Annotated in this window: 45 protein-coding genes, 2 tRNA genes and 3 pseudogenes (1 of these 50 running past the window's edge); 9 read left to right on the top strand and 41 right to left on the bottom strand. The window is 72.9% G+C overall.

Features of this window, described 5'->3' with window-relative positions; all coding sequences use genetic code 11:
* Both ACILQ5_RS04300 and ACILQ5_RS04295 read left to right on the top strand, forming a co-directional pair.
* On the top strand, window positions 1-463 hold the 3' portion of the coding sequence (locus ACILQ5_RS04300) for a hypothetical protein (RefSeq protein WP_395656733.1). 68 nt of this gene lie to the left of the window's left edge; only the last 463 of its 531 coding nucleotides appear in the window; its start codon lies beyond the left edge, outside the window; its stop codon occupies window positions 461-463.
* Between the two features lie 8 nt (window positions 464-471).
* The gene (locus ACILQ5_RS04295; protein ID WP_395656732.1) at window positions 472-1,119 is read left to right on the top strand and encodes a hypothetical protein; all 648 of its coding nucleotides are present in this window, start codon (window positions 472-474) and stop codon (window positions 1,117-1,119) included.
* 10 nt (window positions 1,120-1,129) lie between these two features.
* On the opposite strand, the gene ACILQ5_RS04290 is transcribed toward ACILQ5_RS04295, so the two are convergent.
* The 14 genes and pseudogenes from ACILQ5_RS04290 to mfd form a co-directional block, all read right to left on the bottom strand.
* Window positions 1,130-1,206 (bottom strand) — tRNA-Leu (locus ACILQ5_RS04290).
* 69 nt (window positions 1,207-1,275) lie between these two features.
* Window positions 1,276-2,112 (bottom strand): annotated as a pseudogene (locus tag ACILQ5_RS04285) (uracil-DNA glycosylase).
* 1,356 nt (window positions 2,113-3,468) lie between these two features.
* Window positions 3,469-3,907 (bottom strand): annotated as a pseudogene (locus tag ACILQ5_RS04280) (DUF501 domain-containing protein); the annotation flags it as partial.
* Between the two features lie 730 nt (window positions 3,908-4,637).
* Window positions 4,638-4,976, bottom strand: a complete 339-nt coding sequence (locus ACILQ5_RS04275; protein WP_395656948.1) for a hypothetical protein — start codon at window positions 4,974-4,976, stop codon at window positions 4,638-4,640.
* Window positions 4,910-5,475 (bottom strand): annotated as a pseudogene (locus ACILQ5_RS04270) (hypothetical protein). The gene ACILQ5_RS04275 and the pseudogene ACILQ5_RS04270 overlap by 67 nt, the downstream one beginning before the upstream one ends.
* Complete coding sequence (locus tag ACILQ5_RS04265; RefSeq protein WP_395656947.1) at window positions 5,414-5,584, bottom strand: hypothetical protein; 171 nt, start codon at window positions 5,582-5,584, stop codon at window positions 5,414-5,416. Before ACILQ5_RS04265 ends, ACILQ5_RS04270 begins: the two are co-directional and overlap by 62 nt.
* Before the next feature lie 1,476 nt (window positions 5,585-7,060).
* Window positions 7,061-7,363, bottom strand: a complete 303-nt coding sequence (locus ACILQ5_RS04260) for a hypothetical protein (RefSeq protein ID WP_395656731.1) — start codon at window positions 7,361-7,363, stop codon at window positions 7,061-7,063.
* Between the two features lie 132 nt (window positions 7,364-7,495).
* A complete protein-coding gene (locus ACILQ5_RS04255) occupies window positions 7,496-8,401 on the bottom strand; it encodes an exopolyphosphatase (RefSeq protein WP_395656730.1) in 906 nt (301 codons plus the stop codon).
* On the bottom strand, window positions 8,392-8,895 hold the full coding sequence (locus ACILQ5_RS04250) for a DUF501 domain-containing protein (protein WP_395656729.1): 504 nt from the start codon (window positions 8,893-8,895) through the stop codon (window positions 8,392-8,394). The genes ACILQ5_RS04255 and ACILQ5_RS04250 overlap by 10 nt, the downstream gene beginning before the upstream one ends.
* A 117-nt stretch (window positions 8,896-9,012) precedes the next feature.
* The gene (locus tag ACILQ5_RS04245; protein ID WP_395656728.1) at window positions 9,013-9,567 is read right to left on the bottom strand and encodes a septum formation initiator family protein; all 555 of its coding nucleotides are present in this window, start codon (window positions 9,565-9,567) and stop codon (window positions 9,013-9,015) included.
* A gap of 15 nt (window positions 9,568-9,582) precedes the next feature.
* On the bottom strand, window positions 9,583-10,860 hold the full coding sequence (gene eno / locus ACILQ5_RS04240) for a phosphopyruvate hydratase (RefSeq protein WP_395656727.1): 1,278 nt from the start codon (window positions 10,858-10,860) through the stop codon (window positions 9,583-9,585).
* Between the two features lie 499 nt (window positions 10,861-11,359).
* Window positions 11,360-11,962: a MazG family protein gene (locus tag ACILQ5_RS04235; protein ID WP_395656726.1), complete on the bottom strand. Its 603-nt coding sequence runs from the start codon at window positions 11,960-11,962 to the stop codon at window positions 11,360-11,362.
* Window positions 11,963-11,969: 7 nt separating this feature from the next.
* Window positions 11,970-12,644 (bottom strand): hypothetical protein, encoded by a 675-nt coding sequence (locus tag ACILQ5_RS04230; protein ID WP_395656725.1) that lies wholly within the window; start codon window positions 12,642-12,644, stop codon window positions 11,970-11,972.
* A complete protein-coding gene (mfd, locus tag ACILQ5_RS04225) occupies window positions 12,641-16,210 on the bottom strand; it encodes a transcription-repair coupling factor (protein WP_395656724.1) in 3,570 nt (1,189 codons plus the stop codon). The genes ACILQ5_RS04230 and mfd overlap by 4 nt, the downstream gene beginning before the upstream one ends.
* Window positions 16,211-16,305: 95 nt before the next feature.
* Here mfd and ACILQ5_RS04220 point away from each other — a divergent pair, with 95 nt between their 5' ends.
* Window positions 16,306-16,719, top strand: coding sequence for a hypothetical protein (locus ACILQ5_RS04220; RefSeq protein ID WP_395656723.1), 414 nt, complete (start codon window positions 16,306-16,308; stop codon window positions 16,717-16,719).
* Here ACILQ5_RS04220 and ACILQ5_RS04215 read toward each other — a convergent pair whose 3' ends face one another.
* From ACILQ5_RS04215 to ACILQ5_RS04130, 18 genes are all read right to left on the bottom strand, one after another.
* On the bottom strand, window positions 16,720-19,335 hold the full coding sequence (locus ACILQ5_RS04215; RefSeq protein ID WP_395656722.1) for a hypothetical protein: 2,616 nt from the start codon (window positions 19,333-19,335) through the stop codon (window positions 16,720-16,722).
* A gap of 144 nt (window positions 19,336-19,479) precedes the next feature.
* Window positions 19,480-20,226 (bottom strand): lytic transglycosylase domain-containing protein, encoded by a 747-nt coding sequence (locus tag ACILQ5_RS04210; RefSeq protein WP_395656721.1) that lies wholly within the window; start codon window positions 20,224-20,226, stop codon window positions 19,480-19,482.
* Window positions 20,223-21,062, bottom strand: a complete 840-nt coding sequence (locus ACILQ5_RS04205; protein WP_395656720.1) for a phosphate ABC transporter ATP-binding protein — start codon at window positions 21,060-21,062, stop codon at window positions 20,223-20,225. Before ACILQ5_RS04205 ends, ACILQ5_RS04210 begins: the two co-directional genes overlap by 4 nt.
* Before the next feature lie 93 nt (window positions 21,063-21,155).
* A complete protein-coding gene (locus tag ACILQ5_RS04200) occupies window positions 21,156-22,697 on the bottom strand; it encodes an Ig-like domain repeat protein (RefSeq protein WP_395656719.1) in 1,542 nt (513 codons plus the stop codon).
* Between the two features lie 89 nt (window positions 22,698-22,786).
* Window positions 22,787-23,770 (bottom strand): class E sortase, encoded by a 984-nt coding sequence (locus tag ACILQ5_RS04195; RefSeq protein ID WP_395656718.1) that lies wholly within the window; start codon window positions 23,768-23,770, stop codon window positions 22,787-22,789.
* Window positions 23,767-26,349, bottom strand: a complete 2,583-nt coding sequence (locus ACILQ5_RS04190) for a hypothetical protein (RefSeq protein ID WP_395656717.1) — start codon at window positions 26,347-26,349, stop codon at window positions 23,767-23,769. The genes ACILQ5_RS04195 and ACILQ5_RS04190 overlap by 4 nt, the downstream gene beginning before the upstream one ends.
* The gene (locus ACILQ5_RS04185) at window positions 26,346-27,998 is read right to left on the bottom strand and encodes a phosphate ABC transporter substrate-binding protein PstS (RefSeq protein ID WP_395656716.1); all 1,653 of its coding nucleotides are present in this window, start codon (window positions 27,996-27,998) and stop codon (window positions 26,346-26,348) included. Before ACILQ5_RS04185 ends, ACILQ5_RS04190 begins: the two co-directional genes overlap by 4 nt.
* Window positions 27,995-29,227 (bottom strand): phosphate ABC transporter permease PstA, encoded by a 1,233-nt coding sequence (pstA, locus tag ACILQ5_RS04180; protein ID WP_395656715.1) that lies wholly within the window; start codon window positions 29,225-29,227, stop codon window positions 27,995-27,997. The genes ACILQ5_RS04185 and pstA (ACILQ5_RS04180) overlap by 4 nt, the downstream gene beginning before the upstream one ends.
* A 1-nt stretch (window position 29,228) precedes the next feature.
* Window positions 29,229-30,239, bottom strand: a complete 1,011-nt coding sequence (gene pstC / locus ACILQ5_RS04175) for a phosphate ABC transporter permease subunit PstC (protein ID WP_395656714.1) — start codon at window positions 30,237-30,239, stop codon at window positions 29,229-29,231.
* A gap of 281 nt (window positions 30,240-30,520) precedes the next feature.
* Complete coding sequence (locus ACILQ5_RS04170) at window positions 30,521-30,913, bottom strand: VOC family protein (protein ID WP_395656713.1); 393 nt, start codon at window positions 30,911-30,913, stop codon at window positions 30,521-30,523.
* A gap of 39 nt (window positions 30,914-30,952) precedes the next feature.
* The gene (locus ACILQ5_RS04165) at window positions 30,953-32,515 is read right to left on the bottom strand and encodes a phosphate ABC transporter substrate-binding protein PstS (RefSeq protein ID WP_395656712.1); all 1,563 of its coding nucleotides are present in this window, start codon (window positions 32,513-32,515) and stop codon (window positions 30,953-30,955) included.
* Window positions 32,512-33,672 carry a phosphate ABC transporter permease PstA gene (pstA, locus tag ACILQ5_RS04160; protein WP_395656711.1) on the bottom strand — a complete coding sequence of 387 codons (1,161 nt, stop codon included), beginning with the start codon at window positions 33,670-33,672 and terminating at the stop codon, window positions 32,512-32,514. Before pstA (ACILQ5_RS04160) ends, ACILQ5_RS04165 begins: the two co-directional genes overlap by 4 nt.
* On the bottom strand, window positions 33,672-34,400 hold the full coding sequence (locus tag ACILQ5_RS04155; RefSeq protein ID WP_395656710.1) for a PstC family ABC transporter permease: 729 nt from the start codon (window positions 34,398-34,400) through the stop codon (window positions 33,672-33,674). The genes pstA (ACILQ5_RS04160) and ACILQ5_RS04155 overlap by 1 nt, the downstream gene beginning before the upstream one ends.
* Complete coding sequence (locus ACILQ5_RS04150) at window positions 34,357-35,475, bottom strand: substrate-binding domain-containing protein (protein ID WP_395656709.1); 1,119 nt, start codon at window positions 35,473-35,475, stop codon at window positions 34,357-34,359. The genes ACILQ5_RS04155 and ACILQ5_RS04150 overlap by 44 nt, the downstream gene beginning before the upstream one ends.
* Before the next feature lie 44 nt (window positions 35,476-35,519).
* Entirely contained in the window at window positions 35,520-36,983 is a 1,464-nt protein-coding gene (locus ACILQ5_RS04145; RefSeq protein ID WP_395656708.1) for a hypothetical protein, read from the bottom strand.
* Window positions 36,984-37,360: 377 nt separating this feature from the next.
* Entirely contained in the window at window positions 37,361-38,140 is a 780-nt protein-coding gene (locus ACILQ5_RS04140; protein ID WP_395656707.1) for a 3'(2'),5'-bisphosphate nucleotidase CysQ, read from the bottom strand.
* A gap of 19 nt (window positions 38,141-38,159) precedes the next feature.
* Entirely contained in the window at window positions 38,160-38,783 is a 624-nt protein-coding gene (pth, locus tag ACILQ5_RS04135; RefSeq protein ID WP_395656946.1) for an aminoacyl-tRNA hydrolase, read from the bottom strand.
* A gap of 35 nt (window positions 38,784-38,818) precedes the next feature.
* Complete coding sequence (locus ACILQ5_RS04130) at window positions 38,819-39,487, bottom strand: 50S ribosomal protein L25/general stress protein Ctc (RefSeq protein ID WP_395656706.1); 669 nt, start codon at window positions 39,485-39,487, stop codon at window positions 38,819-38,821.
* A gap of 195 nt (window positions 39,488-39,682) precedes the next feature.
* On the opposite strand from ACILQ5_RS04130, the gene pepN reads away from it, so the two are divergent.
* Window positions 39,683-42,082 (top strand): aminopeptidase N, encoded by a 2,400-nt coding sequence (gene pepN, locus ACILQ5_RS04125; RefSeq protein WP_395656705.1) that lies wholly within the window; start codon window positions 39,683-39,685, stop codon window positions 42,080-42,082.
* Window positions 42,083-42,239: 157 nt separating this feature from the next.
* Here pepN and ACILQ5_RS04120 read toward each other — a convergent pair whose 3' ends face one another.
* The 3 genes from ACILQ5_RS04120 to ACILQ5_RS04110 all read right to left on the bottom strand — a co-directional run bounded on the left by ACILQ5_RS04120 (window position 42,240) and on the right by ACILQ5_RS04110 (window position 44,814).
* The gene (locus ACILQ5_RS04120) at window positions 42,240-43,220 is read right to left on the bottom strand and encodes a ribose-phosphate diphosphokinase (protein ID WP_395656704.1); all 981 of its coding nucleotides are present in this window, start codon (window positions 43,218-43,220) and stop codon (window positions 42,240-42,242) included.
* 35 nt (window positions 43,221-43,255) lie between these two features.
* Window positions 43,256-44,734, bottom strand: coding sequence for a bifunctional UDP-N-acetylglucosamine diphosphorylase/glucosamine-1-phosphate N-acetyltransferase GlmU (glmU, locus tag ACILQ5_RS04115; RefSeq protein ID WP_395656703.1), 1,479 nt, complete (start codon window positions 44,732-44,734; stop codon window positions 43,256-43,258).
* A 1-nt stretch (window position 44,735) separates the two neighbouring features.
* A tRNA-Gln gene (locus ACILQ5_RS04110) sits at window positions 44,736-44,814 on the bottom strand.
* 415 nt (window positions 44,815-45,229) lie between these two features.
* Here ACILQ5_RS04110 and ACILQ5_RS04105 point away from each other — a divergent pair.
* Genes ACILQ5_RS04105 through ACILQ5_RS04085 form a run of 5 tightly spaced genes read left to right on the top strand, consistent with a single transcriptional unit; the run spans window position 45,230 to window position 52,057 of the window.
* A complete protein-coding gene (locus ACILQ5_RS04105) occupies window positions 45,230-46,831 on the top strand; it encodes a hypothetical protein (RefSeq protein ID WP_395656702.1) in 1,602 nt (533 codons plus the stop codon).
* Window positions 46,832-46,864: 33 nt separating this feature from the next.
* A complete protein-coding gene (locus ACILQ5_RS04100) occupies window positions 46,865-47,965 on the top strand; it encodes an ATP-dependent DNA ligase (RefSeq protein WP_395656701.1) in 1,101 nt (366 codons plus the stop codon).
* Between the two features lie 13 nt (window positions 47,966-47,978).
* Window positions 47,979-48,539: a hypothetical protein gene (locus ACILQ5_RS04095; protein ID WP_395656700.1), complete on the top strand. Its 561-nt coding sequence runs from the start codon at window positions 47,979-47,981 to the stop codon at window positions 48,537-48,539.
* Window positions 48,540-48,542: 3 nt separating this feature from the next.
* Window positions 48,543-49,385 carry a hypothetical protein gene (locus ACILQ5_RS04090; protein WP_395656699.1) on the top strand — a complete coding sequence of 281 codons (843 nt, stop codon included), beginning with the start codon at window positions 48,543-48,545 and terminating at the stop codon, window positions 49,383-49,385.
* Window positions 49,385-52,057, top strand: a complete 2,673-nt coding sequence (locus ACILQ5_RS04085; protein WP_395656698.1) for a stealth conserved region 3 domain-containing protein — start codon at window positions 49,385-49,387, stop codon at window positions 52,055-52,057. Before ACILQ5_RS04090 ends, ACILQ5_RS04085 begins: the two co-directional genes overlap by 1 nt.
* A 138-nt stretch (window positions 52,058-52,195) precedes the next feature.
* On the opposite strand, the gene ACILQ5_RS04080 is transcribed toward ACILQ5_RS04085, so the two are convergent.
* The 6 genes from ACILQ5_RS04080 to ACILQ5_RS04055 all read right to left on the bottom strand — a co-directional run.
* Complete coding sequence (locus tag ACILQ5_RS04080) at window positions 52,196-53,167, bottom strand: sulfotransferase family protein (RefSeq protein ID WP_395656697.1); 972 nt, start codon at window positions 53,165-53,167, stop codon at window positions 52,196-52,198.
* A complete protein-coding gene (tsaE, locus tag ACILQ5_RS04075; protein WP_395656696.1) occupies window positions 53,164-54,078 on the bottom strand; it encodes a tRNA (adenosine(37)-N6)-threonylcarbamoyltransferase complex ATPase subunit type 1 TsaE in 915 nt (304 codons plus the stop codon). The genes ACILQ5_RS04080 and tsaE overlap by 4 nt, the downstream gene beginning before the upstream one ends.
* Entirely contained in the window at window positions 54,075-54,815 is a 741-nt protein-coding gene (locus tag ACILQ5_RS04070; protein ID WP_395656695.1) for an alpha/beta fold hydrolase, read from the bottom strand. Before ACILQ5_RS04070 ends, tsaE begins: the two co-directional genes overlap by 4 nt.
* A 195-nt stretch (window positions 54,816-55,010) precedes the next feature.
* Window positions 55,011-56,099 (bottom strand): alanine racemase, encoded by a 1,089-nt coding sequence (alr, locus tag ACILQ5_RS04065; protein WP_395656945.1) that lies wholly within the window; start codon window positions 56,097-56,099, stop codon window positions 55,011-55,013.
* A 25-nt stretch (window positions 56,100-56,124) separates the two neighbouring features.
* Window positions 56,125-57,522, bottom strand: a complete 1,398-nt coding sequence (locus ACILQ5_RS04060) for an NAD(P)H-hydrate dehydratase (RefSeq protein ID WP_395656694.1) — start codon at window positions 57,520-57,522, stop codon at window positions 56,125-56,127.
* A 10-nt stretch (window positions 57,523-57,532) separates the two neighbouring features.
* Window positions 57,533-57,671 (bottom strand): integrase core domain-containing protein (locus tag ACILQ5_RS04055; RefSeq protein ID WP_395656944.1); only part of this gene is annotated, 139 nt, incomplete at its 5' end.

Here is a 57,671-nt window from a genome sequence, read left to right as displayed (position 1 = left end):
GGTTGCCGGCGCCGTGACCGGCAACGACGCGCTGGTCGAGGAGGGCCAGCTCCAGCAGGGCGAGGCCCGCAAGCGCCGGGAGGCCGTGGCCGACGAGGCCGTCGCCGACGCCCGCCGGCAGGAGGCCGCCGAGGAGCTCCGCGAGACCCAGCGTGAGGCCGCCCAGCAGCAGGGGGCCGCCCAGGCCCGGGCCGCCGTCGAGGAGTCCGCGGTCGCCCGGGAGCGCGAGCAGGAGCGCGCCGCCGCCGACCGCGAGGCCCAGCGCCAGAAGGCTGGCGGCCGCGAGGCGGCCACCGAGCAGGCCGACGAGCTGGCCGCACGGCGCCTGCGCCAGGCCGACGCGGCCGCCGCCGAGGCCGACCGCACCGAGGCGCAGGCCGAGGCCGAGAGGCGCCGCCTCCAGCGCGAGGCCGCCGCCGCCGAGCACGACGCCGCGCAGCTGCGCGCCGAGACCGAGAAGTGAGGACCACCATGATCACCACGCTCATCACCCTGCCGTACCGGCTCGCCCGGCTGCCGCTCACGCTGGCCGACGGCGCGCTGTCCGAGCGGCTCCCGGAGACCTCCGGTCCTCGCATCGCCCTCGACCGGACCCTCGGGTCGGCCGATCGCCTGGCCGGGACGCTCCTCTTCGACCGCGAGCTCAACCGGCGCGGCACCGACCGCCTGGAGCGCTCGCGCAAGCTGGTGACCGCGGCCGAGCTCGAGGAGCGGGCCGCGGCGACCCGGGACCAGGCGCGCCAGACGGCCGCCGCGGGTCGTCAGCAGGCCGCGCGCAAGCGCAAGGCCGCCGAGCGGCGCGCTGCGTCGGCACTCGAGGAGGCCGACGTCGCCGAGGCCCGCGGCAAGCAGGAGGCCGAGGAGTCGGCCGCCCGCGCGGCCGCGTCCAAGAAGGCCGCCGCCGACCAGCGTGCGGCGACCCGGAAGGCCGCGGCGCAGCAGCGCAAGCAGCAGGTCGAGAAGGTCGCTACCGCGAAGAAGACGACCGCGCAGCGCGAGGCGAAGAACGAGCTGGACCGGGCCCGCGAGGCCAAGAAGTCCGCGGCCGAGTCGCGCGCGGACGCCGAGCGCCTCCACGAGCTCGCCGAGACCAAGCGGGCTGCGCGCAAGCGCAGCTGACCGGTCGTCCTGGTGCCCCCGCTGGGACTCGAACCCAGACTGCGCCGCTCTTAAGGCGGCTTCCTCTGCCGGTTGGGATACAGGGGCCTGTCCCGGTCGGGACGTCGTACGAGTCGGTCGCCGAGGCGGCCGGCTCGTTCCACGTCCCGGGGACGCTCACCCTGTCATTGTGCCGAGGTCGGCCGCGCGGGCGAGCACGTCGTCGAGCATCTGCTCAGTGAGCCGGCCGGTGAAGGTGTTCTGCTGGCTCGGGTGGTAGCAGCCGAGCAGGGTCAGGCTGCGTTCCCCGGACGTGAGCGCCGCCTCCGCACCGTGCCCGAAGCGCGGTCGCGGCCGGGCGACCGACCAGCCCAGGGCGGCGTACAGGGTCGCGTCCCAGCCGTAGCCGCCGAGCGCGACGACGACCTGGACGTGCTCGGCGAGCAGCCCGACCTCGGCCTCGATCCACGGCGAGCAGGTGTCCCGCTCGGTGACCGTGGGCTTGTTGTCCGGGGGCGCGCACCGCACGGTCGCGACCATCCGGGTGCCGACGAGCGCGAGCCCGTCGGCGGCGTCGACGCTGGTGCCGCGGGTGGCGAGACCGACGCGGTGCAGCGAGGCGAACAGCCAGTCGCCGCTGCGGTCGCCGGTGAAGACCCGGCCGGTGCGGTTGGCGCCGTTCGCGGCCGGGGCGAGGCCGACGACCAGGATCGACGGCTCCTCGGCACCGAACCCCGGCACCGGACGACCCCAGTAGGGCTGGTCGGCGCATGACGCCGTTTGGTCCGGGCGACGTCCTCCCGCCAGCGCACCAGCCTCGGGCAGGCGCGGCAGACCGTGACCCGGGCGTCGAGGTCGGCGAGCGACGCACCGCGTGCCAGCCGGCGGACCCGGGCGGCGGTGCCGGCCACCGGGGTGTCCGCGGTGGCGGGGTCCCCGGCCAGCCGGTGCCCGGCGGCACCGGCGACGCGGAGCAATCTCACCGGTCGCGAGGTGCGGGAGGAGGTCGCTCACGCGGCCATCCTCACCGCCTCCGCGGTCGTGCGGTGCGGAGGACCAGGGTCGAGTCAGGACCGACCGGCCGCCGACCCCATCGTCGACGGGTCGCCGAGGTGGTCACCGCTGTCGCGGTGAACCTTGTCGGCGACGGTCGACGCGGCCGCAGGTGGCCTTGTCCTTGACCACGTCGGCGACGACCGGCGCGGGGTGGCGACCGTCTCCTGTGCCTTGCTCGCCGCGGACCGGACCGTCGGGTTGCGGGCGAACTTCCAGGCGCGCTGATCTGCTCGTAGCGCTCGCGTCCGGCGCGGGACTTGAGCACGTAGCCGGCGGCGAAGCCGATGAGCAGGTTGGACTTGTTCAGCATGGTGGTTCCTCTCGTTGCAGTCAGGGCTCGCGGCGGCGCACCGAGATCTGTGCTGCTCCCGGACCGCTCCTCCTGGCCGGTGCCCAGCCCGCCGGCCGGCGTAACGGTCAAGGAGCGGCGGCGCGCGGCAGCCCTCGACGAGGGACCAGGCGATGCCGTCGAGGATGTCCGCCTCGGTTTCCACCAGCTCCACCGCCGGCGTGGCGCAGCACGCGGTCGAGGATGAGGGCACCGGCGCCGATCACGTCGGCCCGCCCCGGGTGCATCGAGGGCAGCGCGCGGCGCTCGGCCACCGTCATCGCCACGGAGCCGGTCCACGAACCGTGCACCTGGCCCACCGGCGACCAGCTGGTCGACGGCCGTCCGGTCGTACGCCGGCAGGTCGAGCAGCACCGCGCCGAGCTGGGTCACGGCCCGGCGACGCCGACGACCGTCGCCGCGGCGGCAGGGTCGACCAGCAGGCGTCGAGGCGCGTCGACGTCGGCGACGAACGCCGCGACCTGCGCGGCGGTCGGCGGGTCAGGTGCAGGTGCCGCTCGTGGAGGCGCACCGAGCCGATGTCCATCGAGTGGGCCGCCTCGGGCGCCGAGGGTCCCCAGGATCAGCCTGGTCGAGCCGCCGCCGATGTCGACGACCAGCACCGGCTCGGCGGAGGCGTCGCAGGTTGCGGACCGCGCCGTCGAAGGAGAGCGCCGCCTCCTCCGCGCCGGTCACGGCGCCGGCCTTGACGCCGCCGCTCCCGGACGCCGGCGACGAAGACGTCGGCGTTGGAGTCCCCGCGACGCCGAGGTGGCGACGAACCAGACGCGGTCAGCGGCACGTCGTGGGTGCGGACAGACCGGCGTACTCCTCGATGGCCGCGAACGCCCGGGCGAGCGCCTCGTCGGACGACCGGTGCGGTCGAGGTCCTGGCCCAGCCGCACCATCAGCCTCGCGGACCTCCACGTCGGGCAGTCACCGATCAGCAGCTTGATGGTGTTGGTGCCGCAGTCGATCCCCGCTACGCACGGGCCGGCCTCCACCACGGCCAGGCGGTCGAGCACCTCGTCGCCCAGCGGGTTGGCGCCGCGACCCTGCGCCAGGGCCTGCCCGGCCAGCACGTGCAGGCACTTGACCGCATCCGCCGGCGGAGATGCCGTCGATCTCGGGGACGCTCCAGGCCGGCCTGCGCGCCGATCTCCGAGCGGCGGCGAGGTAGCGCTCGTGCGCGCCCCGGTAGGCCGCCGCCGGCCCCTCGTCCTCGGCCAGCCGGTCCTGCATCTCCTTCATCGCCCGAGGCCTCGAGGGTCCCGATCCGCGACGCGGCCGCGAGCACGTCCGGGTAGTAGGTCGTCGGGAACGGCGTGCCGTTGGAGCAGCCGCGGCTCCGTCGTGACCACGTCCGGGTTGCCTGCACGGACAGCGGTGCCCGACCTCGTGGATCCCCCGGGGCTCGCGTCCCAGCTGGCCTCGATCGCGCGCACGTCCTCCGGGTCGATCACGCCGGACATGATGCCAGTCCGCGCCGGCGCAGCGCCGGCGCCGGGTCACCCGCTGTCTCCCACCCTGCTGCAACACCGTGGACAGGCAGCAACACGGCGTTACGGCGACGGGGCACCGACCGAGAGGTCAGTCGGAGCTCCTGATCTTCTCGTCGATCTTCGAGGCCGGCGGCGGCTCCTGCTTCGGCGGGTTGCCGGCCGGACCGACTGCCAGGCGGTCGACCACCACAGGCGGTGAATCCTCTTCGCGACCGTGGCGGGGGTCGGTGGAGGCTGCTCTCCTTCTGCAGCGCTCGCCGTTCTCGTCGAGCACGACGTGGAGGTCTCGCCGGGCATCACGTAGTTGGTTTCGCGGGCCTGCTGCTCGATGTACGCCGGGTCCTGCCACCGGTCCTTCTCGCGCCCTGAGGTCGTGGATGCTGGCCTCGCGCAGGGCGATCTGTCTTGAGGTCCTCGATCTGCGGCGCTGCTGGAGAGTGGCCGCGGCGACGACGCGTAGCTCACGGTCAGCACCGCGAGCACCAGCACCAGGATCGCCGCCCGCCCGGTGAACCGCGGTCGCCGCACCGCCTCCGCGGCGGTGGCGGCAGCCGGCGCACGGTAGGCCCGGCGTACGACGTAGTGCACCGTCCCGCGAGGACGCCCTGCGCGCGGCGTGTACGGCGGGTTGTCGGGCATGCCCCCAGCGTCGCTCAGGCACCGCGGGGGAACGCCGACGCGCCAGAGAAGCGCGCAGCATCTGCCGGCTCGTCCTCGATCCGCAGCGGTTGGTTGTACTTCGCGACCCGGTCGGACCGCGCGGGGCCGCCGGTCTTGATCTGGCCGCAGTTCACGGCGACCGCGATATCGGCGCGATCACGGTGTCCTCGGTCCTCGAGCGGTGGCTCATCATGCAGCGGTAGCCATTGCGGGTGCCAGCTCGACGGAGTCGAGTGTCCGGTGAGGGTGCCGATCTGGTTGACCTTCACCAGCAGGGTTGGCCTGGCCGCCGCTGATCCCGCGCTGAGCCGCTCGACGTTGGTGACGAACAGGTCGTCGCCGACGATCTGGCCTTGGTGCCGAGCTGGTCGGTGATCGCCTTCAGCCGTCCCAGTCGTCCTCGTCCAGCGGGTCCTCGATCGACACGATCGTACGACGCCACGAGGTCGGCGTAGTAGGCCGCCATCTCGTCGGCGGACTTGGTGCCGCCCTCGAACGCGCCAGAGCCGTCCCGATAGAACTCGGACGCGGCCACGTCCATCGCCAGCGCGATGTCCTTGCCGAGTTCGAGGCCGGCGGCCGCGGCGGCGCCTCGGCGCGGATCAAGGTCGAGCGCGGCCCGGTTGCTGTCCAGGTTGGGCGCGAAGCCGCCCTCGTCGCCGAGCCCGGTGGAGAGGTCTTCTTCTTCTTCAGCACCGACTTGAGCGCGTGGTAGACCTCGGCGCCCGAGCGCAGCGCCTCGCGGAAGGCTGGGCGCCGATCGGCGCGATCATGAACTCCTGCACGTCGACGTTGGAGTCCGCGTGCCGAGCCACCGTTGAGGATGTTCATCATCGGCACCGGCAGCGGGTGGGCGTTCGGACCGCCGACGTAGCGGCCAGAGCGGCAGCCCCGCGGGTCGGCCTGCGGCGCGGGCGACGGTGAGCGAGACCCCGAGGATCGCGTTGGCGCCGAGCTTGGCCTGCCTGGGCGTGCCGTCGAACTCGGCATGGTCTGGTCGACGACGCGCTGGTCGTCGACGGCCCGAGACCTCGACCGCCGGGGCGATCGTCTGGATCCGCGTCGTCGCCTGGCCGACCCCTTGCCGCCGTACCGGTCACGCCGTCGCGGAGCTCGACCCGCCTCGAAGGGCGCCGGTGGACGCACCGCTCGGGACCATCGCCCAGGCGAACGCGCCGTCGTCGAGCGGGACCTCGGCCGGGTCGCGCACCGCGGATCTCGCGGGCGCCGACTTCCACGTCGCTACGTCGAGTCGGGCCGTTCCTCACCCTATCCGGTCCGGGGCCGTCGTCGCGGGCATGACCGGAGTGCCCGCTGCCGCCGGGTGGGCGCGACGCTGGTGCCCGCCCTACCTCGCGGCCCTCACGTGCGCCGCTGGTGCCGGTGGTGGAGGGTGGTGGCGGCAGAGGAGTCGTCCGTTGGCGAGGCCGGGTTCGCCGTCGACCATTCGAGGTCGTGGTGGGCAGGGCGCCACGGTCGCCGGGCCCGGTGCGCCGGTCGCGCGGTCGGGGTCGAGCGGTGCCGAGGACGGCGGGGATGATCCGGCCTGGCAGGCGAGCCGGCGGGCTTCGCCGGCGGAGATCCGGTGGCCGGTGTCGACGGCGCGGGTTGGCCTTCATTGGCCGTCGCGCGTCGAGACGCGCGGAACGCCCCGACCCATCCCTGGCGTGACCCGCGACGGGCTCGGTGCGCTTCGCGGCGAACGCCATCACGGACGGAGGTCATCGCGTCGATCCTGAACGAATCCCAGGAGCGTCGCCGACAGGTTCACCACGCTGGTCTGTTGCGTTCGAGCAGGGCGCCCTCAGGGCGTCGACGAGGTCGGGGCCGGCAGGCAGGATCGCAGCGCGCCGGCGTGTGGGAAGGCGCAGAAGCACCTGGGTCAGCTGGGTCCGACAGTGTCGGGAGCCCGGGTCGGACGGTGCGGCACGATGACCAGCGTGACGAGGGGTGGCGTGGCGAGGCGTCCGCGGGTCACCGCGCGCCTCCAGCGCAGGCCAGCTTCACCAGTTCCTTCGCGTCGGGGTTCCCCGGCGAGCGGTGTCCACCGGTCCCGACGCGGAGCTTCGCCGCCAGGGGTCGGCACCAGTCCGATGTGCGGCGTCCACGCCACCGACGCGTCGGCCACCGGTCTCACCGCATGTCGACCAGGCGCCGGGTACCATCGCTGTGGGCCGCCCGACCACCGACATCCAGGTTCGAGAATCGCTGCCACAGGGGATCGGTCACGATCGGCCACGATCCGCAAGACCTCCACCGCCCGGAATGGCCCTGTGGACGGCGTCCGGCACCCGGGACCACCCGGGAAGCCCGCCGTACCCGCTCTTGCTGCCTGTCGGTCGCAACCTCGGGACGACCCGTCGGCGCCCGGCCCTCCCGCCCTCCGCGGTCGTGCGGTCCGGAGGACCGGATCGACTCAGGACCGGCCGGCCGCCGACCCCATCGTCGACGGGTCGCCGAGGTGGTCACCGCTGTCGCGGTGCACCTTGTCGGCGACGGTCGACGCGGCCGAGGTGGCCTTGTCCTTGACGGCGTCGGCGACGACCGGCGCCTGGGTGGCGACCGTCTCCTGTGCCTTGCTCGCCGCAGACCGGACCGTCGGGTTGCGGGCGAACTTGCGGGCGCCGGCGCTGATCTGCTCGTAGCGCTCGCGTCCGGCGCGGGAGCCGAGCACGTAGCCGGCGGCGAAGCCGATGAGCAGGCTGGACTTGTTCAGCATGGTGGTTCCTCTCGTTGCGGTCAGGGCTCGCGGCGGCGCACACCGAGATCTGTGGCTGCTCCCGGACCGCTCCCTCCCTGGCCGGTGCCCAGCCGCCCGCCCGGCGAAACGGTCGGGAGCCCCGTCGCGCGGTCAGCCCTCGACGAGGGACCAGGCGATGCCGTCGAGGATGTCCGCCTCGGACACCACCAGCTCCACCGCCCCCGACCGGCGCAGCACGCGGTCGAGGATGAGGGCGCCGGCGCCGATCACGTCGGCCCGCCCCGGGTGCATCGAGGGCAGCGCGCGGCGCTCGGCCACCGTCATCGCCACGAGCCGGTCCACGAGCTCGTGCACCTGTCCCACCGGCACGACCAGCTGGTCGACGGCCGTCCGGTCGTACGCCGGCAGGTCGAGCAGCACCGCGCCGAGCTGGGTCACGGTGCCGGCGACGCCGACGACCGTCGCCGCGGCGGCGGGGTCGACCGGGCAGGCGTCGAGGTGCGCGTCGACGTCGGCGACGAACGCCGCGACCTCCGCGGCGGTCGGCGGGTCGGAGTGCAGGTGCCGCTCGTGGAGGCGCACCGAGCCGATGTCCATCGAGTGGGCCGCCTCGGGCGCCGAGGTCCCCAGGATCAGCTCGGTCGAGCCGCCGCCGATGTCGACGACCAGCACCGGCTCGGCCGGAGGGGTCCGCAGGTTGCGGACCGCGCCGTCGAAGGACAGCGCCGCCTCCTCCGCGCCGCTGACGACCTCGGGCTCGACGCCCAGCCGCTCCCGGACGCCGGCGACGAAGACGTCGGCGTTGGAGGCGTCCCGCGACGCCGAGGTGGCGACGAACCGGACGCGGTCCGGCGGCACGTCGTGGGCGCGGACGAGGCCGGCGTACTCCTCGATGGCCGCGAACGCCCGGGCGAGTGCCTCGTCGGCCAGGCGGCCGGTGCGGTCGAGGTCCTGGCCCAGCCGCACCATCCGGACCTCGCGGACCTCCACGTCGGGCAGGTCGCCGATCAGCAGCTTGATGGTGTTGGTGCCGCAGTCGATCCCCGCTACACGCACGGGCCGGCCTCCCACCACGGCCCGAGGCGGTCGAGCACCTCGTCGCCCAGCGGGTTGGCGCCGCGACCCTGCGCCAGGGCCTGCCCGGCCAGCACGTGCAGGCACTTGACCCGGTCCGGCATCCCGCCGGCGGAGATGCCGTCGATCTCGGGGACGCTCAGGCCGGCCTGCGCGCCGATCTCCGCGCGGGCGGCGAGGTAGCGCTCGTGCGCGCCCCGGTAGGCCGCCGCCAGCTCCTCGTCCTCGGCCAGCCGGTCCTGCATCTCCTTCATCACGCCCGAGCCCTCGAGGGTCCCGATCCGCGACGCGGCCCGCGGGCACGTCAGGTAGTACGTCGTCGGGAACGGCGTGCCGTTGGGCAGCCGCGGCTCCGTCGTGACCACGTCCGGGTTGCCGCACGGACAGCGGTGCCCGACCTCGTGGATCCCCCGGGGCTCGCGTCCCAGCTGGGCCTCGATCGCGCGCACGTCCTCCGGGTCGATCACGCCGGACATGATGCCAGTCCGCGCCGGCGCAGCCGTAACGCCGGGTCACCCGCTGTCCCACCCTGCTGCAACACCGTGGGAGGGGGCAGCAACACGGCGTTACAGCGACGGGCACCGACCGAGAGGTCAGTCGGAGCTCCTGATCTTCTCGTCGATCTTCGAGGCCGGGGGCGGCTCCTGCTTCGGCGGGTTGCCGGCCAGCTCGACCGACTGCCAGGCGGTCGACCACCAGGCGGTGGGCTCCTTCTTCGCGACCGTGGCGGGGTCGGTGAGGCTGCTCTCCTTCTGCAGCGGCTCGCCGTTCTCGTCGAGCACGACGTAGGAGGTCTCGCCGGGCATCACGTAGTTGAGCTCGCGGGCCTGCTGCTCGATGTACGCCGGGTCCTGCCACCGGTCCTTCTCGCGCTCGAGGTCGTGGATGCTGGCCTCGCGCAGGGCGATCTGGCTCTTGAGGTCCTCGATCTGCGAGCGCTGCTGGAGGTAAGCGCGCAGCGACGACGCGTAGCTCACGGTCAGCACGGCGAGCACCAGGACCAGGATCGCCGCCCGCCCGGTGAACCGCGGCCGCCGCACCGCCTCCGCAGCAGTAGTGGCAGCCGGCACCGGCCGGCCCGGCGTACGCCGGGGTGCACCGCGTCCGCGAGGACGCCCTGCGCGCGGCGTACGGCGGTTGTCGGGCATGCCCCCTAGCGTCGCTCAGGCACCGTAGCGGGGGAACGCCGACGCGCCGGAGTAGCGCGCAGCATCTGCCAGCTCGTCCTCGATCCGCAGCAGCTGGTTGTACTTCGCGACCCGGTCGGACCGCGCCGGGGCGCCGGTCTTGATCTGGCCGCAGTTCACGGCGACCGCGAGGTCGGCGATCGTGGTGTCCTCGGTCTCGCCGGACCGGTGGCTCATCATGCAGCGGTAGCCGTTGCGGTGCGCCAGCTCGACGGAGTCGAGGGTCTCGGTGAGGGTGCCGATCTGGTTGACCTTCACCAGCAGCGCGTTGGCCTGACCGCCGCTGATCCCGCGCTGGAGCCGCTCGACGTTGGTGACGAACAGGTCGTCGCCGACGATCTGGGTCTTGGTGCCGAGCTGGTCGGTGATCGCCTTCCAGCCGTCCCAGTCGTCCTCGTCCAGCGGGTCCTCGATCGAGACGATCGGGTACGACGCCACGAGGTCGGCGTAGTAGGCCGCCATCTCGTCGGCGGACTTGGTGCCGCCCTCGAACGCGTAGGAGCCGTCCCGGTAGAACTCGGACGCGGCCACGTCCATCGCCAGCGCGATGTCCTTGCCGAGCTCGAGGCCGGCGGCCGCGACGGCCTCGGCGATCAGGTCGAGCGCGGCCCGGTTGCTGTCGAGGTTGGGCGCGAAGCCGCCCTCGTCGCCGAGACCGGTGGAGAGGCCCTTCTTCTTCAGCACCGACTTGAGCGCGTGGTAGACCTCGGCGCCCGAGCGCAGCGCCTCGCGGAAGGTCGGAGCGCCGATCGGCGCGATCATGAACTCCTGCACGTCGACGTTGGAGTCCGCGTGCGAGCCACCGTTGAGGATGTTCATCATCGGCACCGGCAGCAGGTGGGCGTTGGGCCCGCCGACGTAGCGGTACAGCGGCAGCCCCGCGGAGTCGGCCGCAGCGCGGGCGACGGCGAGCGAGACCCCGAGGATCGCGTTGGCGCCGAGCTTGGCCTTGTTGGGCGTGCCGTCGAGCTCGAGCATGGTCTGGTCGACGACGCGCTGGTCGTCGGCCGCGAGACCCTCGACCGCCGGGGCGATCGTCTGGATCACGGCGTTCACCGCCTGGCCGACCCCCTTGCCGCCGTACCGGTCGCCGCCGTCGCGGAGCTCGACCGCCTCGAAGGCACCAGTGGACGCACCGCTCGGGACCATCGCCCGGGCGAACGCGCCGTCGTCGAGCAGGACCTCGACCTCGACCGTGGGGTTGCCGCGCGAGTCCAGGATCTCGCGGGCGCCGACTGCTTCGATGGATGCCACGTCTTGCTCCTACGTCGAGGTGTTTCGGGCCGTTCCTCACCCTAGTCCGGTCCGGGGTCGTCGCGGGTCCGGGGTCGTCGACACGGACGGCGCGGAGTGCCGTGACGCTGCACACCCTGGCGTGACCCCGACGAACGGCAACGCGTCGATCACGATCCAGGAGCGCGCCGCAGGTTCACCATGGTCTGTTGCTGAACCCTCACTTCCCACGGCGGGCACGGTGTGGGAAGTGCAGGATCACCTGGGTCCCATGGTGAACCGTCACCGCCCGGCGTGACGAGGGCGTCCGCAGTCGCCGGGTAGGCGTCGCCCCCCCCGGCGAGCTCCACCGGTCCCTTCGCCGCCAGGGGTCGGCGCGTGATGTGCGCCCACGCCACGGTGGGGTCTCAGATGTCGACCCGGACCGCGTGGGCCGCCGTACCCGTTGTCGCTGCCCGTCGGTCGCAACCCGCGACCACCCGCAGGCGTCCGGCACCGACCAACAGATCGGCCGGGCGGATCAGCCGCCCAACAGCCCGCGCACCGCGTCACGCAGCGCCTGCTCGGGATCGACGCCGGCCGCGTGCGCCTCGGCGACCAGCGCGAGCAGGCGGGAGCCGAGGTCGTCGGCCGCGCGGTCGACCGTCGGCTGGGCACCTTCGCGCTCCAGCCGGTCGAGCACCTTGTCGGCGTACAGCAGCGCGGGCAGCCCCGGCGGCAGGCCGTCGGTCACCGAGGTGCGCTGCTTCTCGGTCGCCTTGATCGACTCCCAGACCTCGTTGATCTCCTCGGGGGTCCCCCCGGCCGCGGACCCGAACACGTGCGGGTTGCGGCGGCGCATCTTCGCGGTGATGTCGGCCGCGACGTCGTCCAGGGTGAACTCGCCGGCCTGCTCGGCGATCGCGGCGTGGAAGTAGACCTGGAGCAGCAGGTCGCCGAGCTCCTCGCGCAGGTGCTCGGCGTCGCCGGTGTCGATCGCCTCGAGCGTCTCGTGGGTCTCCTCGAGCAGGTAGCGCGCCAGGGACCGGTGCGTCTGGCTCGCCTTCCAGGCACACTCCGTGCGCAGCCGGCGCATCACCTCGAGGAGCTCGAGGAGGGGTACGCCGGACGCGGGCTCGGCCACCGTGGGGTCAGCCGCAGCGCTGGGTGTCCGGCAGCGCCCCGGCGTAGTCGGTGTCGGGCTGGTCGGCGTTCGCCTTGGTCGCGGTCTCCCCGAGCGGGAAGGACACGCTGGTGTCGGCCGGTGCCGTCGTGCCCGACTCGATCGAGATCCCGAACCGCGGGTCGATCTGGATGTCGTTGTCGGCCAGCCACTCCTCGAACGCCTTCTGTCCCGCCGCGATCTCGGCCTTCGTGCCACCCGGGGTGCCCATCTCGGCACCGACCGACTGCTCGACGGCCTGCACGTAGGTGTTCGCGCCCTGGACGTCGATGACCGCCTGGACCTGGTCCGGGTCGAGGTCGCCGAGGCTCTCCTCGGCGCGCTTGGCCGCGACGTCGTACGACGGGTCGGCGGTCACGCCCTGCTCGCGGGCGAACTGGTCGGCTGCCGACCGGAGCGCCAGGCTGCCCGCGACCTGACCGCGGAGCAGGTGCTGGGCGAGGACCTGGCCCTCCTGCAGCTGGGTCTCGACGTACTCGCAGTAGGAGGTGCTGACGTCGTCGACGGTGTTCAGGGTGATCGTGTCGTCGGCGACCCGGGCGGCCACGCCGGGGTTGAAGTCCGGCACCGCGTTGCACCCCGTCATCAGCACGGTGGAGGCCAGGGCCAGCGCGGCGAGGCCGCGGAACCGGGTCGGGGTCACTGCTTCTCCTGTGGGTCGACGACTGGATCGATCACCGAGTCGATCACCTGCCGGGCCCATTCAAGCAGGGCGATGCCGGCGATCGGCTTGCCACCCACCACGGCGGTCTGGGGTCGCGGGACCAGGATGGTCCTCACCGGTGCCTTGACGATCGACTTCGGGTAGAGCCGGTTGAGCCGGACCACCCGCGAGTCGGGCAGCTCGACCGGCGCGAACCGCACGTTCCTGCCCGCGATCGTGACCTCGCCGATGCCCGCCTGGCGGGCCCGGGCGCGGAACCGCGCGACGAGCAGCAGCGAGACGACCTCGACCGGCGGCTCGCCGTACCGGTCGAGCAGCTCCTCGTTGATGAGGTCGACGTCCTCGTCGGTGCGGACCTCCGCGAGCCGCTTGTACATCTCCAGCCGGAGCCGCTCGCTCGGGATGTAGCCGTGGGGCAGGTGGGCGTCGACCGGCAGCTCGATGCGGACCTCGTCGAGCTCGGGCTCCTTGTCGCCGCGGAACTCGTTCACCGCCTCCCCGACGAGGCGGACGTAGAGGTCGAACCCGACGTCGGCGATGTGTCCCGACTGCTCGCCGCCGAGCAGGTTGCCGGCGCCGCGGATCTCGAGGTCCTTCATCGCGATCGCCATGCCGCCGCCGAGGTCGGAGTGCTGGGCCAGCGTCGCGAGCCGCTCGTGCGCGGTCTCGGTCAGCGGCTTCTCCGCCGGGTAGAGGAAGTAGGCGTAGGCGCGCTCGCGGGACCGGCCGACCCGGCCGCGGAGCTGGTGCAGCTGGGAGAGGCCGAGGGTGTCGGCGCGCTCGATGATCATCGTGTTCGCGTTCGACACGTCGAGGCCGGACTCGACGATCGTCGTGCAGACGAGCACGTCGAAGCTCTTCTCCCAGAAGTCCAGCATCACCTGCTCGAGCAGGTGCTCCCCCATCTGGCCGTGGGCGGTCGCGACCCGCGCCTCGGGCACCAGCTCGCGGATCCGGGCCGCGGCCTTCTCGATCGAGTTCACCCGGTTGTGGATGTAGAACACCTGGCCCTCGCGCAGCAGCTCCCGTCGTACGGCGGCGACGACCTGGCGGTCCTCGTAGGCGCCGACGTAGGTGAGCACGGGGTGCCGCTCCTCCGGCGGCGTGGTGATCGTGGACATCTCGCGGATGCCGGTGATCGCCATCTCCAGGGTCCGCGGGATCGGCGTCGCCGACATCGACAGCACGTCGACCGAGGTGCGGAGCCGCTTCATCTGCTCCTTGTGCTCGACGCCGAACCGCTGCTCCTCGTCGACGATGATCAGCCCGAGGTCCTTCATCCGGATGTCGGGGTTGAGCAGCCGGTGGGTGCCGACCACGACGTCGACGGTGCCGTCGGCGAGCCCGGCGATGACCTCGCGGGCCTCCGCGTCCGTCTGGAACCGGCTCAGCCCCTTGAGGACGACGGGGAAGCCGCTCATCCGCTCGGAGAACGTCGAGAGGTGCTGGGTGACGAGCAGCGTCGTCGGCACCAGGACGGCGACCTGCTTGCCCTCCTGCACCGCCTTGAACGCCGCCCGCACGGCGATCTCGGTCTTGCCGTAGCCGACGTCGCCGCACACGAGCCGGTCCATCGGGACCTGCCGCATCATGTCGCCCTTGACCTCGTCGACCGTGCTGAGCTGGTCGGGGGTCTCCTGGAACGGGAAGGCGTCCTCGAGCTCGCGCTGCCACGGGGTGTCCGGGCCGAACTGGTAGCCCTTCGTGGCCTGGCGGGCGGCGTACAGCTTGATCAGCTCGGCCGCGATCTCGCGGACCGCCTTGCGGGCGCGGTTCTTGCGCTTGGTCCAGTCCGCGCCGCCGAGCCGGTCGAGCGAGGGCTGCTCGCCGCCGACGTAGCGGGTGACCTGGTCGAGCGCGTCCGCGGGGACGTAGAGCCGGTCCGGCGGACCGCCCCGCTTGGAGGCGCCGTACTCGAGCACGAGGTACTCGCGCACCGCGCCGCCGACCTCACGCTGCTTCATCTCGACGAACCGGCCCACGCCGTGCTGCTCGTGCACGACGTAGTCGCCCGCACTGAGCTCGAGCGGGTCGATCTGCCGCTTGCGGCGGGTCGGCATCCGGCGCATGTCGCGGGTCGAGGCCTTCTGCCCCGAGATGTCCTCGCCGGTGAGCACGACGATCCGGTTCGCGTCGTCGACGAAGCCGTGCGCGGTCGAGCCGCAGCTGATGGTGACGACGCCGGCGTCGAGCGACCCGGCGTCGGGCAGCTCGTCCACGACCCGGGCCGGCACGTCGTGCTCGGCGAGCACCTCACGCATCCGCTCCGCCGGACCGTGGCCCGCGTGCACGACGACCGTGCGGTAGCCCTCGCGACGCCAGCGGTCGAGGTCGGCGACGGCGCGCTCGACCTCGCCGCGGTAGGCGTCGGCGGGGCGGGCCGGCAGCGATCGGCTCGGGACGGCGTGCACGTCCGTCACGTCGCCCGTGTCGTCGATCCCGAACGGGCTGACGGTCCACCACGGCTTGCCCTGGCCGAGGGTGTGCTCGCGCACGTCGGCGATCGAGCGGTACGACGCCGCGCCCAGGTCGATCGGCGCCGTGCCGCCGCTCGCGGCGGCCGCCCAGCTGGCGCCGAGGAACTCCTCGCTGGTCGCGACCAGGTCGTGGGCCCGGCTGCGGGCCCGCTCCGGGTCGAGCACGAGGACGTGCGTGTCGGCGGGCATCAGGTCGACGAGCAGCTCCATCTCGTCGACGAGCACCGGTGCGAGCGACTCCATGCCCTCGACGGCGATGCCGGCAGCGATCTTGTCGGTGAGCTCGAGCAGCTGGGGGTGCTGCCGGCCGAGCTCGGCCGCGCGCTCCCGGACGGCGTCGGTCAGCAGCAGCTCGCGGCAGGGAGGCGCCCACAGCCGCTCGACCTTCTCCAGGGTCCGCTGGTCGGCCACCGAGAACGACCGGATCTCCTCGACGTCGTCGCCCCAGAGCTCCACGCGCAGCGGGTGCTCCTCGGTCGGCGGGAAGACGTCGACGATGCCGCCGCGGACCGCGAACTCGCCGCGCTTCTCGACCAGGTCCACCCGGGAGTACGCCGCCGCGCTGAGGCGCCGCACCACGTCCTCGAGCGGCGCGGTGTCGCCGGGCGCGAGCTCGACCGGCTCGAGGTCGCCGAGACCCTTCACCTGCGGCTGCAGCACCGAGCGCACGGGAGCGACGACCACCGAGAGCGGCCCGTTGGCCGCGTCGTCGCCGGGGTGGCAGAGGCGGCGCAGCACGGCCAGCCGCCGGCCGACCGTGTCGCTGCGCGGGCTGAGCCGCTCGTGCGGCAGCGTCTCCCAGCTCGGGTAGAGGGCGACCAGGCCGGGGTCGACGAGGTCGCCGAGGGCCTCGACGAGGTCCTCGGCCTCGCGCGCGGTCGCCGTCACCGCGAGCACGGTGCGGCCGGCGCGGACGAGCCCCGCGACGACGTACGGGCGCAGCGCCTCGGGGCCGGTGAGGTCGAGCGCCGGGACGGCACCGCCGCGCGCGTCGGCCAGCGCCTCGTCGAGGACGGGGTCGGCCAGGACCGCGTCGGCGATGCCGGAGAGGTGCCCGGTGAGCTGCACGGAGGGCCTTTCGAGGGAGGGCGGACAACACGACAGCCCCCGGTCAGCGAGGACAGGGGGTCGCGCTCCCGAGTCTACGGGGCCATGCTGGAGCCGTGGTCGCCCTCCGGGCCGGGCTGCTCGGGGCGCTGGTCGGCTTCGCGATCGGGCTCGTCGCGCGGGTGCCGATGCGCTGGGTGGCGCTGGTGCGCGACGAGGACACGGACTTCACAGTCGCCGGCACCGTGGGGATCGGCCTCACGTTCGCGGTCGCCGGTCTGGGCGCGGCCCTCGCCGGCGCGGGGACCGAGCGACGGTGGCTCGCGGCCGTGATCGTCGTGCTCACCACCCTGCCGATGGCCCTCTTCGGCACCGGGGTCGGCCAGGACGAGGTCCGCGGCGCGCTGCGCGACGGGGTCGGCACCGTCCGGGTCGCCGGCGTCCTGCTGCTGACCGTCCTGGTCGGGGCGCTCGCCGCCGCCGCGCCGGTCGCCGGGTGGCGGATCGGCCGCCGGCTGCGCGCCGGCTGATCACTCGTCGGTCTGGACGCCCCCGGCGTCCTCGTTGCACTCGATCTGGGGCGGTTCCTCCCCGGGGAACGCCATCACGCTGAGCTGCGGGAGGTGGTCGCCGCGCATGTCGAAGGACAGCGCCGGGCGCCGCACGGCCGATCCGTCCGGCCCCTGGTACCGGTAGCCGGGGGCCTCGCGCACCCCCACGGTGTAGAGGCACTGGTCGAAGCGGGTGATCTCGTCGACCGGCTCCCCCAGGTCCAGGACGTCCTCCCGCAGGTCGCGCACCTCGCGCCGCAGGCGACCGGCGCGGTCGGTGCCGTGCCCGCCGCGGTCCCCGACCGTCGGCCGGTCGGCGCCCTCCCCGGGATCGGTCCCGCACGGCCCGGGCCCGAAGGGCCGGGCGTTCCCCCGGAAGGCGAGGACCTGGTAGTCCGGGTCGTCCCACTCGCTGTGGTCGAGGTCGGTCGCCGGGTAGTGCACCCGGTGGAAGGGCCACAGCCCCTCGTCGACCAGGTAGCCGAGGTCCTGGTCGGCGTCCCCCGCCTCGGTCACCGGGAGCCAGGTCAGGCACGACTCCCAGGCGTCGAACCGCTCCGTCCGGCGCTCCAGGCGGTGCTCCCGGCGCTCCAGGGACCGCAGCCACCGGACCGTCGGGCGTCGCTCCACCCGTGCGTCGTCGCCGGCGCCGTTGGGGTCCGCCGGCGCACTGAGGCAGCGACGCTCCGTCGACAGCTCCAAAAGGTGCCACTGGGCCGTCGTGCCGGCGTTGCGGTGCCGCACCAGAGCAGGCCGTACGTCGAGCCCGGTGCCGTCGCGCTCGTCGTACTCGAACCCCCACCGGTGCCGCCGGTCGCCGGCGCGGTCGACGCCGACGCGGGTGGTGCAGCCCAGCAGCACGTCGAACCGACGCGCCCGCATCTCCAGCACCCGGAGGCGGCGCTCGACCGCGGCGAGCAGCCGCCGGACCGATGCGGGCTTCGCGCTCGGCGGAGCCGGTGGGACCCGGCCGACGACCCCGTCGACGACCCCGTCGACGACCCCGTCGACGACCCGGGTGGCAGGTGGCGCGTCGTCGGGATCGGGCGGCACCGGCGGGTCGAGGACCGGCCGTGCCGGGACCGGGCCGGTGGACTCGACCGCGCCGATGTCGCACGGCTGGTCACCCCGCGGGACCCCGCGCGCGTCGTGGCCCAGCACGTCCTCCCAGTCGATGAGCTGCTCGAGCAGCTGCCCGGCGGGCAACGGGTCCGGCAGCTCGATCCGGCACGAGCCCGGAGGGATCCGGTCGCGCAGCGGGCTGCCGTCGAAGGGGACCAGGACGAAGCCGTTGGGGTCGTCCTCGAGCTGGGCGAGCTGCGGGTCCTCGCCGAGCACGTCGGTGTCGCTGCCGAGCTCGCAGGTGTCGTCGCTGAGGAAGTTCCACCCGACCGAGACGGTCGCGTAGACCCGGCAGGACCGGCGGGTCGGGATGGTGTCGCCGGTGACCCCCTCGTAGGACGGCGGTCCGAGGACACTGGCGAAGCTCGTCAGCCGGCCCGAGGACCCGACGTTCCCGGCGATCGAGGCGATGTTGCGCACGATCGTCGACGACAGCAGGAAGGTGCGTCCGGCCGAGAGCGTGCCGCCGCCCTCGCCCTCGGCGTAGTTGTTCGTCACGGTGGTGTTGACCAGCACCAGGTTGCCGCGCGCCCAGATGCCGCCGCCGGCGTGGGCGACCGCCAGGTTGCGGGCGACCGTCGAGTTCACCAGCAGCACGTCGGCCTCCCCCGAGATCGCCCCGCCTCGGTCGTCGGCCCGGTTCCCGGTCAGCGTGGAGTCGAAGACGGCGACGTCCCCGTCGAGCGTGAAGATCGCGCCGCCCGGCCCGTCGGCGTCGCTCCCGTCGATGAGCGAGTTCACGACCGTGACGTCACCGTCCTCGTCGGTGTACAGCGCACCGCCGTCGCCGTCGGTCGTGTTGCCGTCGACGAACGACCGGACCACGAGGATGTCCCCGGTCGAGCCGATGGCGCCTCCCGACCCGTCGACGAGGTTGGTGCTCAGCACGGAGTCGTAGACCTGCACGCCGCCGCGACGCGCGTAGACGCCGCCGCCGTCGTCGTTCGCGAGGTTGCCGTTGATGAGGCACCGGTGGACGGTCACCCGACGCATCGAGAACACCCCGCCGCCCGGCTCCTCGGCGAGGTTCTGCTTGACGACGCAGTCGGAGAGCATGATCTCCCCGCGCGAGGTCACGGCTGCACCCGGCCCGTCGGAGCCGCCCCGGGTCAGGATGACGTCGCGCAGGTCGAGCCAGCCGGTCCCGTCCTGGCGCAGCAGGCGCTTCTCGAAGCACGTCTGCCGGATCGTGTGGCCGTGCCCGTCGAGCACCAGCGGGTACGGCGACTCGCGGATCGGGTCACCGAGGTGGCAGTCGCGCAGCGCGATGTCCGCTCCGAGGTCGATGCGGGTGCGCAGCGGGTCGGCCCACGCGCGGCGCAGCCCCAGCTCGGTGAGCACGGGCTCCTCGGCGGCGGCCACCCGCGGCTGCGCGGTCTCCGCGCGTGCCGGCGGCTCCGTCGTGGCAGGCCCCGGCGCCGCGACAGCGGTCATGGCGACCGTCGCGGCCAGCGCAGGCAGCCACCAGCGCATCACCCTCCCCCAGGTCCGTCGGACAACTGTAGGTGTCGGCGTGCCACCGCGACAGGGCGTCAGTGCTGACCCGCCGCCCGCCAGGACGCCGGCCGGCGTGGTCGGCGCTCCCGACTCGACTGGTCGGAAGTCCCGACTCGACGGTCAGTCGGTGCGGTCGGCGTAGGACTGGGCGGCGGCGTAGACGGAGTCGACGTAGGACTGGGCGTGGTTGTAGGAGAAGATCGCGTCCGCCCAGCCGGAGCCGGTGCGCAGGTCGTGGCCGTCGGCGCAGAGGTAGCGGGCGGCGGTGTAGGCCGCGTCGTCGAGGTCGTTGGGGTCGGCGACCCCGTCCCCGTCCCCGTCGGCGCCCCAGGTCTCCCAGGTCGACGGGATGAACTGCAGCGGGCCGACCGCGTGGTCCCACCGCGGGTCGCCGTGCCAGGCGCTGGTCTCGGGCGTGGCCGGGATCGCGGCCACCTTCCCGCGGCCGTCCAGGGCGGGCCCGAGGATCGGGCTCGAGGAGTGGCCGTCGTCGCCGAGCGTGCGGCCGCCGATGGTGCCGTGCTGCGACTCGATCCACCCGATCCCGGCCAGCGTCGTCCACCCCACGTCGCAGCCGGTCGGCTCGGAGAGCTGTGCGTTCGCGTAGGCCCGCACGGCGGCGGTCGGGATGCCCGCCTTCGCCGCGGTCGTGTCGACCCACTGCTCGGAGACCCGCTGCGGCCCGACCGGCTTCCCGGGCGCGACCTCGCGGCCGGCCCGCGCGGCCGGGGACGGCGCGCCGACGTACTGCTGCTCCGTGACCGTCAGGGTCGGAGCGGCGAGCACGGTCTGGGACGCGAGGTAGCCGAGGCCGGCGACCGCGAGCAGGGCGGTGGAGAGGACCGCGATGGCGCGGGCAGGGCTCATCCGAACCGGCCGTGCACGTAGTCGGCGGTGCGGGGGTCCTGCGGGTGCTGGAACATCGCGGTCGTGTCGCCGTGCTCCACGATCACGCCGGGGGTCCCCTGGGAGGCGAGGAAGAACGCGCACCGGTCCGAGACCCGGGCGGCCTGCTGCATGTTGTGGGTGACGATGACGATGGTGACCTCCTGGGCCAGCTCCTTCATCGTCTCCTCGATCACGCGGGTCGAGGTGGGGTCCAGGGCCGAGCACGGCTCGTCCATCAGCAGCACGCGGGGCTTGATCGCCAGCGACCGGGCGATGCAGAGGCGCTGCTGCTGACCGCCGGAGAGGCCGCCGCCGGGAGCGTCGAGGCGGTCCTTGACCTCGTTCCAGAGCCCGCCCTTGCGCAGGCAGGACTCGACCAGCTCCTCCTTCGTGGAGCGCGAGGCCTTGGTGCCGGTCAGCTTGAGCCCGGCGAGCACGTTCTCGCGGATCGACATCGCCGGGAACGGGTTCGGCTTCTGGAACACCATCCCGATGGCCCGGCGGGCGTCGATCAGCCGCTTCGAGGGGTCGTAGATGTCCTGGCCGTCGAGGAGCACCTGGCCGGCCAGCTGCGCCGACGGCACCAGCTCGTGCATCCGGTTCAGGATGCGCAGGAAGGTCGACTTGCCGCAGCCGGAGGGACCGATCAGGGCGGTGATGTGACCGGCCGGCATGGTCAGCGACACCCGGTCGAGCACCTTGTGCTGGCCGAACCACGCCGTGATGTCACGGCCCTCGATCTCCGCCAGGGTCGCGGAGGGTCCGGCGGGGGGCACCGGCGGGAGGACGGAGGTCTCGTCGGTCGCTGCGGTCATCGGTCGTCCTTGCTCATCTTGTCGATAGGAATTGTGCACCATGCCCGTGCCGGCCCGCCCGGGGAGGCGGGCGGGCCGGCAGGACTCAGCGGGTCACTTCTGCTTGATCGTGAAGGACGTGCTCGAACCGGCCACGACGGCGTCGCCCCCGTAGACCGCCTTCAGCTTGGCGGTGCCCTTCTTCAGCTTCGGCAGGGTGATGGTGGCCTTGCCGTTCTTCAGGGTCGCGGACGCCAGCGTCTTCGACCCCTGCTTGATCGTCACCTTGCCGGTCGCGGTCGCGCCGTCCCCGGTCACGGTCACGGTCCCCGTGGCCTTCTTGCCCGCCGCCACCGACGCCGGGAAGGTCTCGGCCACGGTGGAGCTGGTCTTGACGGTGACGGTGGCGTCCTCGGAGGCGGACGGCTCGAAGACCGAGCCCTCGTCCCCGGTGAACTCCGCGGTGTAGGTGTGCTCGCCGGGGGTCACGCCGGTCAGGGTCGTGGTGGCGGCACCGGAGGTCAGCGGCACGTCGCTGGCGACCTGGGTCTCGCCCTCGAAGAAGTCCACCGTGCCCGACGGCGAGGTGGCACCGGTGACCGTCGCGGACAGCGTGACGGTCTTGGCCTTCGCGCTGGCGGCGCTGAGGTCGGTGGTGGTGACCACCTGCTGGTTCGTCGTGAAGTTGCTGACCGCCGCCTGGGTCGGGGCGCCGCAGACGCCGCCGTGCTCCGGGGTGGCGAGCTGCTTGAAGCCGGCCGCCTCGATCAGGCTGCGGGCGTCCGTGGAGCAGAGCGCACCGGAGGAGCCGAACGCCGCCTGGACGACGGCGTTCGAGACGTCGGTGCCGCGGACCACGTTGTAGAGCGCGCGGTCGGCGGCGAGACCGTTCTCCAGCTGGAGGGTGCCGGCGATCTCGGCGCGGCCCTTCGAGAACGGGGCGACCGCGTCCGCGTCACCCTGGATCGGGGTCGGGTCGTGCTCCTGGACCTCCTGGACGTTGCTGCCCAGGGTGACGTCCACGCCGCCGTTCATCCGCTTGAGCTGGGCGACGAAGAACGACCTCGTGCCCGAGCCGGCCTGCGGGATCATCGGCTTGATGGTGCCGTTGGACCCACCGACCTGCGACCAGTTCGTCGTGTCGCCCTTGTAGATGCTGACGATCTGCGCCTCGGTGAGGGTGGCCGGCGCGTGCGAGGCGACGTTCTTCGAGACCACCATGACCAGCGTGTCGAGGGCGAAGGGGAACGCCTGGAGCCCGGCCGAGGTCTCGGCCGCGCTGTTGGCCGACGAGGAGCGGGCGAAGTCGACGTCGGCGTTGTTGCCCGCACCGTAGAGCAGGCCCTTGCCGGCTCCCGACCCGTTCGGGCGGTTGATCGCGCCGCTGGGAAGGGTGATCTGGCCACCGCCGGTCGCCGCGAAGCTCGCGATCTTCGGCAGGCCCGCCGTGCGCGGGTCGGCGTTCCATGCCTCGGCGAAGAGGTGGACGGCGTGCTGGCTGGTGTCGGAGCCGACGCCGATCAGGTCGCTGCCGACCGGGGTGAAGCTCGGGTCGTCGGGGTCGGTGGCGGCGTGGGCGGCGCCTGCGGACAGGGCGATCGCGGAACCGGCGAGGGCGGCCGCGAGGGCGCCCGCGAGGGTCTTGCGTACGAACATCAGTTGTCGCTCTCTGTGTGGGTGCTACCTGGTGTTGTTCGGTTCGGTTCGGTTCGGGTCGGTCGCCGCCCCCGAGGGCAGCCGGACGGTCAGATCAGGTTCGGCAGCAGACGCATCACCACGTCCGTGGACGCCCACGACAGCGCGATCACGAGGGGGGCCGCGACCACCCACACGAGCACTGCCGGCCATCGCTGACGGGCGGCGACGACCCCGAGGGCCGTCGCCAGGAGCAGGGCCAGGCACAGGGCCAGGAGCGGGACCGCTCCGGGCTCGTTGGCCATCGCCTTCTCCGAGTCGGGGACCGCCGCGGGTCTGCCGGGCGGTGCGGGGAACCCCTTCGGGGCGTCGGCGTCGACGTAGACGACGGTGTCGGGGGTGATCGCGCCGAGGCGACCGCTCCCCTCCGCCGTCACGAGCGTCAGCCGGGCCGCGCCCTCCTCGGGCGGCTGGGGCAACGGGTCACCGGAGCGACGCACGCCGGCGACGGTGAAGACCTTCGTGCCCTGGGCGGAGACCACCTGGATCTCGTCGCCGCGCCCCAACGAGGTGATGTCGCCGAACGGGCCGCCGTAGGTCGTCGCCCGTCCGTACACGACCGAGGTGCCGACCTGGCCGGGCAGCGGCGTGTCGCGACGGTGGCCGGGGCCGCGCAGCAGGTCGCCGGAGGCCGTGCCCTCGACCACCACCTGCTGCACGCCGAGGCTCGGGATCGTCAGCAGCGCGACCGGGTCGTCGACCGGCACGACCGGGCCGATCGGGGCGGTGAGCTCGGCGAGCTCGGTGCGGAACTGCGCGTACAGGAGGTCCTGGTCCCGGTTCTCCGAGATCGAGCCCAGGAACAGCATCTGCGCGGCGATCCAGAGGCAGACGATCGCGATCATCGTGAACGCCGACGACAGGAGGGCCGAGGCGGTGTCGGAGCCGGAGGGCGGGCCGGCCGGGCGCGACGCGCGGCTCGCACGCGCGGGCGCCGGCGCCGTACGGCGGGGGGCGCGGGCCAGGCGGCGACGCCTCGGCGCCGGTGCGGGGGCCGGGGCCGGCGCCTCGGGCGGGTCCATGGTCGCGGTCATCGCCGGCCCCTGACGACCGGCCCGGCGAGCTTGAGGGCGAGGGTGACCAGGCAGCCGATCGCGCCGAGCAGGATCAGCAGGGGCAGGAGTCCGCCCGCGATGCTCGAGCTGACCGGTGCGGTGGCCGGCATCTCGACAGCGGTCGGCGTCGTGGCGGGCGCGGCGGAGGGGGAGCCGCCGGCGGTCGCCGGGGCGCCGTCACCCGGGACGCCGGGCGCGCTGACCCCGCCACCACCGGAGCCGCCGGTCCCGCCACCACCGTCGCTCTTCCCGCCGTCGCCGCCCTGGTCGGCGGGCGGCTCCTCCTGGGCCTCGATCGCGTCGGCGGTCTGCTGCGCGGAGGTGGAGAGCTTGGCGGTCACCCCGGACTTCTGGATCGGCAGGAAGCCCTCGGGCAGCTGCCCGTTCCCACTGCCCGGGCGCTGGCCCTCGCTCGTGGCGATGCGGATGAACTGCGCCACCTTGTCGGCGTCCGCCTGCTCGAGGTTCTGCAGGCGCGCCGCGGTGTAGACGACCATGGTGCCCGGGTATGCCGTGGCGGACCTCCGCACGTCGGCCTGGTCGAGCAGGAACGGGTGGTACTTCTCGGACTGGTCCATCAGGGCCACGCCGGCGCTGAGCGACCTGCTCGTCGGCCCGACGTAGGTGCGCGGCTTCGTCTCCAGCTGCGCCGAGCGCAGTCCGTAGCGGGCCGCGTCACCGAGGCTGACGATCCCGAGCATGAAGCGGCTGCCGAAGGACTGCCGGTCGATCCGGCCGAGCTTGTAGAGGCCGCTCGACTGGTCGTAGTCGCACCGTGTCTGCACGTTCGGCCACGCGTCCAGGAGGGCCTCGGCGATCTTGCGCAGCGTGGTCACCGGCGCCGCGAGCTGGTTGAAGTAGACGGCCGGGTTCTTCTTCCGGCAGTCGCTCTCGGTCTCCGGGACGTAGGTGTCCATCAGCGGCCACAGCGACCGCGGCATCGAGATGCTCTTGTAGGAGGGGTTGACCTTCATGCCCCACGGGTCGGGCTTGCCGTCGATGAAGGCCATCGCGTCCTTGTCGTGCGCGATGTAGTCGGTCAGCTGCTCGATGACGTCGGAGTCGTTCGACAGCGACAGGACCGTCGCCCCGACCTCCTGGCTGATCTGGCTCAGCCCCGGGTTGAGCTCGATGAACTCGGGGTCGTTCATGATCGCCAGCGGGTTGTCCCCGATCCCCGGGTGGCCGCGACCGAGGTCGGAGCCGAGGTAGGACTGGGTGAGCAGCTTCGCGAGCAGCCGGGCGTTCAGCCTGAGGTCGGTGACCTCGCCGGCGTTGTCGGGCTTGTCGATCTGGTAGCCGATCGAGAAGCCGGTCACCGCCGTCGGCGCGTAGCCGACCGGGTCCGCCCCGCGCTGGTCGTGCTCGGAGGACACCTCGGCCGCGACACCCCCGCCGGCCTCCATCAGGTTCCAGCCGGCCTCGTCGGACATGTTGTTGAACTGGAACTTGAAGCGCTGCTTGTCCAGGCAGTACGCCGGCGACCACTGCAGCGCCGCCTGCGCGAGCAGCTCCGAGCCGTAGAAGCCGGTCGGCGGGCGGGGGTCGAGGACGTCGCAGACGTCCGGCGGGAGACCGAAGGTGATCGGGATCGAGAACCGGTTCTTCCAGTTCGACGGCGACCACCAGAGCGCCGGCGACACGGCCTGGTCCACGCCCTCGTTCGCGAAGTTGCTCGACCCGGCGGGGAAGCGACCGCCCTTGCGGCAGGCCTTGTCCGAGATCGACATCGGGCTGGACGGCTGGTCGCAGGAGAGGCCGGCGATCGGGATCACCACGATCGAGCACGCGGTCTCGTGGTTGCAGCCCAGCGACTCGTTCTCGACGTCGCTGCGGACCTCGAACTGCACCGAGCCGGTGCCGTCGGTGTCGGTGAACGCGGCCAGCTCGGCCGGTGGGAACGCCGCGCCGACGGCGGCCTCGGGCGGCATGTGGTCGGCGTCGCAGGCGACGAAGGTCTTGTTCTTCGCCGTGACGAACGGGGTCAGCTTGGTGAAGTACGGCGAGATGTCGGCGGTCGGGCACTCGTCCGCGGTCGGGAACGGGTCGACGCCGGAGATCCGCGCCTTCTCGGCATCGGTCGCGTCCGCGTCGTGCACCCACGACGCCTCCCCGTCGGACCGGGTGACCTGGGAGCGCTCGGCGACCGAGCCGGTCCAGCAGGTCTCCGGGCGCACCTGCTGCTTCAGCGGCAGCGAGGGGTCGTCGGTCCCCCGGCACTGCATGATGACCACCGGGTACTCCTGGTTGAGCCCGTTCTCGCCGAACGGGTTGCTCGCCCGGCCACCGCTGGGCTGCGCGCCCTTCCAGCTGATGAGGATCCGCTGACGGCCGCGCAGGTTCTCGGTCTTGTCGGCGGTGACCGTGACGGTGTGGCTCGGGGACGAGTAGGTCGAGCCGTCCGCGTTCACGAACTGCCGGGTGAGCGTCTTGGTCTCGGTGAAGCCGTCCGAGCGACCCGCCCCGGGGCTCGTCGGCGCCGGCGCCGGCGTCGCGACCGCCGCCGCCGGCAGGGCCAGCGCCAGGATCCCGACGAGGAGGGCGAGGGTCCGCCTCACGACTGACCTCCCGTCCCCGACGGTCGGCGCCGGCGCATCGCCACGACGAAGAAGCCGGGCAGCAGGATGAGCGCGAGCAGCTCGAGGACGGCCAGCCAGCCGAAGGCGGTCTTGTCACCGCTGCGGTCGGCGACGAGCTCCGTGGGTGTCGCGTAGATCGCGTCGCCGGACGTGGCCCCGGTGTCGCCGACCACCGCCCCGGTCTCGGGATCGATCGCACCGGGCGCGGCGCCACCCGTCCCGCCGGATCCTCCGGAGCCGCCCCCGGTGCCCCCGGTCCCGCCGGTGCCTCCGGTGGCCCCCGTGCCACCGCTCGTCCCGCCGCCGCCGTCGTCGGTGCTCGGCTGGTTGGTCCCGGTCGCCGTACCGCACGGTCCCTCCCCGACCTTGTCGCAGGAGGCGGGCATCGGCGCCTTGTCGGCCAGCACGTTGTGGTTCAGGTTCTTGCCGTCGAAGGTCGGGTTGTTGCACGACCGGACGTCACGGTCGGTGAGGTCGACCGCCGAGTCCGCCTTCTTCAGCTTCGCGATCTGGTCGAAGCCCGCCTGCACCAGGTTCAGCGGCAGCGGCGAGTAGCCGTAGGGACCGGCCTTGGTCTGGCCCGAGCACAGCGAGTAGTAGAGGAAGTCCGCGAGCGTCTGCCGCTTCGCAGTCGTCATCCTCGGGTCGTCCGCGCCCGTCGGGATGATCATGTAGGAGTACGACGAGATCGGGTACGCCCGCGGGTCCGGGTTCGTGTAGACGCCGTCCAGGATCTGCGTCAGGTACATCTGACTGCTCTTGTCCTGGTTGATCTTCGCCTTGGTGAGCGCGACCGCGGTGTTGTACTGCGTCGGCTCCACGTAGTAGCCGGCCTTGTTGAGCACCTTCACGACCGGGTAGTCGGCGTTGACCGGGTAGGAGTACTCGACGTAGCCGATCGTGCCGTTGCCGGCGTACCCCTTGATCGTGTTCATCACCTGGTCGGAGCCGGCCTGGCTGATCATCCGGGTGCCCGACTTCTTCGGGTAGTAGGACGTCAGCCCGGACTGGCCGAAGTAGGGCCGCCAGATGCTGGGGTACTCGTGGTCCATCCACGTGGTGAACTGCGCCGTGGTGCCGGAGCCGTCGGAGCGGACGACCGGGGTGATCGGCAGGTTCGGGAACTGCCGGCCGTTGTTGTCCTTCGTGATCGCCGGGTCGTTCCAGTTGGTGATCTTGTTGGTGAAGATCTTCGCGATCGTCTCGCCGGACAGCCGCAGGTTGCGGACCAGCTCGTTGCCGACCTTCAGCTGGTAGGTGAACGCCGTGCCGCCGGCGACGATCGGCAGGTAGGCGAACTCGCGGCCGTTGCTGGTGTCGGCCTGGCCCTGCTCGTCGGTGCCCTGGTAGGGGATCTCGGAGATGGCGAAGTCGGTGCTGTCCTGGGCGAAGTCCTTGCGGCCCTTGGTCGAGCCGCCGCCGGTGTAGACGACCTTCATGCCGTTGGAGTCGACGTCGGCGATCCACTGCTGGACGATGAGCTCGGACCAGGTGGAGCCGGTGCCCTCGATCTGCGCGTAGACCGTCGCGCTCGCCGTCCCCGGCAGGGCGGCGACGAAGCCGACGGCCAGGAGGAAGGCCACGGCGGCACGGACGACGCGGACGGCGCGGTGGACGCGGCTGGTCACTGGTACTCCTGGGTGTTCCGGTACGAGGACGGGGCAGGGCCGACCGGACCCATCTCGCTGAGCGGGTCGGCCTGGACGAACTCGACGGCCGACCTGCGGCGCGGACGGCGTCCCTTCTTGGTCCGCTTCGGACGGGCCAGCAGGCGGGCCGTCACGAACAGGACGAGGACCATGAGCATGAGGACGGTCGCGGCGGCGAAGGCTCGGGCGATCGCGGCCGGCTCCCCGGAGCGCACGGTCGAGTAGATGAGCAGCGGCAGCGAGTTCATGACGCCGTCGGTCGGGTTGGTCACGAAGAACTGCGCGTTGCCCGAGGTCAGCAGCACCGGGCTGGTCTCGCCGATGCCGCGCGCGACGCCGAGGATGACCGCGGTCGCGAGCCCGGGCCGTGCCGTCGGGAGCACGACGTGCCACACCGTCTTCCAGCGGCTGGCGCCGAGCGCGAGGCTGGCTTCCCGCAGGCCGCTCGGGACGACGCGCAGCACGACGTCCGCCGCTCGGGCGATGATCGGCAGCATCATCACCGCGATCGCCAGCGAGGCGGCGAGCCCGGAGCGGGGGTAGCCCAGGGCGACGATGAAGACGGTGTAGATGAAGAGTCCGGCCACGATGGAGGGCAGCGCCGTCATCGCCTCGACCACCGTCCGGACGACCCGGGCGAACTTGCCGCCCACCTCGCTCATGAACACCGCCGTGCCGATGCCGAGCGGCAGGGTGATCGCCACCGCGATCGCGATCTCGATGAGCGTGCCCAGCACCGCGTGGGCCACGCCGCCGCGGTCGAAGGGGTCCTTGGGCCCGACCCCGGCCATGTCGTCGAAGAAGAAGTTGGGGTGCACCAGCGCGTGCCAGCCGCGGATCACGACGAAGACGATCGCGCTGACCAGCACCGCCGCGACGATGACCGCCCCGGCGGTCACCACCGTGCCCGCGACCCGGTCCCGGACCTCGACCAGGCCACCGGAGATCCCGGCCGTCACGGTGGTCACGAGGAGCACGCAGGCGAACCAGGTGACCAGGAACCAGGTCAGCCCGGGCAGCGGGAGGAGCTGCTGGGTGATCAGCCAGGCCAGGCCCACGGCCGAGACCCAGGTCCCGACCCGCAGGAACTGCTCGTCCGGCGTCGGCCGTCCGAGGGACTCCCGCGGCTGCGGCTGCGGTGCGTCGTCGTCGTACGACGGCAGGAAGGTCTGGCCGACGGCGACGTCGGTCTCGGGTGCCGTCGTCATCTCAGGCGTCCGTCCCGGCGCCCGAGCGGCTTCTGTTGACGATGACGGCGGCGAGGGTGTTGACGCACAGGGTGATGACGAAGAGCACGAAGCCCGCCGCGAGCAGCGCGGAGAGCTGGCTCCTGCTCGCGTCGCCGAAGCGGCCGGCGATCAGCGAGGACACGGTGTTGCCGCCGATCTCGAGCACCCGGCCCTTGACCTCGAACGACGGCGAGAGGATGAGCAGCACGGCGATGGTCTCGCCGAGGGCGCGACCCATGCCGAGCATGGTGCCGCCGATGATGCCGCCGCGGCCGAAGGGCAGGACGACGGAGCGGACCATCCCCCACTTGGTGGCACCGAGGGCCAGCGCCGCCTCCTTCTCGCCCGGCGGGGTCTGGGAGAACACCTGGCGCATCACCGCGCACGACATCGGCAGCACCATCATCGCGACGGCGATCGCCGCGCAGAACATCGAGAAGCTGTAGCGCGAGATGTCGACCGCGGCCGCGTTCGGGTCGGTGTCGTGGACGTCGAAGATCGGGATCCAGCCGAAGTTGCGGTCCAGCCAGACCGACAGCTCCGCGGCGTGCGGCATCACCAGGAAGTAGCCCCAGAGACCCCAGATGATCGAGGGCACGGCGGCCATCAGGTCGACCATGGAGACCAGCAGGCTCTTGATCCGAGCCGGCGCGTACTCGCTGATGTACAGCGCGGTCGTGAGCGCCAGCGGGAACGCGATGGTCATGGCGACCAGGGCGACGCAGACGGTGCCGGTGAGCACCGCGGCGATGCCGAGGACGTCGGCCTCGGGCTGCCACGACGCCTCGGTGAAGAAGCTCCAGCCGTAGTGCTTCAGCGTCGGGTACGCCTGCCAGCCCAGGAAGACGCCGACCCCGCCGGTGATGACGAGGACGGTGGCGCCGATGACCCGGATGGAGTGCACGAAGACCGCGTCGGCCCCCGTGGCCTTGCGGGAGATCTTCCGGGGACGGACGTCGGTGGACGCGTCCTGCAGAGGGAGGGTGGTCACGCGCTGCTTTCTGGCGAGGCGCTCGGGTCGAGCGGACTGCGGAAACGCCAGAAGTCTCAGGAGGGCACGGGAACGTCAGGCCCTCCGGCGGTGAACGGCCGACGAACAGCGGTGCCCGCTTTCGCGAACACGTCGCCGCACGCGTTTCGCGGTAGCCCGATCGGGTCATCCTGGGCCGTCGCCGGTGGTCCGATCGGGCCACGAGCGGTCGGCCGATCGTCGTTCAGGCTCCGTTCACCGACGGAGGTGGTGCGGCCTGGCCGCGGGGCTGGCCGGCGGGCTCAGCCCGCGCGCTCGGCCTCCGAGCGCAGCATGCAGAACTCGTTGCCCTCGGGGTCGACGAGCGTGACCCAGCCGGTCCCGGGGCCGTGCTCGTCCCGGTGGTCGCCGACCACCGTCGCACCGTGCGCGAGCAGCACCTCGACCTCCTCGTCGCGGGTCCGCGAGCGCGGCCGGAGGTCGAGGTGGACCCGGTTCTTCACCGACTTCGTGTCCGGGACCTCGATGAACAGCAGCTGGTGCCCGGTCTCGGGGTCGCGGATCAGGCACTCCTCGTGGCCCGGCAGGTTCGGGTCGCCGTCGAGGTCGACGTAGCCGAGGACCGGCTTCCACCACTCCGAGAGCTCGTAGGCGTTGGCGCAGTCGATGGTCGTGTGCGAGACGAGAGCAGTCATCCCGACAGCCTCGCGACCGCGGCGACCGACCTCAACGGGTTATCGCCTCGCTCGCGACCGTCTGAGCAGGAACGGCGGCACCATCACCACCAGGGCCAGGGCGATCGCGGCGACCCAGGCCGCCGCCTTCGCCTGTCCGGTCCGTCCACCGGTGAGCGTCAGCGGGGTGGCGGTCGCAGTGACCGCCGCGCCGGTCGCCGGATCGACCGCTCCCGCCGTCCCGCCTGTCAGTGGATCGACCGCCCCGGGCGCACCACCGGTGCCGCCGCCGGTCCCGCCGGTCCCGCCGGTCCCGCCGGTCGTCCCGGTGCCACCCGTCCCTCCGGTCGTCCCGGTGCCGCCGGTGCCGCTCGTGGTCCCGGCGCCGTCCCCCGAGTTCGTGGTGGTGCACGGGGAGCCGAGCTTGTCGCACTTGTCGGGCATGGGCGCGGTCTTGAGGATGTTCAGCGCGGGGTTGTCGCACTGGCTGATCGCCGGCGGGTTCACGTGGCCCGGGATCCGCAGCACTTGCTTGAAGCCGGCCTGCACCAGGTTCTCGGGGAGTGGTGAGTAGCCGAGGATGTCCGCCTTCTGCTGACCGGCGCAGAGGAAGTAGTTGATGAACGTCGAGAGCGTCTTGCCCTTGTCGGCGTTGAACGGCGCATCGGTAGAGGTCGGCGCGATCATGTAGCTGTAGCTCGACATCGGGTAGGTGCGCGGGTCCGGGTTGTTGTAGACCCCGGTCAGGTCCGCGGTGAGGTTGGAGTTGATCTTCGCCTTCGTCAGCGCCACCGCGACGTTGCCCGCCGTCGGCTGGGCGAAGTACCCCGCCTTGTTCAGCAGCGACACCACCGGGAAGTCGATGCGCTTGGCGTAGGCGTACTCGACGTAGCCGATCGACCCGGCGCCGTACGACGCGGACACGTAGTTGGCCACGCCGTTCGAGCCGACCTGGGCCTTGGAGCTCCCGAACGAGGGGTAGAAGGAGACGCTCGGGCAGTCGCTGCCCGACAGGTGCAGCTTCTCCCGGATGAACGGGCAGTAGACGCTGCTGGCCTGGTTGCGCATGTAGAGCGAGAACTGCGCGGACGCACCGGCGCCGTCCGAGCGCACGATGGGGATGATCGGGATGTCGGGCAGGGCCTTGCCGTAGTCCTTCTTGATCTCGGGGTCGCTCCAGCGCGTGATCTCGCCCGTGAAGATCTTGGCCAACGTCGGTCCGGAGAGGCGCAGGTCGCGGACCCGCTGCCCGCCCACCGTCAGGTTGTACATGAACGACGTGCCGCCGGCGACGATCGGCAGGTAGGCGAAGTCGCGGTCCGGGACCTCGGCCTGCTGGCCGGGCTCGGGCGGGTTCTGGAACGGGATCTCGGAGTTCGCGAAGTCGACCGTGCCCTGGATGAACTGGGAGCGACCGTCGGTCGAGCCGGTGCCGGCGAAGTTGACGACGACCCCCGAGGCACGCACGTCGGCGCGCCAGGCGTCGACGGCCACCTGGCTCCACGTCGAGCCGGCACCCGAGATCGGCACGTAGCTGTCCGAGGCCTGCGCCGGCGACACCGGCGTCAGCACGGCGGCCGCGACGGCGAGGGTCGAGGCCAGAGCCACCAGGATGCGCTTCACGAGTTGTCTCCTTCGAGCGATGCCACGTTGATGCTGTTGGGGGCCGGGGCGAGTCCGGCGGTGATGGCCACCCGGCGGGCCTTGCGCTTGGACACATGGCCCGGCGGCTTCCCGCCGATCACCCGCGCGAGCGCGAAGAAGATCACGACGAGGAGGAGCAGCACGACCGCCGCACCGAACGCCCGGGCGATGGCCACGTCGGTCGGGAGGCGCATCGAGTTGAAGACGAAGAGCGGCAGGGACAGCTGGGGCCCGTGCAACGGGTCGGCGTTCATCTCGGACGTGTAGCCCGCCACGAGCAGGACGGGCGAGGTCTCGCCGATCACGCGAGCGACGCCGAGCAGGACCGCGGTCACGAGGCCGGACCGGGCGGTGGGGAGCACCACCCGTCGTACGGTCTGCCACTGGGTCGTGCCCAGCGCGAGCGAGGCCTCCCGCAGACCGCCGGGGACGAGCCGGAGCACGACCTCGGCCGTCGTGACGACCACCGGGATCATGCTGACGCTCAGCGCCATCGACGCCGCGAACCCGCTGCGCTCCTGGCCGAACTTCAAGATCATCATCGAGTAGATGAACAGGCCCGCGACGATCGTGGGCACCGCGCTCATCGCCTCGACCACCGAGCGCACCAGACGCGCGAGCTTGCCGCGCACCTCGCTGAGGTAGATGGCGGTGGCGACGCCGAGCGGCACGCTCAGGAGGACCGAGATCGCCACCTGCTCGAGGGTGCCGACCATCGCCGCGAGGATCCCGCCCTGGTCGAGCGGGGCGTCGGGCCCGATGTAGGCGGTCGTCTCCCGGTAGAAGTTCAGGTGCTTGAGCGCCTCCCAGCCACGCACGGTCGTGAAGAACACGATGCCGGCGAGGGCTCCCACCAGGATCAACCCGGCGGTCGCGACCAGGGCACCGACGACCCGGTCGATGACCCCCATCCGGTCCAGGGTCGTCGCGCTCGCGGCGGCGAGCAGGACGAGGAACATCAGGTACCAGCTCAGCCAGAAGCCGATCGTGCCGGTGATGGGCAGCATCCGCTCGTACATGAGCCAGACCAGGCCGAGGGCGCCGGCAGCAGCCGAGACCACGTGGAGCACGAGCTCGGTGGAGACGCCTCCGACGCGGACGCGCGCGGGGGTGGCAGGGGTCGGGACCGTCGTCATCAGATCTCCGTCGATGCGCCGGACCGCGACCGGCTGACCACCACGCCGGCGAGCGTGTTGATCACCAGCGTGAAGAGGAAGAGGATCAGCCCCGCGCCCAGGAGGCCGGACAGCGCGACCCCGCTCGACTCGGAGTAGCGGGACGCGATGTGCGAGGCGATCGTGTTGGTCCCGCTCTGCAGCGGGTGGGTCGTGAACTCGAACATCGGCGAGATGAGCGCGTAGACCACGATCGTCTCGCCGAGCGCCCGGCCGAGGCCGAGCATGACGGCACCGACGATCCCGGCGCGGCCGAACGGGATCACGACCGTGCGGATCATCCCCCAGCGGGTGGCCCCGAGGGCGATCGCGCCCTCGCGCTCACCGATCGGCGCCTGGGAGAAGACCTCGCGCATGATCGAGGTGACGGTCGGCATGACGACGACGCCCACCGCCATCCCGGCGATGAAGGCCGAGGACGTGTACGACGACGGGGAGTCCGGCGTGTCGACGCGCAGGAACGGGAGGACGGGACCGATGTGCACCGAGATCCACTGGGCGATCGACAGCAGCTGCTCCTGCAGGAAGAACAGCGCCCAGATCGCGTAGATGACCGAGGGGACGGCCGCCATCAGGTCGACCAGGGTGATCAGGGGGCTCTTCAGCGAGCTCGCGCCCCCCCCCCCCGGGGGCCTGGTCGAGCGGTCAGCTGGGCTGGCCGCAGTACCTCGACGCCGAGGTGTCGTCACCCAGCGGCGTGTTGCCGAACGGGATCAGGAGCTCGTCGGCGTGCTGGCAGAGGTATCCGCCGGCCTTGAAGACCGCCTTCAGGTCGTCCGGCGCGTCGTTGCGCACGGTGTTGAAGAAGATCCGGCCGAAGGACGCGCTCGATCCGGTCGTGAAGGCCGGGTTGAGCACCTGGTACTGGACGCCCCCGAGCGTCGTCGTGGTGGTCGGCGAGGTCGTGGTGTTGACCGGGCCGACGTGCGCGCCGCCCCGCAGGTCCTGGATGCCCGGAGGCTGGTTGACCTGCGCGGCCCACTTCGTGACGGCGTACGGCAGGATCCCCTGCGGGTCGCCGCCCATGCTCTCGCCGTCGTTCTGCTGGCCCGAGAACACCGTCGGCAGTCCGGCGCAGCCGGCCTGCACGTTGTTCAGGTTGGTGCCGATCGCCTGGAGGAAGAACGTCAGCGTGGCGGCGGACGCCGGCGGCAGGTAGACGTGGATGTCACCCGCCTGGCCGCCGACCTCGCTCCAGTCGGTCACCGTGCACTCGAAGATGTCCTTGAGCTGGGTCGTGGTGAGGGGGGTGGTCGGCGCGTACGCGTTGCCGATCACGCCGTAGCTCACCGCGTCGCGGCTCTGGGCGTAGAAGGTCAGGTTGGCCTCGCCGGCCGCCGCGCCCTTCGCCCGGCTGGACCGCACGAAGTCGATGCAGTACTGGCTCGGGTCGACCGTGGACTTCTGGTTGAGCAGGATCGCGGTGATGCCCGCGTTCGCGCCGTTGGGACGGGCCACGGTGCAGCCCGGCTTGGTGGTGATGTTCTCGCCCGCGGCGCCCGTGACCGGGTTGATCGCGTCGTAGGACGCGATCACGCGGGTCGGCGCCGGGGTCTGGGCGTTGTACTTCGTCGCCAGGTTGTTGGTCAGCTCGGCGAAGGCGTCGGCGCCGACGGTGGCGTAGATCTGCGCTGCCGTCTTGCCGGAGGGAGGGGTCCCGGGCTGGTCGGGGACCGGGTCGGCGGAGGCCGACCCGGCTGCCGCGAGCCCGAGCGAGGCGGCGAGTCCGACCGCGGCGACGGCGGAGACGAGGCGTCGGTTCATCAGGGTTCCTGTTCTGACGGAGGTTCGGGCGGTCGCGCGGCTCATCACTTCACCTGCAGCAGGGCCAGCGAGACGCTCTTGGCGCTCAGCACCTTCACCGACACGGTGTGGAGGTCGTCCGCGCTGAGCGCGAACTTCTTCACGAGCGTGCCGGCCTTCGCGGCCTTGGTGTCGACCGTCGTCTTCTTGCCGTCGACGACCACCTGGGCCTTGCCTGCGGTGGGCGAGGTGCTGAAGGTGATGACCACCTGGCCACCCAGGACCGTCGCCGTGGCGGCCGAGCCCTTCTTCTTGCTCGTGATGCCCTTCTTGCCCGGGGCCTTCGCGAAGGCGTAGGACTTCCAGGTGCCGGTCCGCGTGATGCGCTGGTCGGTCCAGCCGTACTTGCCGGCCTCGAGGGCGTTGTCCGGAACGTCGAGGATGCCGGTCGGGGCCAGCGCGACGCCGCGGAACTCGGTGTTCGCGTCCGCGGTGGCGAGGACCGCCGGGTCGTCGACGTCGAACGACGTCCCGGCCCCGTTCGGGTCGGTGACCAGCAGCAGCTGGCTCGGGGTGGTCACCGCGATGCTCACCGAGCTGCCCTCGGCGTCGGCGACCAGGCCGGTCGCGCCCGGGACGTCGACGGAGCCCTCGCTGGTCCAGGTCGAGCCGTCGAAGCGGTACTTGTCGACCGCGCCGCCGCGCTCGGAGGCGTTCGCGACGTACAGCGTGTCGAGGTCGGTGCCGCCGAAGCCCGCCGAGGTGAGGTCGAGGAAGGCGTAGCCGTAGGTGAGCAGGTTGTCCGGGAGGCCGGTCAGGTCGGTGAGGCTCGCGGCCGAGGTCGGCGTACCGGTCCCGACCGCCGAGAGCCGGTTGGCCAGGATTCCGCTGGCGAACAGCTGCCCGTCCTGGATGGTCAGCGAGCTGATGTTGGCGTCGTTACCGCCGGCGATGGAGCTGACGGTGCCCGACCCCAGCGAGGTGGTGAGCACGCCGCCGTCGCCGCCGGCCGCCCAGATCTGGCTGCCGTCGAAGACCGCCGAGCGCACGATCGCCGGCGCCCCGGAGCCGAGCACGGTGCTGGTGTCGTAGGCGCCGTCGCCGTCGACGATGCCGACGACGCGCGCGACCGAGGACGGGGCGGAGCCGGTCAGCGAGATCCCGCCCGGCCCGGTGGCGCCCGGCGCCGCGGCGTACCCGGTCAGCGTCACGAGCTTGCCGTCGGCGGAGTTGGCGATCAGGCCCTCCGACCGGGACTGGCCCACGGCCGTCAGCGGCTGGTTCGCACCGTCGGCGGTCGTCGGCAGCGCCAGCGACGACACCGCGTCGCCGTCCGGGGTGAACTCGTCGAGGAAGACCGGCGCGGCCGCGTTCGTCAGGGCGCCGGAGCCGTCGCCGACGCGGTACACGACGAGGTTGCCGCCGGTGAACTTCACCGCCTGCGCCTGGGTGGACGAGAGCAACGGGACGGCGGCCGCGGCGAGGGACACCACGACGGTCGCGCCCAGGATGCGCAGGGGTGTGCGCATGAGGACCTCACTTCAGCTGGAGGACAGGCGGCCGCGGCCGCGAAGGGGATGGGACACCCGAGAGAGATCCAGTTAGTCAGGTAACTGCACTGGATTGGTCGAAATAATGTTGTTAAGCGGCCACCGGGTCAAGCGACACCGCCGAAAGTCCGGCTCCTGGACGGCCTGGCGCACACAAACGGCCCGGACGGACTACCCCAGGTAGTCCGTCCGGGCCATTCGGCGAGAAGGTTGGATCGAGGGTTGTGACGGTTGAGTCGAGGGTTGTGACCCCTCGAGTCGAGGGTTGTGACCAACCCGGCCGAGCGCCGTGGTCAGAACCCCCGATTCAACCGGTCAGAACCCTGACTCAACCGTCAGACGTCTCGACCCGACCGTCAGTCGGTGCCGTGCTCGGCGATGAAGGCGAGGATCCGCTCGGCCAGCTCGGGGCGGCAGACGACGACGTCGGGCAGGTAGACGTCCTCCTGGTTGTACTGCAGCGGCGAGCCGTCGATGCGCGAGGTGAACAGGCCCGCGGCGCGGGCGACGGCGACCGGGGCGGCGGAGTCCCACTCGTACTGGCCGCCGGCGTGCACGTAGGCATCGGTGATGTCGCGGGTCACCGAGATCATCTTCACCCCGGCCGAGCCCATCGGCACCAGCTCGGCGCCGAGCTCCTCGGCCAGCGCGTTCACGAAGGCCGGCGGCCGGCTGCGCGACACCGCGATCCGGGGCCGCTCCGAGGAGCTGGGAGGTACGACGGGGGGCCGGCCGGTGTGGAAGGTCTCCCCCAGTGCGGGCTGGGCGACGGCACCGGCGACCAGGTCGCCGTCCTGCCACAGCGCGACGTGGACCGCCCAGTCGGCGCGGGGCACCTCGGAGAACTCACGGGTGCCGTCGAGGGGGTCGACGATCCAGACCCGACTGCTGGACAGCCGCACCTTGTCGTCCTTGCCCTCCTCGGAGAGCACTGCGTCCGCGGGTCGGTGCTCGGCGAGCAGGCCCATCAGCAGCTCGTGGGCGGCGCGGTCGCCGGCGTCCTTGAGCTCGCGGCCCTCGAGTCCCTCCCGGCGGACCTGGAGCAGCCGCTCACCGGCGACGGTCGCCAGCCAGGCGGCGAGCGCGTGGTCGTCGGTCGCGGCGGCGGCGGGCGGGGTACCGGGTTCGAACGTCATGGGTCCTACTCTCTCGCGGTCAGGAGTTGAACTGCTGCTGGGTCCGCTCGAGGCCCTCGGTGACCAGGGTCTCGACGGCGTCGGCGGCCCGGTCGACCTGGAACGGCAGGATCCGCCGCTCCGCGGCGGAGTAGTCCGACAGCACGAAGTCGGCCGGGTCCCGGCGGCCCGGCGGCCGGCCGATGCCCACGCGCACCCGGTGGAAGTCACCGGTGCCCAGGGAGGACCGGATCGACCGCAGCCCGTTGTGCCCGTTGTCGCCGCCACCGAGCTTGACCCGCATCGTGTCGAAGGGGATGTCCAGCTCGTCGTGGATGGCGACCACCCGCTCCGGCGGCACCTTGTAGAAGGCGGCGACCTGCTTGACCGGGCCACCGGTCTCGTTCATGTAGCAGCGCGCCTTCATGAGCACGACGCGCGGCCCGGGCGTCCCGGGGGCGCCGAAGCGCCCCTCGACGACGTCGGCCCGGCCCGACTTGTGGGCGCGGAACGACGAGCCGAGCCGCTGCGCGAGCTCGTCGACCACGAGGTGGCCGACGTTGTGCCGGTGCCCGGCGTAGGACGGGCCAGGATTCCCCAGCCCGACCACCAACCAGACGGGGGTGGAGTCGGTCACGGGGTCCTGGCCCTTCCTGTGGAACAGCTGGCCCAGCGCGTGGGCCCACGAGTGACGGAGGGTCACTCCTCCGAGGCGGCCTCGCCGGCAGGCGCCTCGTCGGCCGCGGCCTCGGTGGCCTCGTCGGACTCGTCGCGCTCGATGCCGGCCTCGGCCTCGGCGGTCTCCAGCTCGGCCTCCAGGGACTCCTGGGACTGCTGCTGGGTCACGTTGACGATCAGCGTCTCCGGGTCGGTCAGCAGGGTGCTGCCCGACGGGAGCACGAGGTCCGAGGCGTGGATCTGGGTGCCGATCTCGGCGCCCTCGACGCTGACCTCGACGTACTCGGGGATGTGGGTCGCCTCGGCCTCGACGGAGATCGTGGCGTTCTCGGTGACGACCAGGGTCTCGCTGGCGGCGTCGCCGACGACCTGGACGGGGATGTCGACGGTGACCTTCTCGCCGCGCTTCACGGCGACGAAGTCGATGTGCTCGAGGTGGCGCTTGATCGGGTCGATCTGCACCTGCTTGGTGAGCGCCAGCTGGGTCGAGCCGTCGATCTCGAGCTCGAGCAGCGCGTTGGCGCCGCCGTGCTTGAGCGCCAGCATCGTGTCGTGGCCGGGGAGGGTGACGTGGATCGGGTCGTTGCCGTGTCCGTAGACGACGGCCGGGACCTTGTTGTCGCGGCGGATCCTGCGGGCGGCACCCTTGCCGAACTCGGTGCGCTTCTCGGCCTTGATCTTCTCGGACATGGTGGTGCTGCTCCTCGTGTTGCTGCGACGGGCGGTTCTCGGTCTCGGGGCCTCGGCACAGATCGTGGCGGCGCATCCGGTGGAACGGCCGGCCCTGTCGATCACGGAACCACCTGTCCGGGGCTCCCTCGCCGAGGCAACTGCGTCAGACTACCGGGGCGACGACCGCTCGCGCGAATCCGTAGGGTCGAGGGCGTGAGCCTGACCCTCGCCGAGGCCCGGGACCGGGCCGCCTCGATCTCCGGAGTCTCCTACGCGCTCGAGCTGGACCTCACCGACCCGGCAGCGGACCGCTTCGGCAGCCGGACTACCGTCCGGTTCACCAGCAGCGCCCCGTCGACGTTCCTGGAGCTGACTGCGGCGACCGACCTGGAGGTCACCCTGGACGGCGCGCCCGTGGAGCCGGCGTACGACGGCCGTCGGCTGCACCTGACCGGGCTCGGCGGCGAGCACGACCTGACGGTGGCCGCCCGCCTGCCGTTCGTCACCGACGGCGAGGGGCTGCACCGGACGGTCGACCCGGCCGACGGGGCGACGTACCTCGGCGCCTACCTCGGCCTGGACGTCGCGCAGCGGCTGATGTGCTGCTTCGACCAGAACGACCTCAAGGCACCGGTCACGGTCGCGGTCGCCGCGGACCCCGCGTGGACGGTGCTCGCCAACGCCCGGGTGGTCGCCGAGGGCGACGGCCGGTGGGAGTTCGCCCCCACCCCGCCGATCCCGGTGGCGCTCGTCTGCGTGGTCGCCGGTCCGTGGGCGTCGGTGCGGTGGCGGCACGCCGGCCTGGACTTCGGCTGGCACGCCCGGGCCTCGCTCGCCGCCGAGCTCGAGCGCGACGCGGCCGACCTGCGGGCGGTCACCGAGGGCTGCTTCGACCACTACGCCCGGATCCTCGAGGAGCCCTACCCGTTCGACTCCTACGACCAGGTGTTCGTGCCGGGGCTCAACTGGGGCGCGCAGGAGCAGCCGGGCTGCGTGATCTACCGCGACGAGATGCTGCCGGCCGGCCGGGTCCCCGAGGACGTGCGGCAGCTGCGGACGGCCGTGGTCGCCCACGAGATGGCGCACATGTGGTTCGGCGACCTGGTCACGATGACCTGGTGGGAGGACACCTGGCTCCAGGAGTCCTTCGCCGACTACATGGGCTACCGCGTGGCGGCCGACGGGGCCGGCGTCCCCGGCGCGCTGCTGCTGCACGAGGTGGCCCGCAAGCCCGGCGCGTACGACGCCGACCGGCGCCGCTCCACCCACCCGGTCGCCCCCGACACCGCCGACGTCCCCGACGTCGCCTCGGCCGCGACCATCTTCGACGCGATCTCCTACGCCAAGGGCGCCTCGGTGCTCCGCCAGCTGGTCACCTGGCTCGGCGACGAGGCGTTCCTCCGCGGCCTGAACACCTACCTGACCCGGCACCGCTTCGCGAACGCCACCCTCGGCGACCTGGTCGCCGCCCTCGACGAGGCGACCGACCGCGACGTCCGCGGCTGGGTCGGGCCCTGGCTGCGCCGCTCCGGCTTCGACACCCTCCGCGTCGAGCGCGACGGCGACGTGCCGGTCCTGCACCGCGACGGGGTCCGGCCGCACCGCGTCCGGCTGACGGCGTACGACGACGGCTGGGCCGAGACCGACGCGGTGGTCGTCGACCTCGCCGACGAGCCGGTGCCGCTGCCCGGGATGGCCGGGCGGGTGGTGGTGCCGAACAGCCACGGCGAGACCTTCGCGCGGATCGTCCTCGACGACGCGTCCGCGGCCGCGGTCGCCGACGGGCTGTGCCGCGTCGACGACGACCTGGCCCGCGGGGTGCTCTGGACGATGCTCTTCGACCAGGTGCAGACCCGCGACCTGCCGGCCGAGGGGTTCGTCGACCTCGTCGCGCGACACCTGCCCGGCGAGCGCCGGGCGGGCCTGGTCACCGCGGTGCTCGGTCGCACCCGGGACCGGGTGCTCCCGCTGCGGCTCGACCCGGGCGCGGCGACCGAGGCGGTGGCCGTGCTCGCCGCCACCTGCGCCACCGGGCTCCTGCACGCGACCGACCCGGACCTGGCGGAGGGGTTCGCGACCGGCTTCGCGGAGACCACCCACGACGCGGCGGCGCTGGCCGGCTGGCTGGCGGCCGACGGCGTCGGCAGCCTCCCCCTCACGCCCGCTCTGCGCTGGCGGGTGGTGCGCCGCCTCGCCGCGCTCGGTGCGGCCGACGCGGGCGCGATCGAGGCGGAGCGGGTGCGCCGGCCCGGCCTCGACGCCGACCTCGGCGCCGCCGCGGCGCTCGCCGCCCGGCCCACCGCCGACGCGAAGGAGGCAGCCTGGGCGGTCGCCGCCGCCCCCGACGTGGGCAACCGGCTGCTCACCGCCGTGCTCGAGGGGCTCTGGTCGGTCGAGCAGGCCGACCTGCTGGCGCCGTACGTCGACCGCTACCTGAGCGAGGCGCCGGGCTGGGCGGCGCGCGGTGACGGGTTCGCCCAGGTCGTCGGCCGGGCGCGGCCCGCGCTGCTGCTCGGCGCCGCCCAGCGGGCGCTGCTCGACGAGCAGCTCGCCGGCGACCTCCCGACCGTGCTCCGGCGCAGCTGGGCGGACTGGGCCGAGGACCTCGACTGACCGCGGCCGGGTGGACCGGGGGACGGGGGGACGTCATACGGAGTCGTCGCCCCGGCAACCAGGTCGGATGACGTCCCGGGCGGACCGGGCCGGACGTCATACGGGGTCGTCGCCCCGGCAACCGGTTCGTATGACGTCCCGGGCGGGACCGGACCGGCTAGGACTGCCCGTCGAACATCGAGGTGACCGAGCCGTCCTCGAAGACCTCGCGGATCGCGCGGGCGACGAGCGGGGCGATCGAGAGGCAGGTGAGCTTGTCGAACTCGCGGTCGGGGCTCAGCGGCAGCGTGTTGGTCACGACCACCTCGGCCGCGGCGGAGTTCTTCAGCCGGTCGACCGCAGGGTCGGAGAGGATCGCGTGGGTGGCCGCGATGATCACGCCGGCCGCTCCCTCGGCCATGATCGCGTCCGCGGCCTTCACGATCGTGCCGCCGGTGTCGATCATGTCGTCGACCAGCACGCACATGCGCCCCTTGACGTCGCCGACGACCCGGTTGGCGACGGTCTCGTTGGGCCGGTCGATGCGGCGGCTCTTGTGGATGAACGCCAGCGGCGCTCCGCCGAGGCGCGAGGACCAGCGCTCGGCGACCTTGATCCGCCCGGCGTCCGGGGAGACCACGGCCAGCGGCTGGTGGCCGTACTTCTCCCGCACGTAGTCGGCGAGGATCGGCAGCGCCATCAGGTGGTCGACCGGGCCGTCGAAGAAGCCCTGGATCTGGTCGGCGTGCAGGTCGACCGTGATCAGCCGGTCGGCGCCGGCGGTCTTGAACAGGTCGGCCATCAGCCGGGCCGAGATCGGCTCGCGGCCCTTATGCTTCTTGTCCTGGCGGGCGTAGCCGTAGAACGGCATCACCACGGTGATCCGCTTGGCCGAGGCGCGCTTGAGCGCGTCGACCATGATCAGGTGCTCCATGATCCACTCGTTGATCGGCGCCGTGTGGCTCTGGATCACGAAGGCGTCGCAGCCGCGGACCGACTCCTCGTAGCGGATGTAGATCTCGGAGTTCGCGAACTCGTACGCCGACTGCGGCACCAGCTCGGTGCCCAGCAGGGTCGCCACCTCCTGGGACAGCTCGGGGTGGGCCCGGCCGCTGAAGACCATCAGGTTCTTCTCGGTGGTCTTCTTGTATCCGGTCACGCGAACAGCTCCTCGGTCGCCAGGAGGGTTGTCACTCAGGATTCTGCCACGTCCTGTTCACCTGCCGGTCGGGTGCCCAGCGCGGCCTCGGCCGCCTCGGCCTGGGCGGTGCCGGCGCGCTTGCGCAGCGCCCAACCCTCGATGTTGCGCTGCGGGCCGCTGGAGACGGCGAGCGCCCCCGGCGGCACGTCCTCGCGGACGACGGTGCCGGCGCCCGTCCCCGCGCCGTCGCCGATGGTCACCGGGGCCACGAACGTGTTGTTCGAGGCGGTCCGGGCCTGGCGGCCGACCGTGGTGCGGTGCTTCCGCACCCCGTCGTAGTTGGCGAAGATCGTGCCGGCCCCGATGTTGGTGCCCTCCCCGATCTCCGCGTCGCCGACGTACGACAGGTGCGGGACCTTGGCACCCTCGCCGATGGTGGCGTTCTTGGTCTCGACGAACCCGCCGATCTTGCCGCCGGCGCCGAGGGTGGTCCCCGGTCGCATGTAGGAGAACGGGCCGACGTTCGCCCCGGCCCCGACCACCGCGAGCTCCCCGTGCGTGCGGACGACGCGGGCGCCGCTGCCGATCTCGCAGTCCTTGAGAGTGCAGTCCGGGCCGACGACCGCGTCCTCGGCGACCGCGGTCGCGCCGAGCAGCTGGACCCCCGGCAGGATCGTCACGTCCGGCTCCAGCGTCACGCCGGCGTCGATCCAGGTCGTGGCCGGGTCCATCACGGTGACGCCCTCGCGCATCCAGCGGTCCACGATCCGCCGGTTCATCTCGGCACCCATCCGGGCCAGCTGGGCCCGGTCGTTGACGCCCTCGGTCTGCATCACGTCGGCGATCGGGTACGCCCCGACGGTCAGCCCGTCCTCGCGCGCGATCGCCACCACGTCGGTGAGGTAGTACTCGCCCTTGGCGTTGTCGTTGCCGATCCGCGGCAGCGCGCCGAGCAGGAAGTCGGCGTCGAGAGCGAGGATCCCCGAGTTGATCTCGCGGACCTCCCGCTGCGCCGCGGTGGCGTCCTTCTCCTCGACGATCGCCTCGACGTCGCCCTCCGCGTTGCGGAGCACCCGCCCGTAGCCGAACGGGTCGTCGACGATGCCGCTGAGGATGCTCACCGCGCACTGCGCGGCCTCGTGCTCGGCCGCGAAGGAGCGGAGCGACTCACCCTCGAGCAGTGGGGTGTCGCCGTACGCCACCAGCACGGTGCCCTCGATCGAGCCCGCCGCCTCCACCGCCATCCGTACGGCGTGCCCGGTGCCGAGCTGCTCCTCCTGGACCGCGAGCACGGCGTCCGGCTCGATCTCCTGGATGTGCGCGGCCACCTGCTCGCGCTGGTGCCCGACCACCGCCACGATCCGCTCCGGCCCGGTCGCGCGGGCCGCGGCGAGGACGTGGCCGATCATGCTGCGCCCCGCGATCGGGTGCAGCACCTTCATCGTCTTGGACCTCATCCGGGTCCCCCCACCCGCGGCCAGGACGACGACGGTCAGCCGCGGGTTCGTGCCCGCGCTCAGCTCTGCGCTCATGCTCCCCGGGTAGGAGTCGAACCTACGTCGCTAGTCCTGATTCAAAGTCAGGCGGGCCCTGCCGGCAGACCAACCGGGGATAGGCCCCCAAGGCTAGGGCCCGCCTGGCGGGGCGGCACGCACAGCCCGGCAGACCAACCGGGGATCGCATCCCTGCGGCCCGCCTGGCGGGGCTGGCAGCTCCGCCCGGCAGACCAACCGGGGATAGGCCCCCAAGGCTAGGGCCCGCCTGGCGGGGCGGCACGCACAGCCCGGCAGACCAACCGGGGATTGTCTGTTAGGCAGCCCCCAGGCTAGGGCCCGCCTGGCGGGGCGGCACGCACAGCCCGGCAGACCAACCGGGGATTGTCTGTTCGGCAGTCCCCAGGCTCAGGGTCGACCGCGCCCGCACGCGCCCCGGCGGCGGTCTCGCCGAATCACGAACACGGGGGCTCCCACCGAGTTACGGTCCCCGGGCGGGCACGCCCGCCACGCTCGGGTCGCTGGAGGTGCACCGTGAGGACGCGCAGATCGACGTCGCTGGCCACGCTGGCCACCCTGCTCGCGATCGCCCTGGCCGGAGCCCTCGTGTCCCCCGGATCGCCGGCGACCGGGTCGACCCTGGCCGCCCCGACCTCCCGCGGGCAGCAGGCAGCCGGCACGGGGACGCTCGCCGTCTCCCCCGCCCGGTTCGTCGGTGGCCAGTCGCTCACCTGGACCGGCCGGCTCCCACACCGGGGGGTGCGCACCATCACCCTGCAGCGCTTCCTGAACCGTCCCGGCGACACCTGGATCGACGTCCAGGGGTTCTCGGCCCGGACGAACGCCGACGGCTCGTTCTCGTTCCACTACCCGGCCCCGGACATGATCGACATCGGGTTCCGGGTGAAGTCGGGCAGGTACGCGACCCAGAAGCTCGACCTCTTCCCCGCCCAGCAGGACGTCGTCCTGTGGGCCGAGCAGCCCCTGCTCCGCGGAGCGGGGCGGACCCCCACCACGCGGGTCGCCGCCGGCCTGCCGTTCACGATCGTGGCGGACACGACCCCGGCCGCGGGGATGCCCGTGTTCCCCGGCCGGGTGCTGACCCTGGAACGGCGGGTCGACGCGACCAGGTGGCTCCCCGTCGGCGTCACCGCGGTGGGGCCGTCGGGCGAGGGCCGCTTCCTGGACATCACGTCGAGCATCGGGAACCCCGTCTACCGGGTGATCGAGGCCGACCTGACCGGCGGCCTCGACCAGATCGGCTGGTACCCCTCGTTCCCGACCTACTTCGACTCCGTGGACCCGACCGGCCGGCCGGCGCCCACCCGTACGCCGGCCCGGCCCCTTCGAGCGACGCCGGACGCCACGCCCCCGGTCCCCGCGCAGCGGGCCGCGACGACTGCGGCCCTCCGGTGGCGGTGGGGCTACCCGATCTTCGACTTCGACTGGACCTCCGGCGAGTCCCTGACCTCCCCGCCGTGGCGGGGCTCGCGCCCCCAGGGCGAGTGGACCGAGTACCTCGGCGGCACCGGCCGGGTCGCCAAGCGCAGCGGACAGCTCGGGGTGTGGAGCGGGCGCACCGACCGCTACGGCAGTGGCAACCGGGGCACGACCGCCACCACCCTGCAGGGCAACGCCCAGCCCTACGGCCGGTGGGAGCTCAAGCTCAGGACGGTCACCCGCAGCGGCGGCTCGCCGTACCTGGTCCGCGCCGAGCTCGTCCCCGAGCGGGCCCGGGACTACGACTGCGGCGCCCACAACATCACCGTCGCCGAGGTCCGGCAGGGTCAGAGGACCGCCCGGATCGGCGCCACCCAGGACCGGACCCGGTGGTCCCGCACGGTCCGGCTCGGGAACCTCGAGAACAGTGCACCGGCCGTCGCGGTCGAGCTCATGGACGACCACGTCACCTGGTTCGTGAACAGCCGGCCCGTCGGCGTGCTCGAGGAACGCGAGGTCACCGGGGGCGTGCCGATGACCCTGCGCCTGAGCCTGGTCGGCAGCGACGACCACGAGATGGCGAACACCACGCTGCTCTCGGACTGGCAGCGCGGCTTCCCGCTCAACAGCTCGCCGGGCGTGCTCGACGGCCCCTCCCTCACGAGGTCGACCAGCACCTCGTCCTGCCGCTCCTAGGGGGACGGCCCGGACGCGGCTAGCCTCGGCGGCGTGGACCTCCCCGTGATGCCGCCCGTCCAGCCGATGCTCGCGAAGTCGGTCAAGGGCATCCCCGACCCGGCCAAGGTCGGGGAGCTCAGCTTCGAGCCCAAGTGGGACGGGTTCCGGTGCCTGGTCTTCAAGGACGGCGACGAGGTCGAGCTGGCCAGCCGCAACACCAAGCCGTTGACCCGCTACTTCCCCGAGGTCGTCGCGGCGATGCGCGAGCAGCTGCCCGAGCGCTGCGTGCTCGACGGCGAGATCTTCGTGGCGATCGCCCCACCCGACGGGCAGAGCCGGCTCGAGTTCGAGGTGCTCCAGGAGCGGATCCACCCGGCGAAGTCGCGCATCGACATGCTCGCCGAGAAGACGCCGGCGTCGTACGTCGCCTTCGACCTCCTCGCGCTCGGTGACGAGTCGTACGTCGACCGGCCGTTCGCCGAGCGCCGGGCGGCCCTCGAGCAGGCGCTCGCCGGGCTCGCCGGCCCCTGCTTCCTCACCCGCACGACCACCGACCCGGCCCTGGCGGAGGAGTGGTTCCGCCAGTTCGAGGGTGCCGGTCTGGACGGGGTGGTCGCCAAGCCGCTGGCGACGCCGTACCAGCCGAACGCGCGCAGCATGCTCAAGATCAAGCACGAGCGCACCGCCGACGTGGTGGTCGCCGGCTACCGCGAGCACAAGACCAGCACGCCCGAGCGGCGGCTGCTCGGCAGCCTGCTGCTCGGGCTCTACCGCGACGGGGACCTCCAGCACATCGGCGTGAGCGCCAGCTTCACCGAGAAGCGGCGGGCCGAGCTGTTCGAGGAGCTCCAGCCGCTGGTCGTGCCGATCGAGGACCACCCGTGGGGTCGCTGGCAGGAGTTCCTGACCGCCAACCCGGACCGCGTCCCGGGCACCCAGAGCCGCTGGAGCCAGGGCAAGGACCTCTCGTTCACGCCGCTGCGGCCCGAGCGGGTGGTCGAGGTCGCCTACGACCACATGGAGGGCAACCGGTTCCGCCACACCGCCCAGTTCCGCCGCTGGCGGCCCGACCGCGACCCCGAGTCGTGCGGTTACGACCAACTGGACGAACCGGTCTCCTACGACCTCGCTAGTGTTCTCCGCGTCGACTAAGGAAGGCACGGACATGTCCGAGAACAGCAGCACCGAGGACTACGACGTCGTCCTCCTCATCGAGCAGGCCCTGAGCGCGCAGGACGCGGCCCAGGTGCACTCCTTGCACGAGGGGCTCGAGCAGCCGGTGACCTACCACGTGCTGCTGCCGCTGGAGGACGCCGCGGCCCGGATCGAGTCCGCGATGGGGTCCCTGACCGCGGGCGACATGCTGGCCTCCCCGACGATGCCGATGAGCGAGGTCGACCTCGAGGCGGTCCGCAAGGACTGCGAGGACCGCTCCGACAGCGAGCTGCACGAGACCCTCGAGGCGCTGCGTGCGAGCGGGGCCACGGCCCGAGGCCAGATCGTGACCGACCTGCCGATCGACGCGCTCGCCGCGAAGCTGGCCGAGGTGGACGGCCGCGAGGCGATCATCTTGACCCGCCCGCACGTCGTGTCCGAGTTCTTCCACCTCGACTGGACCTCCAAGGCCCGGCGACGCCTCGGCGTGCCGATCCTGCACCTGCTCGAGCACGAGACCTTCGACCAGCAGGCCGAGGGCTACGGCAACGAGGGCGTCACGGGGTTCTGACACGTGAGGCTGACGACTCGGCTCCGTCGCGCCGCCGAGGAGGCACCGCCTGCTCCCGACGGCCCTCCGCCCCCGCCCGGCCCGCCGCCGGGCAGCCCGGTCGCGGCGTACGTCGGCATCCTCGACGGCCAGACGCTGTGGCTCGCCGTCGAGGCGGCGCCGGGCACCCTGGCGCTGCGCGACGACGACGGGCAGGTGCACCCGCTGACCAGCGACCTCCCCGAGGACGACCCCACCTACCGCTCGGTCCGCGCCGACCTGCGCGAGATCCTCGAGAGCACCCCCGGCGACGCCGGCGGGTACGACGTGGTGCTGGTGCCGGGCAGCGGCCGGGAGCCGCGGCAGGTCTGGGTCGCGCCGTTCCCCCGCCGCCCCACCCGGGTGCCGCCGAGCCGTGACGGCCGCTGGCAGCTCGCCATGATCCGGACCGCGGAGGGGATGCTCCGCGTGCGTCGCCGACGGCCCGCACCCGGGATCGAGGTCCTCGACCTCGCGGAGGACCCGACGAGCGTGCGCGTCACGTTCGCGGCCACCGACGCCGACCGGCTCGACCTGGTCGAGGAGGAGACCGTGCTGGCGTCGTACCCGCTGACCCGTGAGGGCGACCGCTCGGTGGCGGTGCTGACCGAGGCCGGCCTGCCGGAGGGGACGGGTCAGCTGGTCCGCCTCCAGGTCGGGGACCTGCCGCTGCGCCGCCGCGCGAACGACCTGGTCGCCCCCAACAGCGCGGTCCTGCTGCCGGTGCTGACCAGCGAGGAGACGGGGCACGCCCGGCTGCGGCTGCGCTGGGGCCCGGACGTCGCGCTGTTCGCCCGGATCGTCGACGAGGACGAGGACGAGGCCTGATGCGGATCGCCTACGTCGTCTTCAACCTCGACGGGATGGGCGGGACCTCCCGCTCGGCCGTGACCCAGGCCAACGCGCTCGCGGGCGACCACGACGTGCGCCTGGTGAGCGTCACCCGCAGCGCCGACGAGCCGCACTACGACATCGACCCGCGGATCGCCGTGGACTACCTCGCCGACGTGCGCGAGGAGACGCTCGCGGCCGACCGGGCGGCCGCGACGCTGCACGAGCGCCCCTCGGTCCTGGTGCCGGCGCGCTGGGACGGCCAGTTCTCCGCGCTCACCGACGTGGCGATGGCCGAGGCGCTGCCCGCGCTCGACGTCGACGTGGTCGTCACGGTCACGCCGGCCCTGCTCGCCGCGGTGACCGAGCTGGTCCCGGACCCCGCCGTGCTCGTCCACCAGGAGCACCGCTCGTCCTCCGACCGCACGTCGGGGCTCGAGCCGCTGCTGGCGTTCGCCCCGCGCGCGGACGTCGTCGCGATGCTGACGCCGACCAACGCGGACTGGCTGCGCGAGCAGCTCGGCGAGGTCGCCCCCGAGATCGTGGTGATGCCCAACCCGCTGCCGATCGGTTTCACGCCCCGCTCGCGGCTGGACAACCCGCTCATCGTCTCGGCGGGCCGGCTGGTCATGGAGAAGCAGTTCACCCGGCTGGTGCAGGCGTTCGGGGAGATCGCCGACCAGCTGCCCGAGTGGCGGCTGCGGATCCTGGGCGAGGGCGCCCAGCGCAACGAGATCCGCCGCCAGGCCCGCAAGTTCGGCCTCCACGACCGGGTCGAGCTCCCCGGCAGCACCACCGACATGGCCAGCGAGTGGGCGCGCGCGGGCATCGCCGCGCTCGCCTCCCGTGCCGAGGGCTTCCCCCTGGTCGTGCAGGAGGCGATGGCGGCCGGCGTGCCGGTCGTCAGCATGGACAGCCCGTCGGGGCCGCGCGAGATCATCCGGCACGAGGTCAACGGGCTGCTGGTCGCCCCGGACTCGGTCGCCGGGCTCGCCACCGCCCTGCTGCGGGTCGCCTCCGACGACGAGCTCCGACACCGGCTCGGGGCCGGGGCGGTCCACACCGCCCACCAGTACGACGCGATGGCGCTGGCCGAGCAGTGGGTCGCGATCTTCGCCGACGCCCGTGCCCGGCGCGGGGCCCTGGGCCGGGTCGCCGCCCGCGCCACCGCGCCCCGGCGCCGCCCGCCCGAGGCGGCCCCCGCGGTCGACATCTCCGGCGTGACGCCCCAGGCCGCCCGACGTGCCGCCCTGGCCGCCGCGGTCGACACGGTCCGCGCCGTCACCGACGAGTGGTTCGTGATCCCCGCGCACGAGTCGACGGACCCGGCCGTGGTGCTGCCGATGGACCGGCGCGACGCGTTCCTCGAGCGGCTGGCGGCGACCGACCTGCCGCCGTACCTCTCCCTGCGCGACCCCGACAACTCCGGCTGGCCCGAGCGCCGCGGTGTCGTCGCCGAGCTCGCGACCGACCTGCGCCGCGGCCGGCGGGGCCGGCTCTACCTCGAGCCCTGGCCCGAGCACGGCGAGGACGCCAGCCTGCTCGGCCAGGGCTGCGGGGTGAGCGTCCAGTTCTGGGAGACCAGCGTCGACGGCGAGCTCGTCTCCCCCGGCCCCAACCGCTACGCCCGCCGGATCCCCCGCAGCGCCGTGACCACCACGGTCGACGTCGAGATCGAGGGGGTCCCGGTCCGCACGCTGCCGCTGATGACGCAGCCGACCGTCAACGAGTGCACCTTCCCCGTCGACGTCGTCTACACCTGGGTCGACGGCGACGACCCGGCCTGGAACGACCTGCGCGAGGAGCGCCTGGCCCGGCTGACCGGCACCGCCCTGACCCGGGAGTCCAGCGGCCGGGCGCGGTTCATGTCCCGCGACGAGCTGCGCTACTCGATGCGCAGCCTGCACCTCTTCGCGCCGTGGGTGCGCCACATCCACCTGGTCACCGCGGGCCAGGTGCCCGGGTGGCTGGACACCTCGCACCCGCAGATCACCGTCCTCGGCCACCGCGACATCCTGCCGGCCGACGCGCTGCCGACGTTCAACTCGCACGCCATCGAGACCGCGCTGCACCACGTGCCGGACCTCAGCGAGCACTGGGTCTACTTCAACGACGACGTCTTCCTCGGCCGGCCCGTGCGGCCGGAGATCTTCTTCAGCCCCGCCGGCCTCTTCGCGGCCTTCATGTCGCCGACGACGATCGGCCTCGACGACCTGCCCGGGGCGGCGCCGTTCGTGCGGGCCGCGTGGAACAACCGGCGGCTGATCCAGGAGGCGTTCGGCGTCACCACCACCAACAACCTCGCGCACACGCCGCACCCGCACCGGAGGTCGGTCCTCGACGAGATCGAGCGCCGCTTCTCCGACGAGGTCGCCCGGACGGCGCGGGCGCCGTTCCGCTCCGACACCGACCTCGCGGTGCTGAGCTCGCTGGGCCAGCACTACGGGCTGACCACCGGGACGGCCTACGTCGGCGAGGCGGCGTTCGAGTTCGTCAACCTCAGCAACAGCGACCTGGGCCGCCAGCTGCGCCAGCTGCTGCGCCGCGAGCAGGACTTCTTCTGCCTCGGCGACCACCACGACTACGCGATGCCGGTCGCCCGGCTCGAGGAGCTGCTCGCGGAGTTCTTCGAGACCTACTTCCCCGTCGCGGCACCCTGGGAGCTCTGAGCCGGTCCCCCGTCGCGGGAGCGGGTCGTTTCCGTTCAATTGCTGGCAGAGGGACCGGTTACCGGACGGTAAGTCGGGCCAGACCGAGCAATGGCGCGCAGCGGCCCGCGACCGACGGCCCCAGCGCCGGGACCGGTCTCACGACCCCTCGCCGAGGCGCGCCTTCAGCTCGTCGATGCGCCGCTGCTTGTTGTCCAGCCGGCGGTTGAGGTTGCGCCGCACCTGGCCGACCTGGGCCGTGGTCTCGTCGAGAGCGATCGCGGCGGCGAACTCGTACATGACGACGTACTCCTCGCGCAGCACCGCGAGGTCGGCGATCGCCGTCTCGTCGTGCGGGGCGGTGACCAGCGTGTTCATCGCCGCCCAGGTCCGGTCGGCCAGGTCGCGCAGCTGGGGGGCGACCTCGAGGTCGTCCCAGGTGACCTGGGAGCGGTTGAGCCGGGCGTCGACGAACTCGTCCACCGGGTGCGGGGGCGTCAGGTCGCCGATGACGATGTCGAGCTGCTCGGCCGCGCGGGTCATCGCCGTCCGCCAGTCACCGACCAGGTCGGCGTACGGCACGAACGCCCGCCGGTGCCCGCGGGTGGTGCGCTCGGTCTCGAACGCGGCGTTGACCCAGGCGGCGACGTTGGTCGTCTCGCGCTGCCGCCGGAAGCCGGGCGCCTGCTCGGTGAGGTACGCCGTGTCGCGGCTGCGCACGACCTCGGTGGGGTGCCGCAGCATCGTCAGCGTCGTCACCTCGGCGCCGAGCTGGCCGGCCACCCGCAGCCACAGGTCGTGCACCCAAAACTCGCGCGGGTCCTTGATCACCACCTGCGGGTGGTCGAGCTCGCCCGAGAGCCATGCGCGCAGCCGCTCCTCGACCTCGGGGGTGACCGCCGCGGCGGCCCGCTCCATCGCGGTCGGGCGCGAGTCGATGGTGCGGACCGGGATCGGGTTGAGCAGCTCCTTGTGGAACTCGGTCACCCAGAGCGGCTCGTAGTAGCCGCGCGGGTTCGACTCGTCGGCCTCCACCTCCGGCTGTGGCACGTGCAGCCCGAGCCGCTTGAGGGTCCCGGCGACGCTGCTCGTGCCGCTGCGCCCCGATCCGGTGACGATCACGAGCTTCATCCGAGCCCCCTGAAGGAGAGTGCGTGCCAGCGTGGGCCCACCGGTGTGATCTCGACCCGGCGCGGGTCGAGGCCGTGATGCGGGGCGTCGCCGCGGACGATTGCGACCTCGAGCCGCGACTCCGAAAGCCCCTCGGCCAGCCCCTCGCCCCACTCCACCACGGTGACCGCCTCGTCGAGCGAGGCGTCCAGGTCGAGGTCGTCGAGCTCGTCGAGGCCGGCCAGCCGGTAGGCGTCGACGTGCACCAGGTCCGGGCCGCCGACCGTCGAGGGGTGCACCCGGGCGATCACGAACGTCGGCGAGGTGATGTCGCCGCGCACGCCCAGCCCGGCGCCGAGCCCCTGGGTGAACGTCGTCTTGCCGGCACCGAGCTCGCCGCTGAGCACGATCAGGTCGCCGGGCGCGAGCTGGCCGGCCAGCGAGCGGCCGAGCCCGCGCATCGCCTCGGCGTCGGGCACCTGCACGACGTGGGTGCGCAGCGGCCGGCGGAGCTCGACGTTCGGGGGGTCGCGGCGGATCTCACGGAAGCCCTGGCGCTCCCAGAACCGGACGGTCTCGGGCAGCTCCTCCCGCGCGACGACGGTCAGGTCGTCGGAGCCCTCCGCGGCCTCGACCGCGGCCTCGATCAGTGCTGCGGCCACGCCGTGCCCCTGGGCCTGCGGGCTGACGCCGAACCGGCGCAGGTAGGTGGTGCTGCCGACCGGGTCGAGCACCAGCGCCCCGACCGGCTGGCCGTCCAGGCAGGCGAGCAGCCCTCCGTGCGCGGCCAGCCGCGCCGCCATCGTCTCCTCGGTCTCCTGCAGCGCCGCGGCGGGCGGGTCGAGCGGCGGGCGCGCGGCGAACGCGGCGTGCACGACCGCGAACACCTGCGCGGCGGCGTCCGGACCGACCCGCGTCACGTCGACCGTCACGCGACGGTCCCCGTCGCCGCGAGCAGCTTGTCCAGCTCGCCGTTGACCTCGTCGTAACGCTCCAGGATCACCATGTGGCCGGCGCCGTGGCACTCCAGCAGTGTCGCGCCGTCGATCCGGGCCTGCAGCTTGCGGCTGTGGCCGATCGAGGTGAGCTTGTCGTCGGTGCCGCAGATGACCGCGGTCGGGACCCGCCCCAGGATGCCCACGTGGTCGAACTTGTCGAGCTCGCTGAAGCCCGGGAAGAACTCCGCGACCACCTCGAACGGCGTCGCGGAGAGCATCTGGTCGACGAAGGTGACGTACGACGCCGGGACGTCGTCGCCGAAGGCGAGCTGGTCGGTCGCCACGAGGGCGACGTTGCGCCCCAGGCGCCGGACGCCGTCGACGGCGCGGTGCCCGCGGGCGAGCGTGGCGACGCCCCGGCGCACCGGGGTGGCACCCGCCCAGCCCGGCACCATCGGGAACAGGATCCGGCTCACGTCGAGGCCGCCGGCGGTCGTCGAGACCAGCGCCGTCCCGACGACGCGGTCGCCGAACAGCTCGGGGTGCTGCTCGGCCAGCGCGACGATCGTCATGCCGCCCATCGAGTGGCCGACGAGCACCACCGGCCCCTCGGGCACGACGTGCTCGAGCACGGCGCGCAGGTCGTGGCCCAGCTGGTCGATGTTGGCGTGGCCGATCGGCGACCGGCCGGACCGGCCGTGCGAGCGCTGGTCGTAGTAGACCGCCCGCACCCGGCCGCGGTAGTGCTCGCGCTGGGCCGGCGTCGGCGCCCCCGATCACCGGGTCGCTGCGCAGCGCCCCGAACGGCGGGTTGTCGTCGGGGTGGCGGCGGCTGATCGCCCGGCGCTGCAGGGTCGCGGCGCCGGCGGTCGCCGCGGCGGCCACGATCGCGGTGGCCGTGGCGCCGATCAGGTGGGTGCGGGCCCTCATGCTCCGACTGTCCTCCGTCGCATCCGCCCGCCGATGCGGGTGACGATCTCGTACGAGATGGTGCCGGCGGCCTCGGCCCAGTCCTGGGCGGTCGGCTCGCCGTGGGTGCCCGGGCCGAGGATCAGCACCTCGGTGCCCGGCGCGGGCAGGTCGCCGTCGAGGTCGACGACGAACTGGTCCATGCAGACCCGGCCCCGCATCGCCCGCTGCTTGCCGTCGACCAGCACGTGGGCGGCGTTGCTCGCGTGGCGCGGGATGCCGTCGCCGTACCCGACGGGCACCAGGCCCACCGTGGTGTCGGTGTCGGCGTGCCAGGTGTGGCCGTAGGAGACACCGGCGCCGGCCGCGATCGGCTTGACCATCGCCAGCCGCGCACGGACCGTCATCGCCGGCCGCAGGCCCAGGTCGGGCGTCTCGCCGGGTGCGGGGTCCAGGCCGTACGACGCGAGGCCGAAGCGCACCAGGTCGAACCGGCTCGACGGGCGCAGGATGCCGGCGGCGGAGTTGGCGAGGTGGCGCACCTCCGGGGCGAGCCCGGCCGACTCGGCGACCTCGAGAGCCTCACGGAAGGCCCGCTCCTGGGCGTCGTTGGCCGGGTGGGACGGCTCGTCGCTGGCGGCGAGGTGGGACCAGACCCCGGTGACCCGCCAGCTGCCGTCCCGCTCGCCGGCCCGGGCCCGCGCGACGACGGCCGACCAGTCGGCGAGCGCGGCCCCGCCGCGGGACAGGCCGGTGTCGACCTTGAGCTGGACCCGCGCCGGCCGTCCGGTGGCGGCGATCTCGTCGAGCTCGGCGACGGTGTAGGCGGTGACGTCGACGCCGGCGTCGATCGCGGCCGCCCAGTCCTCGCCGGGGACGGTCAGCCAGCACAGCAGCCGGCCCTCGTCGCCCGCGGCCCGCAGCGCCAGCGCCTCGTCGATGGTCGCGACGCCGACCCACTCCGAGCCCGCAGCGCGGGCGGCGCCCGCCGCCTCGACCATCCCGTGGCCGTAGCCGTCGGCCTTGACCACCGTCATCGACGCTACGCCCGTCAGCGCCCGCAGCGTGCGCACGTTGTGGCGGATCGCGCCGAGATCGACGACGATCTCGCGCGCGGATCCGGCACGGGGCTCATGCCCGAGATTCTCCCATCACCGGGTCGGCAACCCCCGCACGGCGTCCGGGACGGCGGTCGCCACCGCGCTCGCGACCAGCGGACCGCCGCGGCCGGCGAGGGGTCGCCGCGGCCCCGTGCAGCCAGGAGCCGACCGACGCGGCGTCGTACGGCGGCAGGCCGGCCGCGAGCAGCGCGCCGATCAGCCCGCCGAGCACGTCGCCGGCCCCGGCGGTCGCCAGCCAGGGGGTGCCGGTGGTGGTCACGCGCACCCGACCGTCGGGGGTGGCGACGAGGGTGTGCCGGCCCTTGAGGAGCACGGTGCCGCCGTACCGCTCGGCCGCGAGGCGGGCGTGGTGGAGCGGCCGGCTCTCGACGTCGTCGCGCTCGGCGCCGAGCATCGCGGCCAGCTCCCCCGCGTGCGGGGTGAGGACCGCGTTGGGGACCGGGCCACGGACGTGCTGGAGCGCGTCCGCGTCGACCACGACCGGCACGCCGTCCTCGAGCGCGGCGGCCAGCTCCTCGCCGGCGTGGTCGCCACCGCCGGAGCCGACCACCCAGGCCTGCACGCGTCCTTCGCCCACGACCTCCGGGTGCGCCTGCCGGACCCGGTCGGCGACGGCCGGCTCGCCGACGTAGCGCACCATGCCGCACAGGCCGGTCGCGGCGCCGGCGACGCTGAGCAGGGCGGCGCCGGGGTACTGCGAGCTGCCGGCCCGGACCCCCACGACGCCGCGGAGGTACTTCTGGGCGTCCGGGGCGGGCCGCGGGAGCAGGGCGGCGACGTCGGCGGGCTGGAGGGCCTCGACCGGCGCCGCGGGGAGGTCCAGGCCGATGTCGACGAGGTGCACGGCCCCGGCCGCGCGCGCACCGGGGTCGACGAGGTGGCAGGTCTTGTGGGTGCCGAAGGTGACCGTGACCGCGGCGGTCACGTGCGGCCCGGTGATCTCGCCGGAGTCGACCTCGACGCCGCTGGGGGTGTCCACGGCGACGACCGGCACGCCCTCGACCGCGGCCAGCGCCGCCTGGGCCTCGGGACGCAGCCCGCCGCGGCCGCCGATGCCGACGATCCCGTCGACCACGAGGTCCGGCCGGGTCGGGTTGCCGGTGATCGTCCGGCCACCGGCCTGCCGCAGCGCCTGGACGCCACCCTCGTGTGCGCGGTCCGACAGCAGCCACGCCTCGACCTGCACCCCGCGGCGGGCGAGCATGGCGCCGGCGTACAGCGCGTCGCCGCCGTTGTCGCCCGACCCGACGAGCAGCAGCACCCGGCGGCCGTACGCCGAGCCGAGCAGGTCGAGCACGGCGTAGGCCAGCCCCGCCGCCGCCCGCTGCATGAGCACACCCTCCGGCAGCCGGCTCATCAGCGCCGCCTCCGCCGCCCGCACCTGCTCGACCGTGTGCGCGCTCCTCATGTGGCCCACGCTAGCTGTACTGATCGGTGAGGTTGGTCAACCTGGTGATGGGTGCTGACCCGCCGATCGCGGTGTGGGGCCGGTGGTGGTTGTACTCGTGGAGCCATCCTGCCAGCGCTGCTCTGCGGGCGTGTTCGGAGCGGTAGAGC

Source organism: Nocardioides sp., from assembly GCF_044226305.1.
Taxonomy (GTDB): Bacteria; Actinomycetota; Actinomycetes; order Propionibacteriales; family Nocardioidaceae; genus Nocardioides.
This window is presented reverse-complemented; position numbering and strand designations above follow the sequence as displayed.

Coding starts and splice junctions, on each gene's coding strand:
- pstA (WP_395656715.1), bottom strand. CDS start 29,227: ATGACGACGGCACCCGAGACCGACGTCGCCGTCGGCCAGACCTTCCTG.
- ACILQ5_RS04130 (WP_395656706.1), bottom strand. CDS start 39,487: ATGTCCGAGAAGATCAAGGCCGAGAAGCGCACCGAGTTCGGCAAGGGT.
- ACILQ5_RS04140 (WP_395656707.1), bottom strand. CDS start 38,140: ATGACGTTCGAACCCGGTACCCCGCCCGCCGCCGCCGCGACCGACGAC.
- ACILQ5_RS04295 (WP_395656732.1), top strand. CDS start 472: ATGATCACCACGCTCATCACCCTGCCGTACCGGCTCGCCCGGCTGCCG.
- ACILQ5_RS04195 (WP_395656718.1), bottom strand. CDS start 23,770: ATGACCGCGACCATGGACCCGCCCGAGGCGCCGGCCCCGGCCCCCGCA.
- ACILQ5_RS04210 (WP_395656721.1), bottom strand. CDS start 20,226: ATGAGCCCTGCCCGCGCCATCGCGGTCCTCTCCACCGCCCTGCTCGCG.
- ACILQ5_RS04095 (WP_395656700.1), top strand. CDS start 47,979: ATGTCCGAGAACAGCAGCACCGAGGACTACGACGTCGTCCTCCTCATC.
- ACILQ5_RS04250 (WP_395656729.1), bottom strand. CDS start 8,895: ATGTCCGGCGTGATCGACCCGGAGGACGTGCGCGCGATCGAGGCCCAG.
- ACILQ5_RS04260 (WP_395656731.1), bottom strand. CDS start 7,363: ATGCTGAACAAGTCCAGCCTGCTCATCGGCTTCGCCGCCGGCTACGTG.
- ACILQ5_RS04085 (WP_395656698.1), top strand. CDS start 49,385: ATGCGGATCGCCTACGTCGTCTTCAACCTCGACGGGATGGGCGGGACC.
- ACILQ5_RS04145 (WP_395656708.1), bottom strand. CDS start 36,983: ATGCGCACACCCCTGCGCATCCTGGGCGCGACCGTCGTGGTGTCCCTC.
- ACILQ5_RS04060 (WP_395656694.1), bottom strand. CDS start 57,522: ATGAGGAGCGCGCACACGGTCGAGCAGGTGCGGGCGGCGGAGGCGGCG.
- ACILQ5_RS04150 (WP_395656709.1), bottom strand. CDS start 35,475: ATGAACCGACGCCTCGTCTCCGCCGTCGCCGCGGTCGGACTCGCCGCC.
- ACILQ5_RS04080 (WP_395656697.1), bottom strand. CDS start 53,167: ATGAAGCTCGTGATCGTCACCGGATCGGGGCGCAGCGGCACGAGCAGC.
- glmU (WP_395656703.1), bottom strand. CDS start 44,734: ATGAGCGCAGAGCTGAGCGCGGGCACGAACCCGCGGCTGACCGTCGTC.
- ACILQ5_RS04205 (WP_395656720.1), bottom strand. CDS start 21,062: ATGACCGCAGCGACCGACGAGACCTCCGTCCTCCCGCCGGTGCCCCCC.
- ACILQ5_RS04170 (WP_395656713.1), bottom strand. CDS start 30,913: ATGACTGCTCTCGTCTCGCACACGACCATCGACTGCGCCAACGCCTAC.
- ACILQ5_RS04215 (WP_395656722.1), bottom strand. CDS start 19,335: ATGCGCTGGTGGCTGCCTGCGCTGGCCGCGACGGTCGCCATGACCGCT.
- ACILQ5_RS04200 (WP_395656719.1), bottom strand. CDS start 22,697: ATGTTCGTACGCAAGACCCTCGCGGGCGCCCTCGCGGCCGCCCTCGCC.
- pstA (WP_395656711.1), bottom strand. CDS start 33,672: ATGACGACGGTCCCGACCCCTGCCACCCCCGCGCGCGTCCGCGTCGGA.
- ACILQ5_RS04245 (WP_395656728.1), bottom strand. CDS start 9,567: ATGCCCGACAACCGCCGTACGCCGCGCGCAGGGCGTCCTCGCGGACGC.